We start from the raw sequence: 57,671 nt of genomic DNA, 5'->3' as shown, positions 1-57,671 counted from the left end.
ATTAACTTAAAGCAGGAAGTAAAACGAAACTCGAATCGTCGAAATCAGGAAAATCAGGCTTATGCCAGTATTTCAAAACAATCGCAAATTTTCGTGAATCTTAGGTGTATGAAGTTAACTGAAGGTGAAGCTGAAATTTTTATTGGCGGTGGTATCACAGCAAATTCTAACCCGGCGGCCGAGTGGGAAGAAACGGTGAACAAAAGCTATACGATCAAGTCGGTTTTAGTCAATTAGGACTAACTTGAAAATGAATAAACCTCACAGGTTTTTAAAACCTGTGAGGTTCGACTAGATATTCTTCATTAAATAATCAGTTAAATACTTTTTAAAGCTACTGTAGAAGTCTGGCGTAAATCGTAATTTTGAGGTATAATTAAATTGCGTTGAAGTTTCCTAACTTCCCCCAGAAACTTCCGCTCGCAAAAAATAAACTTTGTGAAGTATTCTAAAATACCTGTCGCGCGTAATGTGGTTTCACTTTGCGTTTCAAAAAATATAAAACACGTTGTAATTTCTCCGGGCTCTAGAAATGCGCCTTTAACTATTGGATTTACGCATCATCCAGAGATAAATGCTTACAGCATCGTAGACGAACGTTGTGCAGCATTTGTAGCCCTGGGAATGGCGCAGCAATTGCAACAGCCGGTTGCGCTGGTTTGTAGTTCAGGTTCAGCATTGCTTAATTATTATCCGGCAATTTCAGAGGCTTTTTATAGTGATATTCCGCTTGTGGTTATTTCAGCAGATCGACCAATCGAACGTATCGATATTGGAGACGGGCAAACCATCAGACAAAAGAATGTTTACGAAAATCATATTTTGTATTCCGCTAATTTATATTCTGAACTTGTTTTAGAATCTGAAGCAATCGATAAAAAACTTCAGCAAAAACAGTGGGAAGCGCAAAAGCATAATGAGCGTGAGATCAATTTGGCCTTAAATAAAGCCATAGAAGAAAAAGGGCCGGTGCATATCAATGTACCTTTTTATGAACCGCTTTATGATACGGTTGAAAATATCGAGGTAAATCCTATCGAGATCTTTCCTGAAATTACCAAAAGACATTATTCGAAAGAAGAGCTTTTACCTTATGCTGAAATTTGGAATAAAGCCAAACGAAAAATGGTGATCGTTGGAGTAGCGCAGCCGAACGTGGTTGAGCAAAAATTCCTTGAAAAATTAGCTAAAGACGACTCTGTTATTGTTTTTACAGAAACAACTTCTAATTTGGAGCATAAGGAATTTTTTACCAGGATCGATACCATAATTGGGCCTATAGAAAAAGACGAAAATATGCAGGAGCTTTTTGAAGCTTTGCGACCAGATATTTTGTTGACGTTTGGTGGGATGATCGTTTCTAAAAAAATAAAAGCATTTCTACGGAATTATAATCCAAAACATCATTGGCACGTAGATTCTAAAAAGGCGTACAATACTTTCTTTTGCTTAAACAAACATTTTGAAACTTCGGTAAACGATTTCTTTACAGATTTCTTTCCGATAACCACAAAAATCGATAGTGATTATGGCGAATTTTGGAAAAATATACGCGCAAAACGCCAGGTGCGTCACGATGCGTATATGGACGAAATTCCGTATTCAGATCTAAAAGCCATGCAGTTATTGGTGCCAAAAGTGCCAGATCATTATATCATGCAACTGGCCAACAGTTCAACGATTCGCTATGCGCAATTATTTAAATGGAATCCTTCGCTACGAATTTTTTGTAATCGCGGTACCAGTGGTATCGATGGTAGTATTTCTACCGCTGCGGGATCTGCGATGGCGAGTGAAGATCCTGTTTTGATGGTAACGGGTGATCTTAGTTTCTTTTACGATAGCAATGCGTTATGGAATAAATATATACCTGCTAATTTTAGGATTATTATTCTGAATAACTCTGGCGGCGGAATTTTTAGAATTCTTCCTGGTAATAAGAATAGCGAACAATTCGATACTTTTTTTGAAACCGTTCATGACCTAAAAGCAGAACAACTGGCGAAAATGTATAATTTTGAATATGATTCTGCTTTTTCAGAAACTGAAATTAGCGATTCTTTAAGTACATTTTTTGAAGCTTCAGAACGTCCTAAGATTTTAGAGATTTTTACTCCGCGTAAAGTCAACGATAAAGTTTTACTGGAATATTTTAGTTATATGAAGTAATCAGTTTTTAGAATTTAGACCATTGAATTTTAAATGGAAGAATAGGTATTTGCATCGATTAATTTTAACGGGATGATAGAAGTATTAAAATTATATCGAGAACTTTTTAATTATAAACAGACTTAAAATTGTACAATTTAAGAAGGAATTCTTTTTTTGTGTTCCCCTAAAATTATAAAGTATCTTTGTCATCTAAATTTATGTTATGCTGAATATTGGCGAAAATCATCGTTTAATTATTGATCGTGAAACCGAACCTGGTTTGTTTCTTAAAAATGCTGAAGGAGATGAGGTGTTATTACCTAATAAATATATTCCGAAGAACTTTCAGTTAGAAGATGAAATTGAGGTTTTTGTTTACCTGGATCATTCAGAGCGTCCGGTGGCGACTACTTTAGAACCTTACGTGAAATTAGATGAATTTGCCTTTTTAGAATGTGTAGAAACCACAGATTTTGGTGCCTTTTTAGATTGGGGATTAGAGAAGCATCTTTTTGTTCCTTTTAAAGAACAGGTGTATCCTATGCAAAAGGGGCATCGTTATTTGATATTTTGTTATTTAGATGAAGAAACTAATCGATTGGTGGCTTCAAGTAAGGTGCATTCTTATTTAGATAATTCAGATTTAACAGTAAATCCATTTGAGGAAGTCGATCTTATTGTAAGTAACAAAACAGATCTTGGATATAATGTAATTATTAATGAAATTCATCTTGGTTTAGTGTATAACGACGATGTTTTTCAGCCTATAGAAATAGGGGATCGCATTAAAGGATTTATAAAAAAGACTCGAAAAGACGGGAAAATCGATGTGACACTGCAACGTCCTGGTTACCGAAGTATAGAGCCAAATGCCCAGGCAATTTTAGATGAATTGCAAAAACAAAACGGATTTTTAAATATTACAGATAAATCTGCACCAGAGAAAATAAAAGCTGTTCTTAAAATGAGTAAAAAGAGCTTTAAACGTGCTGCCGGAAATCTTTATAAGCAGCGACAAATCGATATAAAAGAAGACGGGATTTATTTAAAAAAATAAACTTATTTAGTAATAATATCTACTGCTACGGCGGTAAGAATAAGGTCTGGAATAAAAGCTATTCATTGTTGCATTGTATAACGAATTGTGATAGCGGTGAAAAGGATTACTGCTAAAATTTGTATTGTTATTATTGAAGTTATTAATGCTAGTGTTTAACTGGTCTTGCTGATTGTTTCCAGTAAGCTGAATGGCTTTTTCTTCTTTAGGAGCAGTTTGTGGCAAATTAATAGTGGCGAGACGTTTTGCCTTTGCCATTTCGCGCTGGCGATTTTCTTCCCTTATCACGCCAACCATATCAAATTCTTCACGTTCGTTTTGTACGCCAATAAACCTTCCGCTTGGCAGGTTAGGATCATAAACTAAAAACTGGTTAGGCCTAAGTTCTGATAATACAGGTGCCAAAAATTGATCCTGATCAAGTTCAATATAAACAGGCTCGTTAGCAGGAATTTCCTGTGCAAATAATCCTGTGCTTATTGTAAGTAGAAAAAGGATACTAAAAAGATTTTTCATTGAACCGGAACGTTTCTAAAAACTGTTTCAAAAATTATGCTAAACTTAAAACAGACAGCGCTAAATTCAAAATTAAGAATCAAATTTTTATAGATAACCGATATTGTTGATTTTTAGTATATGTTTTTTAAAATTCTAAGATAAAACTTTAATAAAATCTGATAATTAAGTGTTTATACTTAGATATTTTATATATTCCAATTTCTTTTTAACTATTAATCATCAGCTCATCATGAATAAATCAGGCTATTTATCAATAGTATTAATTTTATTATTCGGTTTAAATTCGGTTTACGCCCAGCAAACTTCAGGAATAGTAAAATATAAAGGAGTAATAAATGAAGATTTCAGGAATAAATTTTTAGAAGAATTCAAGAAGAAAAAAGATGTTGCTCCAGAGATTAGAAAAGGTGTCTTGGAAATGTACTTAAATGCTGAAGAAGACAATTACGAACTTCATTTTAAGGGTCAGGAATCCTATCTGCATTATGTTAAACATCTTGAAAATGAAAATAGAAATACCCTGAAAATCGGAAGTAAGGCAGGAACTAGTGATTTTTATGTAAATCTCGATGACAAAAAGATTATTAGAAAAACTTCAATGATGGGGCTTTTAAATTATGAGTCGATAAGCTGGGAAGTAAAAAACGAGAGCAAAGAAATTGGAGATTACAAATGCTTTAAAGCTGAAGGGATCGAAAAAAAATATCTGCGTGATGGGACAATTGAAGAAGAACCTGTTGTTGCCTGGTTTGCACCAGAAATCCCATGGCAATTTGGACCACATAATTATAATGGGCTTCCAGGCTTGATCTTAAGAATAGATAAGGAAGAGTTTTCTATTATCGCTACTGAAATTATACTGAATCCAGAAGAAAAAATTAAGATCGATCCTGTAGAGGATGGTGCTAAGATTCGCTCAAGAAAGGAAGCTTACCAAATGGCAACAGAATATTATAACGATACCTACGGAAATTAATTCAGTAGAAATTAAAATTACTGCCTAAAATCTCGAATCTTAAAAAATAAGGCTACTTTAGTCGCAAATATAAACATCAAACCTAATCATGAAAAAGTTAGTATTTATCCTATTTGTAATTTTAGGAACCAGCGTTTTTGCACAGGAGACTGAAGGAGATGCTTTTCAGAAAAAAGCCATTAAATTAATCGAATTAACCTCTGGGCAGCAGTTCGAAGTTATTAGCGAGCCAATTGTAAACCAAATTCCAGAAGGGAACAGAGAGGCATTTAAAAAAGAACTTAAAGCAAGCTTAAACGGACTTTATGTAAAGTTAGCTGAAATTTATCGCGAGCAGTTTACTGAAGCCGAACTAGACGAAATTCTTGCCTTCTATGATACACCTGTAGGTAAGAAAATGGTAGCTACGACGCCAAAAGTAATGGAAAAAGCAATGACCGTTGGGCAGCAATGGGGGATGGAACTTCAATCGCTTGTGGCAAAATATATGCAGTAAAACGTATAATTATATATTTAAAAACCTGGTTTTTATAACCGGGTTTTTTTATGGCCTTTTTTAAGAAAATAAATTTCTGCGCTTTTAGAAAATAGAGAGGAAACAAGAGATATTAGATTTTATGCCGGTTTTTGAATTAAAATACTAATCGCTAAGTACTGATAGCTTTAAAACCTCATAGTCCAAACTTTCACTTTATAAACTGCGCACAAAACCTTATTTTTACTTCATAAATTTTATAATATGGAAAAAGCCGACTGGAAAACAGTTAAGGAATACGACGATATCACTTATAAAAAGAGTAATGGAGTTGCCAGAATAGCATTTAACCGCCCAGAGGTGCGTAATGCGTTTAGGCCAAAAACAACCAGCGAATTATTAGATGCTTTTCACGATGCGCACGAAGATACTTCTATAGGAGCGGTATTACTTTCTGCAGAAGGGCCTTCTCCAAAAGATGGAGTATATTCTTTTTGCAGTGGTGGCGATCAAAAAGCCAGAGGTCATCAGGGATATGTAGGTGAAGATGGTTATCATCGTTTAAATATTTTAGAAGTGCAACGTTTAATTCGCTTTATGCCAAAAGCGGTAATTTGTGTAGTGCCAGGCTGGGCTGTTGGTGGTGGTCACAGTTTGCACGTAGTTTGTGATATTACTTTGGCAAGTAAAGAACATGCGATCTTTAAACAAACAGATGCAGATGTTACCAGTTTCGATGCAGGTTATGGATCTGCTTATTTAGCGAAAATGGTTGGGCAAAAGAAAGCGCGTGAGATTTTCTTTTTAGGCCGAAATTATTCAGCGCAGGAAGCTTACGAAATGGGAATGGTAAATGCTGTGATTCCGCATGAAGAATTAGAAGATACCGCTTACGAGTGGGCGCAGGAAATTCTTGCAAAATCACCAACTTCAATCAAAATGCTGAAGTTTGCCATGAATTTAACTGATGATGGAATGGTAGGACAACAGGTTTTTGCAGGTGAAGCAACACGTTTGGCTTATATGACAGATGAAGCTAAAGAAGGCCGTAACGCATTTTTGGAAAAGAGAAAGCCAAATTTCGAGAAAAAATGGATTCCGTAGAGACCCCATTCAGCAATAATACGATCGATATAGCTACACTGCCAGATTTTGAAGAGGTAGCCATGAATCCCGTTCGTGAAAAATTATTAACCAAACACTTGTTGCAAACTGGTGTTTGGTTTTTACTCGTTATTGCTTTTAGCGTTTTTATGTATTTTCAGGATGAAATTTTGGTTGGAGGTATTATTAGCGGAATTATCATCCTATTTTTAGTAGTTCTGGTTTTCAATTTTATTAAAAAGCAGCCGCGCTACGCTTATGCGATAAGAGAAAAAGATCTAATTTATAAACGCGGATTTTTGCTAAGCAAAACTACGGTCGTTTCTTTCAACAGGATTCAGCATGTATCCATAAATCGTAGTGTTTTAGATAAGTGGCTGGATCTTTCTACCCTTAAAATTTTTACAGCAGGTGGTAGCGGTAGCGATGTAAAAATTCCCGGTTTAGATCCAACAGTTGCCGAAAAGCTGAAAGAAGCTCTAGCAGGTAAAATTGCCAACGAAAATGTCTAAGGCTTTCAGCATACCGCAACGGCAATCTGCAGTGGGAATTCTCCTTATTTTCACTTCTACACTTTATAAGTTCATTAGAGGGTTTTGGGCTGCTTTAGCATATTTTGTTTTAAAAAGACCAGAGGGAGATATTTTACTCTATATCATTTTAGGAGTTTCTGTACTCTTTGTCTTAGTTGCGATTTATAGTTATTTTGATTACCGAAAATTTTTGTTTCATATCGATTACGAAGCTGAAGAATTTATTCTGAAAAAGGGCGTTTTTAGCTCAGATTTTGTATCGATTCCTTTTGATAAAATTCAGCAGGTAAATTTTAAACGAGGCATTTTACAGCGCGTAGCCGGAGTATATAGCTTGGTTATCGATACTGCTGGAAGTAAGCAGAAAGAAGTAGAAATAAAAGCGGTTAATACTGAGGATGCGAATCAAATCGCTGATATTTTAAATAGCCTGAAGGAGGGAGGGAATGCAGACGCTGAAATTTTAGATGAGACTCAAATTAATACTGAAGCTAAAACTGAAAAATTTCAGGAAGAAAAATGGACATATCGTTTAAGCTTGGCAACCTTGATCAAAACAGGTTTAAGTAGTAATTTCTTTAGAGGATTCGGACTTATTTTTGTGTTTATTTCTACGATTTTCAACGAGCTGAATCAGTTTTTTAAAGAAGAAACATCAGAGTGGGAATCACAGTTTACTGAAGATATAGGTGGAGTAGCTACCGAGTCGATTTTGTTTATTTCCGGGCTTATTTTTTTACTACTCGCATTAAGTATTTTTATTACGACCGCTGAGGTTTTTATTAAATATTTCAACCTTAATCTTACACAAACTAAAAGTAGTTTAGACCTACAAATGGGTTTGCGTACCAATACTAGGGTTTCCTTAAAGCCAATTCGGGTTCAGATTTTAAAGATCGTTACTAATCCCATACAAAGACGCTTAAATTTGTACAAAGCAGGCTTATGGGTAGCCAGTAGTGAGGAGAATGATAAGAAAAGCGTAATTCAGATTCCGGGATTGGAAAAAGATACCATTCAGAAGATAAAATCCTTTCTTTATCAGTCTTCAGAAACCGAATCTGGAACTATTTTTAAACCACATTGGGTAGAATTATCACGGCGTTTGATTATTGGCGCGATACCAGTGATTGCGACCGGGATTCTGCAATACTTCATTAATTTTATCGAATTTCAGTGGTGGATTTTAGTAGCTTCAGCGTATTTATTGATTTATGCTATTTTTCAATTCAGAATATATTACTCGCTTAGTTTAAAAATAGGAGAGGAGTTTATTACAAAATCCTATTTAGCCTGGGATGAGACCATCGAAATCGTAGAAATCTACAAATTACAGGGGATTAGCGTAAAACAACCTTTATGGTATAAAAAGCGAAATTTGGTGCACGTTGTTTTTCACAATGCTGCAGGGGATATTACATTTAGAGCTGTAGATAAAGCGGTTTTAGATAAAATGAATTACTGTCTTTACGCTATAGAACGAACCAATGATGCCTGGATGTAAATCGCTAAATTCGTAAAATTGCATTCTGGATCTTTTCGAAAAAACAAAGATAAAAAATGAAAGAAGCTGAGGAGTTTTGTCCCAAAAATAAAGAAGAATGGAGAAACTGGCTCAAGCAAAACCACGCTGATAAAGATGCAGTATGGTTAATCTTTTATAGAAAAACTTCACCTAAGTATAATTTAAGTTGGAGTGAATCTGTAGATGAATCTCTTTGTTTTGGTTGGATCGATAGCACAAAAAAGACAATTGATAGCGAGAAGTACAAACAGTATTTTACAAAACGAAAAGCCAAAAGTAATTGGTCTAAAGTCAATAAAGAAAAGATTCAAAAATTAATCGATAATGGACTTATGGCTGAAGCCGGGTTGGCAAGTATTGAAATTGCAAAAGAAAATGGTTCTTGGACATTTTTGGATGCTATTGAAAATCTTGAGATTCCAAATGACTTATTACTGGAATTTTCCAAAAATAAAGGAACTTTGGAATATTTTGAAAGTTTAAGTAAGTCAGACAAAAAATCAATTTTATACTGGGTGATTTCGGCTAAAAGAGAACAGACTAGAGAAAAAAGAATTCTAGACATTGTGGAAAATGCCTGTCAAAGAAATAAACCCAAACAATTTAGATAAAAGTTCTAAAAATCTATTTCTAATATTAGGACTTTTCTAGGATTTATAGATTATTATTTTCAGTTTTATTTGAAAATCGAGATTAAATGCTCCAGTAGAAATATAAAAAGCCACTAAGAATTAGCGGCTTTTTTGTTTTGAAAATCGATGATTTTTACATCAATTTTGGAAATTTTTCTGGATTGCTTTCATGCATAATGGCATATATTTTTTCGTAAACATCTTCGTGAGAAGGTTTAGAAAAATAATCGCCGTCACTACCATAAGCTGGGCGATGTTCTTTAGCAGTTAGCGTTTGCGGTTTACTGTCTAAATAACGCCATGCATTTTGGTCTTCTAATACTTTTTGTAAGATATAGGAAGAAGCACCGCCTGGTACATCTTCATCGATTACAAGTAAGCGATTCGTTTTCTTTACACTTTCTACGATATCATGAGAAGTATCGAATGGGAGTAAGGATTGTACATCTATAATTTCAACATCGATGCCTATTTCAGCAAGCTCATCGGCGGTTTGTTCAATAATCCTAAGTGTAGAACCATAAGAAACCAAAGTAATATCTTTACCTTCTCTAAGCGTTTCTACCTTGCCAATTGGAGTTTTGAATTCTCCAAGATTTTCTGGTAAACGTTCCTTTAAACGATATCCATTAAGACATTCTACAATTAGAGCAGGATTATCAAGATCGAGTAAATTATTGTAGAAGCCGGCAGCTTTGGTCATATTTCTAGGAACTAAAACATACACACCACGAATCAAATTTAAGATTCCGCCTAATTGAGATCCACTATGCCAAATACCTTCCAAACGGTGGCCACGGGTTCTAACAATTAATGGATTTTTTTGTTTTCCTTTAGTTCTGTAATGTAAGGTAGCCAAATCGTCACTAATAGTTTGTAAGGCATACATTACGTAATCTAAATACTGAATTTCAGCAATAGGGCGTAATCCTCTTAGCGAAAGACCAATTCCTTGTCCCAGGATTGTTGCTTCGCGTATTCCGGTATCGGCAACGCGGTATGATCCATATTTTTTCTGAAGACCTTCTAAGCCCTGGTTTACATCTCCAATTTCACCAGCATCTTCACCAAAAATCATAGTTTCTGGTCGGGTTTCAAAAATCTTATCAAAATTATCACGAATTACGATACGTGCATCTACCATTTTAGGTTCATCTGCATACACCGGTAAAACTTCATTATCGATTGCTTTATTGGTGCTATAAAGATGGCTACTGTATTCATCGAAAGATTGATCATTAAAATCTTTGATCCAATTAATTAATTCAGTTTTATCTTCACCATTAAAATTGATAATGTAGCGTAATGTTTTTCTAGCTAAAGAAAGCACATCCTTTTTTAAAGGTTCTTTAGTGCTTTTAAGTTTTTTAATAAGTGGCTTTAAGTGTTCTTCAGCATCACTTTTTTTAGCGATATTGCTAAGAATTTGAAGTAATTCTTGTTGCTTTTCCTTGTTAGGATTTAGGTAAGCATTCCAGGCTCTTTTTTTCCCTTCTCTAACTTCGCGCTTAATATCTTTATCCAATTTATCGATTTCTTCAGGAGTACTGAAGCCATTTTCGATAATCCAGGTTCTAAATTTTGCGTTACAATCAAATTCTTTTTCCCAGGCTAAGCGCTTGTCACTTTTATAACGTTCGTGAGATCCAGAAGTAGAGTGCCCCTGTGGTTGTGTTAATTCAACTACATGGATTAATACCGGGCAATGTTCTTCTCTGGCAATTTTTTGAGCTTTATCGTAAGCTTCAACCAACTCTACATAATCCCAACCATTTACCACAATGATTTCGTAACCATTGTTTTTATCTTGATCACGCTGAAATCCTTTTAGAACTTCAGAAATACTTTCTTTTGTAGTTTGATGTTTTGCATGTACCGAAATTCCGTATTCATCATCCCAAACACTTAACACCATTGGTACCTGTAAAACACCTGCTGCATTTACGGTTTCCCAAAAATGTCCTTCACTGGTACTTGCGTTTCCTATAGTTCCCCAGGCAACTTCGTTACCATTGTTAGAAAACATTTCAGCATCTAAACCATCTACATTTCTATAAATTTTAGAAGCCTGTGCTAAACCTAACAATCTTGGCATTTGGCCGGCAGTTGGAGAAATATCTGCACTAGAGTTTTTTTGCTCCATCAGGTTTTTCCAACTTCCGTCGTCATTATTATTATGGGAGATAAAATGGCCACCCATTTGGCGACCGGCAGACATTGGTTCGTTTTCAATATCGGTGTCGGCATAAAGTCCGGCAAAAAAGTTTTCTATGCTTAAATGTCCAATCGCCATCATAAAAGTTTGATCGCGATAGTAACCAGATCTAAAATCACCGTTCTTAAAACTTTTTGCCATTGCAATTTGAGGCAACTCTTTACCGTCTCCAAAAATCCCAAATTTTGCTTTACCAGTAAGCACTTCACGTCTTCCCAGCAAGCTACATTCGCGGCTCGTTACGGCAACTTTATAATCTTTTAAAACTTGTGTTTTAAAATCTTCGTAAGAAATCGATTCTTTAGTTTCGGTTTCGCTTTGCATGAACTTCTTTTTTGGATCACACAAATATAGCTAAATTTAGGATTGTACACAATTCATAAAAATCTACATATTTTAAATATAACATATTTTAACATCGGTTAAATTGAAATTATTTAAAAAATATTAGAAAAATTTCGTTTTTATTGAATTCTTTGAAATTGGTTTTTCAATAAAAATCTTGTTGAATTTTAGCGAATTAATACCATCTACGGGTAAAAAGACGTATTAAAGTGTTGATATCCAGCGATACGATAAATCTAATTTTTTGATCATAATTAGGTTGCGCTATTTCCCAGCCTAAATTTGAGTATACCGGGAAAAAAACTTCAAAATAATCTTCAACAAGTGCTACACGAATACCCGAATCATATAGGAATTCGCTGTTTTGGCCTCTATTTTTTATAATCCCGGCATCGCCATAGGCAAAAATCCATTTCCAGATATTGGTGCTTGCGTTTACGGTTGTAATCCATTGGTTAGCATATTCTGGCATTACCTGAGATTTAAATCCTCCTTCAGCCATTATAATTTGCTGGCTAAATAGTCCATCGCCTTCGCTTCTTCCGTAGTAATTATAATCGAAAAGATAATCTGTTGGCCTGTCTAAAGCAAAGCTGAAATAATTAGAATCTTCCTGTAAATCACTATAAATAAAAGTCCCTCCATAAAACCGCAGGTTTATCTGGCGATTGTTTTTAAATAATTTTCGATACTGAAGGGTTAAAGAAACTTTACTGAAATTTTCGGCAAGTTGATAATCGATCACCGCTGATGTATGATCTACCAAAAATGAATTTCCGTAGCCATAACGTACATTAAAAACATTATAATTGGGTGTTGTTTGGTTTTGATCAAATGGATTTGCGTCACGATTCACGTTAATATTTCTAATCGATAAACTTTGCCGCTCGTTATCTCTTAAGTTTTGTGGTCTAAAAACAAAATTTAAATAAGGAGTATACCTACGATAAAAAAGATCGTAGCCATAAGAAAACCTGTTACCACTAATTCCTAATCTAATTGTACGTAAATCTTTATTATCATATCGCCAGGTATAATCGATATTGGCACTACCAACAAGGGTATTGCTGTTAAAGCCATATTTTGGAGCTAGCCTAAAACTTAAATCTTTTGCCAAAAATGTGGTATTGTACATTTTTGGGCCAATCGCAATCCCATCATAAAGATTATAATCTATTTCTGGAGTAAAAAATACCTGAGCGTATTTAGGATCTTCTATATCTTCAAGTAACCTAAATTGTATGGGTTTATTAAAAAGTTTACTTACTCCCCTAAAATTATTTCGTTGGTTATATTCTGGGATAATCTGCTCGTAGTTCAATGCAATTCGTTCAGCATCATTTCGGGGAATAGTTACCTGCTTTTCTTTATCGATACTATCTACCCAGGTTTTATAAATAATCTTATCGTCTTTTATGCCGTAAAGAGAAACAGGCATTTTGTTATCTCTTATATTCTTAATGGTAACTTTAAGTGAATCTTTACTTTTTTTGAGTTTGGATATTTTGAAGTCAATTTTTTTTCTGGAGTTTACATAATCTTCAAAAAACCAGTCAATATTTTTATCTGCATTTTTGTGCAAAATCGACGAGAATTCTTTTTCTGAACTTAGTTTTAATCTATTTTCTAAATAGAATTCTGAAATTGCATTTTTCACTTTTTCGCTACCCAGATAATCTTCAAGATATTTTATGCCAATTCCGGCTTTATAAGGATTAGCGATATTTACATTGAATTTAAGTAGAGAATCTTTACTGCTTCCCAACGGCTGATCTATATTTAGCCTAGCCATATTCATGTACAGAAATTGGTATTGATCGTTAAACTCTAAATCTGCCGCATGAAACCACCGTAATCCAATTATCTTACTAAGACTACCAATAAGTTTCATTTTTGGATAATAACGGTCTACATAATCGATCATCAAGGAGATCGCAATAGCATCATGAACCCATTGATCTTGCTGCGGATCTAATAGTAAACTGTTACTTAAAAAGTTATTGGTAATTGTTTTTAACTGCTGAATATCATAATTGAATCCATCTGGGAAAGGTCTTATAAAATCTGGTAATTGATTTAAGCCATAAACCGGGTTTTTTAAATAATCTTCTTTAGTGATCAATAATTTTTTATGTGGATATTCCCCTAATCTTTCCTGAAGAAAATCAAAGATTCGTGTTAGGATTAGATCTTTAATTTCAGGTTGTAATCCATCATCATCCAGATTTGTTACTAGTTGATGTTTACCAACAGGTAAAGTTTCTGGCTCGTAAGTTTGTGTAAGTAAAAGCTCAGATTCTACTCGGTTTTCACCAGTTAATCTTATGTGTCTGCGATTGCCCGCCGTGTAATTATGAAAAATATCTAAAGCAGTAGATGGAAAGAATTCGGTAGAAACGTCTAATTGAATATCTAAATTTGCCGGTGGCGTATACTGCTCACCAATATCTTTATGGCTATATAATTTCCATTCGCCATCAAAAACAGCAGGGGTTAGATACCAGAATTTTAGTTTGTAATTGCCATCGCTGCTTACCCCAAAACGAGTAAATTTATCGCTGGGAACTTTGATACTATAGTTAAATGTAAGATTAATTTTTTCGTCTGGATCCAACTTTTTGTTTAGCTGAACTCTTATAATATCAGGATGTTTTTGTGGTCGTATCCAAACCAGTTGATTCCCATCCTGTTTTATATGCTTAATGCTTGTAAAGCCTTTTTCTTCGGGCTTAGAGAAATGGAATTTACGAACATATTCCTCCCCAAAACGATGTGCCAGGGGAGTATTTTTATCTTTAAACGCATTAGCCCAATCATTTAAATAGAGTTCCTTTACAGGCACTTTTGCCGTATTTACATAGGTAAGTTGTTGATTTATGTAAATTGTTCTTTCTTCTTTGTTCAGCTCAGCGTTTATTAAAATTTGATTCTGAGCCACAACACCATCCATCTTCAACAAGCAATAAAAAAAAAGTACAAAAAGGGTTCTCAAAGGGGAATTTTACATTTTAAATTCTATCATATGTACGAAAACTACAATTGTCTGGTTTAGAAATTAGGGCTAAGATTGTATTCATCATAGAATTTATCCAAAATTTCGATAACTTCTTCTGGAGTATCTACAACCTGTACAAGATCCATATCTGGAGCGCTAATATTCTTAAAGCTATCTAATAACGTTGTTTTTATCCACTCTACCAAACCACTCCAAAATTCGCTTCCCACTAAAATAATTGGGAATTTGTCGATCTTATGTGTTTGAATTAAAGTAATAGCTTCAAATAATTCATCTAAAGTTCCAAAACCGCCCGGCATTACTACAAAGCCCTGTGAGTATTTTACAAACATCACTTTTCTCACGAAAAAGTAATCGAAATCTAAACTCTTATCATTATCGATGTATGGATTGTCGTGTTGCTCGAAAGGTAATTCGATATTAAGTCCTACAGAAGTGCCTCCGGCAAGGTGAGCACCTTTGTTTCCGGCTTCCATGATTCCAGGACCACCACCGGTGATAATTCCGTAGCCATGATCTACGATCTTTTTGGCAACATCTTCAGTAAGCTTATAATATTTCATATCTGGTTTTGTACGAGCCGAACCGAATATCGAAACACATGGGCCAATCTGACTCAGTTTTTCGTATCCGTTTACAAATTCGCCCATGATCTTAAAGATCGCCCAGCTATCATTCGTTTTTATCTCATTCCAGGTTTTTCCTCCTTGTTTTGGTATCATTCTTTTAATCTTTTACCCGATAATCGGGATTAAATGTTCCGTTTTAATCCAGATAACTATCGTCATCCGGATTGCTCGGAATCATAATTATTTTATTTAAGTTCTTTTTTAAGGAATCTTGCCGTGTGGCTTTTTTTGTTTTTGGCAACTTCTTCAGGTGTGCCGGTTACGATTACTTCGCCGCCGCCTTTACCACCTTCAGGGCCAATATCGATAATATGGTCTGCCATTTTTATAACATCCAGATTATGCTCGATAATTAAAACAGTATTTCCTTTGTTGGTTAATTTATTCAGGACTTCCATTAAAACTCTAATATCTTCAAAATGAAGTCCGGTTGTTGGTTCGTCTAAAATATAAAAAGTATTTCCGGTATCTCGTTTAGACAATTCCGTAGCCAATTTTATACGCTGCGCTTCACCACCAGAAAGTGTAGTACTTTGCTGCCCAAGCGTAACATAGCCTAAACCAACATTTTTGATCGTATTCAATTTTCTAAAGATCTTCGGGATAGGTTCAAAGAAATCTGTGGCTTCGTCGATCGTCATTTCTAACACATCTGCAATAGATTTTCCTTTGTACCGAATTTCTAAAGTTTCGCGGTTAAATCTTTTTCCGTGGCAGGTTTCACATTCAACATAAACATCGGGTAAGAAGTTCATTTCGATTACTCGAAGTCCGCCGCCTTTACAAGTTTCACAGCGCCCACCTTTTACGTTAAAACTGAATCTTCCAGGCTTATATCCTCTAATTAAAGCTTCAGGAGTTTTTGCGAAAAGACTTCTAATTTCAGAAAAAACACCGGTATATGTCGCCGGGTTACTTCTTGGCGTTCGCCCAATTGGCGACTGATTGATGTCGATCACTTTATCAATATGATCTAAACCTTTGATTTTTTTATAAGGTTTAGGCTCTTTAACACCATTAAAATAATGTGCGTTCATGATCGGGTAAAGGGTCTCGTTGATCAATGTAGATTTTCCACTTCCCGAAACTCCCGTAACAGCGATCATTTTTCCTAATGGAAATTGAACCGAAACATTCTTCAGGTTATTTCCTGTTGCGCCGGTGAGTTTAATTTCCTTTCCGTTTCCTTTTCTCCTTTCCTTCGGAACAGCAATTTCTCGTTTTCCGCTTAAATAATCGGCAGTAAGCGTCCTGTTTTTTTGCATTTCTGAAGGTGGTCCCTGGCTAATGATCTCGCCACCATGCTTCCCGGCTTTTGGGCCAATATCGATCACATGATCTGCACGCTCGATCATATCCTTATCGTGTTCTACCACGATCACAGAGTTGCCAATATCTCGTAAAGAAACCAGAGAATTGATTAGTTTCTCGTTATCTCGTTGATGCAAACCAATACTTGGTTCATCTAAGATATAAAGTACACCAACCAATTGCGAGCCAATTTGCGTGGCCAGCCTTATTCGCTGGGCTTCACCACCCGATAGACTTTTTGAGCTTCGGTTTAAGTTTAAATAGGTAAGCCCAACATCTTCTAAAAATTTGAGTCGGGTTCTAATTTCCTTCACCACTTCAGTAGCGATCTTCTTTTGTTTTTCTGAAAGTCGGTCTTCAAGATCTTCAAAAAGAGCTACTAAATCACTAATATCAAGATTCGCTAATTCAGCGATGTTTTTTTCGTCGATCTTAAAATAAAGCGATTCTTTCTTAAGCCTTGTACCGTTACAGCTTGGGCATTCGATCTTATCCATATATTCTTTCGCCCAGCGACGTAAAGAACTGGAATCATTATTTTTATAAGTCTCTTCAATAAAGGTAGCAACGCCTTCAAAATCGATCTTATATTCTCTGGTAATTCCTATAGTTTTAGATTCTTTGCTGAATTTCTCTTTTCCGCCGTACATGATCATATTCATGGCTTCCTGCGGAATTTTTTCGATAGGATCGTTCAGGCTAAAATCAAAACGTTCAGCAATAAGCTGAAGTTGTGAGAATACCCAGTTCTTTTTTTGCGGTCCATGTGGTGCTAATCCACCGCTTTTAATCGACTTAGATTTATCTGGAATAATTCGATCTTCATTTACTTTATAAAGCGTCCCAATACCGCTACAGCTAGGGCAGGCACCTTTTGGAGAATTGAACGAAAATGTATTTGGCTCTGGATTAGGATAGGAGATTCCGGTGGTAGGACACATTAAGTTTCGACTAAAAAATCGAACTTCGCCGGTTTCCTGCTCCATGATCATAAGTACATCGTCGCCATGATACATGGCCGTTTTTATACTTTCGTCCAAACGTTTTTGCGCATCGGTATTATCGTCGATCTTTAAACGATCGATCACGATCTCGATATCATGCGTTTTATATCGATCCAGTTTCATGCCTTTTACGATATCCCGAATTTCACCATTGGTTCTCACTTTTACAAAACCTTGTTTGGCAATATTCTCGAATAACTCACGGTAATGTCCTTTACGGGATCTAATTACCGGGGCCAAAACGCTTACACGTTTATCTTTATAATGTTCGATGATCAAATCCTTGATCTGATTATCGGTATAACTTACCATTTTCTCGCCTGTGTTGTAACTATAGGCTTCACCGGCGCGGGCAAAAAGTAGCCTTAAGAAATCGTAAATCTCGGTAATCGTTCCTACCGTACTACGCGGATTCTTACTCGTAGTTTTTTGCTCGATCGCAATTACGGGAGAAAGACCTTCAATTTTATCTACATCAGGGCGCTCTAAACCACCAAGAAACTGGCGAGCATAGGCAGAAAATGTTTCGATATAACGACGCTGACCTTCAGCATAGATCGTATCAAAAGCAAGGGAAGATTTCCCGGAACCTGAAAGTCCCGTGATCACGACTAACTTTTCGCGGGGAATTTCGACATCAATATTTTTTAAATTATGAACTCTGGCTCCTAAAACCTCTATTTTTTCTTCAGTTTTCGTCATATTTTTCATCAAGATCGCAAAGTTACTCAATGCATTGCTAACTAAAAAGTAAGCAAAGTTTCACCATTGTTAATTTCAATCTAAATTTGAATGATTTTGTTGAATTTCGATTAGCAATTACTGTTCCAGTAGTTCTTTTTTCCGTTTTTCTGAAAAAGCTTCAAGTTCAGCAAAAAATCTATAGAATTCATCTTTAAATTCATCGTAAAACTCTCGAAGCTCGTTTACAGATTCGTCCATTTTCGATTTAAACTTGGTGCGCTGGTTCATTTGCGATAAAATAAGGCCAATTCCGTCGATCGTAGAGTAAGTTACCAGCCAGTTATGCTCTATCATGTATGGCATAAAGTTTTTTACTCGTTTTGGTAAAACCTGGGGATTACGCTGAATAAGATTATAAAAATCCTGGCTATAATCTTCTAATTTCGTCTCATGAAAATCACTCCAGTTTGCGGCCAAAAAATGATCGTATAAAATGTCGACGATCACGGTACTGTAATGTGAATATTTATCGAAAAGCCTATGAACACTTTGGTGAACAATAGGATGGGAGTCTGTAAACTCGTCGATATTTCGATGTAAAGTGATTCCTTGTTGTACGGCTTTTGGATAGTCTAAATATTGCTTTCCTTTTACAGAATCGGCTATAAAATTACCGATTTTTAGCATGTCATTATTTCCAGAGAGGTAGATGTGGGCCAGATAATTCATTGTCACAATATAATGAATCTACTTCATTATGTTTTGTTAAGATTTTGAGTAGGCGCTACATCCTGCTATATTTGTAATAAGGCAAAAAAAGTCTTTGGAAACAAACAAACTTACAACATGAGCTTAATAAAATCTATTTCAGGAATTCGCGGGACAATTGGTGGTAAAATTGGCGATAACTTAACGCCGATCGATACCGTAAAATTTGCTGCCGCTTACGGAACCTGGTTAAAATGGACTTCAGATAAAGAAAACTTAAGAGTAGTAATTGGTCGTGATGCCAGAATTTCTGGGAGTATGATTCAACAACTTACAGTAAATACTTTAGTTGGTTTAGGAATCGATGTGGTAGATATCGATCTTTCTACAACACCAACAGTTGAAGTTGCTGTGCCTTTAGAAAATGCTGATGGCGGAATTATTCTTACGGCTAGCCACAATCCTAAACAATGGAATGCATTAAAATTGCTGAATAATAAAGGTGAATTTTTAAGCGGAGAAGACGGAGCGAAAATTCTTGAAATTGCTGAAAGTGATGATTTTAATTTTGCTGAAGTGGACGATCTTGGGAAAATTACCAAAATCGACGATTATATCGATCGACATATCGAAGAAGTTTTAAAACTGAAGTTGGTAGATGCAGAGAAGATCAAAGCGGCTAAATTTAAAGTGGTTGTAGATGCGGTAAACTCTACCGGCGGAATTGCGATCCCAAAACTTCTTAAGCAATTGGGTGCTGAGGTGGTTGAATTATATTGTGAACCCAACGGCCATTTTCCTCATAATCCCGAGCCTTTAAAAGAGCATCTTGCTGATATTTGTGAATTAGTGAAGAAAGAAAAAGCCGATTTTGGAGTGGTGGTAGATCCAGATGTAGATCGTTTGGCGTTTATCGATGAAACCGGAGAAATGTTTGGCGAGGAATACACCTTAGTGGCATGTGCCGATTATGTACTTGGGAAAACTCCGGGTGATACGGTTAGTAATTTATCGTCTTCCAGAGCTTTACGTGATGTTACTCAAAAACATGGCGGAAGTTATAAAGCTAGCGCTGTAGGTGAAGTTAATGTGGTAACGCTAATGAAAGAATCTAATGCTGTTATTGGTGGTGAAGGTAATGGCGGAATTATTTATCCTGAAGCGCATTATGGGCGTGATAGTTTAGTTGGTGTAGCTTTGTTTTTAACACATTTAGCTGAAAAGAAAGTAAAAGTTTCTGAGCTGCGAGCTGAATATCCTGCCTATTACATGAGCAAAAACAAAATTGAATTAACTCCGCAGATCGATGTTGATGCTATTTTAAAAGCGATGGAAGAGAAATATGCAAATGAAGAAATTAGCACAGTCGACGGGGTGAAAATTGACTTTCCAGAAAATTGGGTACACTTAAGAAAATCGAATACTGAGCCGATTATTAGAATTTATACCGAAGCAAAATCACAACAAAAAGCCGATGAACTTGCACAGCAAATGATTAGTGAAATTAAGGAGATTGTGGGATAGGTGATTTTGGTTAACAGTTTATAGTTTACGGCGAACGGTTGGCAGTTAATAGTTTACGGTGAGCAGTTGGCAGGAGCAGTTTGAAGTAATTCTTCAGATCATATAAATTTTATAAACAAGCAAATATGGAGATCCTAAAATTAAATTGGGGTTTTCAAAGCACTTCTCGATACAACGAATCTTTCCATTTTATTTCAAGATTCGTCACTCGAAGTGACAATTTCGTAAATAAGAATTTTTTTGGCAGTCAGTTCGAGTGATTTTAATGGAGCGTTAACGGAATTAAAATTGTATCGAGAACTAAATTTATGGAGAACCGAAATTAAATTGGCGTTTTCAAAAGACTTCTCGATACAACTAATCTTTCCGTTTTACTTCAAGATTCGTCACTCGAAGTGACAATTTCGTAAATAAGTTATTGTCTACTGTCAATTTGAGTCATTTTAATGGAGTGATAACTTAATTAAAATAGTATCGAGAACTAAATTCATGGAGAACAGTAATAAAATTGGCGTTTCCAAAGCACTTCTCGATACAACGAATCTTTCCGTTTTACTTCAAGCTTCGCCACTCGAAATGACAATTTAGAAAAGAAAACCGATAATTGTTTACTGTTAATTGTTTATTGATCACTGCCTACTGTGATTGCTCACTGAAAGCTCTATTTCACAACAGCATTTTCGGGGATAGGAGCGTTGCGGTGTTTAAAACGCTTGTGCGTCCATAGATAATATTCTGGATGGGCTTTGATTTGAGCTTCCAGTCGGTCGCGGAAGGAAGTGGTTATAAAAAAATCAGGCTCAGATTGTGGATTATTGGTGATCTTTTTTAGGCGAGCTTCATAGAAACCACGTTTTACTTTTTCGACTTCAAGATAGTACACCGGCATATCAAAATCTTTGGCTAATTTTTCAGTTCCGGTAAAAAATGGCACTTTAATACCCATAAAATCAGTCCAAAACTTATAATTTGCCCGTTTGGGAGTTTGATCGGCGATCATTCCGTAGATACCATTCAGGTTATTTTTTTGGTGGCGTGCAATCGTACTCACTACACGGTGAGATTCAATCATTTCAGTATTAAATTTTCCGCGGAGATCTTTTACCAGTTTGTCGAAGTGTTTATTTCTAATACGTTTATAGATTCCGTGTCCCTTCAGTTTTAGTCCGTATACTTCCATAGAGATCATCCACTCATAACTGGCATAATGTCCGCACATTACCAAAACGCCTTTGCCAAGATTGTTTACGGTTTCAATATCTTCAGGATGGGTAAAAACAAAGCGTTTTTTTAATTCGGCTTCAGAAATTGTAAGTGTTTTAATCATCTCTAAGAACATATCGCACATGTGATGATAAAACTTCTTTTTTATACTTTTTAGTTCGGCTTCAGATTTTTTAGGAAAAGCCAATTTTAGGTTATTTTCTACGGTTTTTTTACGATACCCCACAATGTGATACACCAGGATGTACACTAGGTCTGAGAATAAATAAAAAAGCCTAAAGGGTAAAATAGAAATTAACCAAAGTAGAGGATAAACCAGCCAGAAAACAAATCCCTGCATAAAAAAACTTTCAGCAAATATATGGTATATTTGAAATTAAACTGCAATAGCTATGGGCAATTTAGAATTGGTGACAATTATCATTATCGCGGCAAACGTGATTATTTCTTTTAAAGGATTTAATGATCCAGAGTTTTTTCACAAGTACAAGTTTAACATCGCCGATATAAAAAGTGGTAAAAAATATCAAATCTTAACTTCAGGATTTTTGCATATAGATCATGCTCACTTATTTGTGAATATGCTTACACTGTACTTTTTTGCAGATGCCGTGCTTTTTTATTTAGGCACCTTAAAGTTTCTTGTTGTTTATGTGGTTAGTTTGATATTAGGTAATTTAATGTCTCTTTATTTTCATAAGGATGAATACAATTATACAGCAGTTGGTGCCAGTGGCGCAGTTATGGGGATTTTATATGCAGCAATTTTATTGAATCCAGACATGATGCTTGGATTGTTCTTTATTATCCCTATCCCGGCCTATTTGTTTGGGATTGGATATCTACTTTATACCATCTACGGAATGAAAAGCCGAAGAGATAATATTGGCCACGATGCACATTTTGGTGGAGCGGTTGGAGGATATTTATCAACAATAATTTTAGCGCCATTTGTGTTAGAAGCTCATCTTATGATGGTTATCCTTTTAGCGGTGCCAATCGTGATTTTATTTTTACTTCATCGTAGCGGAAAGATATAGTTTGGTATCGTATTTGGAATAGTCTTTCCAAATGAAAAAAATCAATCATATGAAAAAGTTAGTGCTTTTACTGGTAATTATCACCAGCATGAGTTTAAATGCTCAAAATTCAACCGAAAGAAATACTGTTAGTGTAAGTGGTGAAGGAACTGTGATGGTAGTTCCAGATATGGTAACTATAAATTCTAGAATTGAAACCGAAGGTTTGGATGCTGAAGCGGTTAAAAAAGAAAATGATAAAATTGCGAATAAGATCTTTAAATATCTAAAATCGAAAGGAGTTGCTGAAAAGAATATTCAAACAGAATATGTAAATCTTAATAAGCGCGTCGATTATAACACTAAGGAAGAAACTTTTGTAGCCAATCAGGCAATTTCTATAAAACTTGAGGATCTTAAGGATTACGAAGAAATCATGCAGGGCTTATTAAAAAATGGTTTAAACCGAATTAATGGAGTAGAGTTTTCTTCTTCTAAAATTGGCGAATATCAAAAAGAAGCGCGTAAAAAAGCCGTTTTAGATGCAAAGAAAAAAGCTGAGGATTTGGTAGCGCCATTAGATCAAAAAATTGGTAAGGCGGTGATGATCTCTGAAAATGGAGGAAATTCTTATCCAGTTTTGAGAATGGCTGAAATGAAATCATCTTCTCAGTCAGATCAGCAAACTATAGCTCCTGGTGAAATGGAAGTTAGTATAAACGTGAATATAAGTTTCCAGTTATATTAATCTGAAGTTACTTCAGATTCTTAATTAGTTAGTTAAACAAAAAAATCCCCGGCTCAACCGGGGATTTTTGATTTTAATATTTTTCAGAAAAGAATTTATTCAGCAGCTAAAAGCTCTCCAATTCTTTTGTCTAAAGCTTCTTCACCACGAACATCACGATCTACGATTACCCCGTTTTCATCGATAATGAAAGTAGCAGGAATTGCACGGATTCCGTATTTTTTAGCGATTGGCTCGTCCCAAAATTTAAGGTTAGAAACATGGTTCCAAACAAGTCCGTCGTCTTCAATAGCTTTTAACCACTTATCTTTTTCGTTAGGCTTATCTAAAGAAACACTAATAATGTTTAAACCTTTATCATGGTATTTGTTATACACTTTTACCACGTTTGGATTCTCCTGTCTACAAGGTTTACACCATGCTGCCCAAAAATCGATAATAGTTACTTTACCCATTGCATCAGCTAAAGCTAATTCTTCACCATCTGGAGTTGGGCCACTAAAATCTGGAGCATCACTACCAATTTCAGTAGCATTCATAGTTTCAAGTTGCTTCCCAATCATTTCTCCGTAAGGCGTGCTTTTTACCTGATCAGATAAAGATTCGTAAAGCTCCTTAATTTCTTTGATAGGAGGTTGCTGAGCTCTTAAAAGATCCATAATGGCCATGATAGCAATAAAAGAATCTTTATTTTCCTGAGCGATTTGCATTTTAAATAACTTATCGTTCTCGATAATCTCCTTCTGAGTATTTTGTAAAGTTTCCAGCTTTGTAGAATCCTGACTTTGGTATGCCATTCTCATTTCAGCACCAAGCTTACTTCCTTCTTTATTGATCGACTGGTAGTGATCTAAATACTCGTTTAAAAGCTCGTTTTGTTTGCCGCCTTTTTTCTTAGAGGCTTGTATACTGTCTTTATATATAGTAAAATCGATATTTTCATTTTCTGAGATAAAAAGAACCATACCATTAATACCTTCTACTTCAAGGGCACTTAAGTTTGGATTTTCTATATCTGTAAGATCAGCTTCAAATTTACCATTTTCGATTACGGTAGAATCGATTCTTGCTGGTCTTTGGTTTAATTCTTTTACTTCAGAAATATAAACCATTTTACCATTCTCAATTCCTTCAGCCTTACCTGAGATTGAATATCCCTGATCTTTTTCGCATCCGGTTAGTATAACCAATAAACTAGCTATTCCTATTAATTTTCGCATGATTAAATATTAATTTTGTGCAAAAGTAATGAACTGAATGCTGAAAGCGGTGTGATTCTTGCAAAAGTTTTGTAATTTAAACTCAGATACTTTTTTTAACGACTTTACGGCCAAATAATAGATAGAGAATGAAAGAGCAGAAGCAGGATTTTCCCCTGGATATAACGATTAGCTTCCATAAAGTGATAGAGCAGTATGAGGATAGGCTAAAAGTTGAGGAGAATCCTATTGCCAAAAAATATATAGATAGTTTACTTGAGTATGTTAAAGGCTACCCAAAGCTAACAGAGGGAATTCAGGAGATCGAAGATTTAGAGAAATATAAAGAACCGATTAAAATACTACTTGATGATCTTTTTCCCAATGTTTTAAGTAATAACGAGATTAAAGCTGTTTCTATACCGTATCATAATCTTCTTTTTAATCACTCTAATAGGTTAAAGAAAATCATCGATGCTGCCGGGAAAGATTTTACTCCCAGCATGCGTGAGATAGATGATAATGCCGCATATATAAATGCCTGTATTAATATTCTTAATAATTACTACGAATTTAATATCGATTTTTCGCGGCCACCGTATTATGATATTCCAGACGAAAACGGAATCGAGAAGCATTATCGAGCTAGTTTAAATGGTGATTTTGTAGAATTATACCCTAAAGAAAATGCCAAAGAAATCACACAAAAAGATGTAGATGATTTATTGCAGGATGTTGAAAATATCGATTTGTGGAAAGAAAAATTTCCTCCCTGTAGCTGGATGTTTAAAGGTTTTATTATTGTAAATCTTACCGATGTTACTATTGAAGATGCTATATCTGAGCTAAAAACAGCATTACTTTTTCAAAAAACTGCGCAAAAGGAAGAGTTAAATAAACTGCAGCGAATTTTTAGGACTATTTATAAAATCCCAGATCTTAGAGTTGGTTTTACAGGTTATAATGCTGAAGATAAAACTTTTGAAAAGGCCACTAAGCTAAAAGCGAAAAGCTTTATGCTAAATGAAGACCTGGAAAGTGATTGCAAAACGGGAATTTGTGAGCAGAGCTTTGATAATCTAATTCAAAAGAATAAGAAGTTTAGTATTCCTAATGTAGAATCTTACGCTAAAGAAAATGATAATCTTTTAGCCAGAAATTTACTGGCAAATGATGTAAAAAGCTGCATTTTGGCTCCGCTTGCCAAAAATGGAAATCTTGTAGGTATTTTAGAACTTGTCGCTAATCGCAAAAATGTACTTAACCGTATTAATGCGATGAAATTAGATGAAATATTACCTTACATTATCACCGCGTCAGAGCGTAATAAAAATGACTTCGAAAATCGTGTAAAAGCGGTAATCCAGAGTGAATGTACTTCTATTCATCCAAGTGTTTTATGGGTTTTTGAACGTGAAGCCCGAAAATTTATAAGTGATTACGATAGTGATGGTTTAGCTTCATTTAAAGATATTGTTTTTAAAGATGTATATCCATTATACGGGCAAATAGATATCGTAGCCAGTAGCGATGCTAGAAACGAAGCAATTCAGAAAGATTTGCTTTATCAATTAGATGTAATTCTTGAAATTATCGATAAAGCTTATAAAATTGAAGAACTTCCAATTTACGAACAGGTAAAATTTCGCATTAAAGAATTCAGGATAGATATTGAAGAAAGCCTGAATGCCAGCAGTGAGCAGAAAATTTTTGGTCTTTTGCAACGTGAAGTGAATCCTTTAATGGAGCATCTAGAAAAGCAAAGTGAGGAAATAAGAAATATGGTAGCCGATTATCGGGAAATGCTAAACCCCGAAACCGGAATTATTTATAATCATCGTAAAGATTACGATGATACGGTACAGCAAATAAATCGCACAATGTCCCGTTTTTTGGATAAAAGACAGCTAGAGGCACAAAAAATCTATCCGCATTATTTTGAGCGTTACAAAACAGATGGCGTAGACCATAATATGTATATTGGGCCATCGCTTACCAAAAATAAGCCTTTTAATACAGTTTATCTTTTCAATTTAAGATTGTGGCAAATAAAAACGATGGTAGAGATGGAAAACAGGTTTTATCATCTGCAGCAATCTACACCAATGCACTTAGATGCAGCTTCGTTGATTTTGGTTTATAACACAACACTTTCTATTCGTTATAGAATGGACGAAAAGAAATTTGATGTTGATGGCACCTATAATGCCAGATATGAAATTATCAAAAAGCGGATCGATAAAGCTTTTATTAAAGGAACTGAAGAACGAATTACCACCAAAGGAAAAATCGTTATTATTTATTCGCAAAAATCAGATGAGCGTGAATACCTGCGTTACGTGAAGTACCTTCAGGCTAAAAAATATCTGGGAGAAGATAAGGAGCTTTTAGAGCTCGAAGATGTGCAGGGCGTAATTGGTCTTAAAGCAATTCGCGTAAATATTTTATATACTTCAGAGCAAAAAGAAAGCGATAAACCTATCACTTACGAGAATTTAATGGAAGAGTTGCATTGATATTGGTTAAATATCAATGCGATTTTTTACTCGACTTTCAAGATTGAATTATAATTTTTACCAGAAAATTACTAGAATTTTAATGCTTATAAAGAGCATTTTACCTAAAAGCTTAACTGCTTTTTAATTGGTTAAGATTAATTCCATCGCTAATTGGTCGTATTTGGCCTCTGGATACGATCTATAATTTAACTGTGACTTTAATTCGCCTTCTTCTCGACTTGTATTCCTTATATAATTATAACTTCTATTGGCAACATTGTTTGTAGGTTCAATTCCAAAAGAAGGTTCTATATTAACCGCCTTTATTCTTTTAAGACCTTTTGGTTTATAAGAATATTGGTATTTATTTTTATCCTTTTCTAACCATTGTATGGCAACAAAAAGTCCGTTTTTTGGGAAAGTGATGTTTAAATGAGCTAAATCTATTTCAGTAATATCTTTACCTTTTTGGGCAATCCCAATAATGTCTTTATCATAAATTAAATCACTTGGTTTCCCATCTTTATTTACAGAATATAATTGAATGTTAAATTCGGCATTTTTAACCCGACTTTTAGTCAGCAATTTTAACCGACTCAAATAAGGAAAAGAATTGTAATACTCCTTAAATTCGAAATGACGCGCTGAAATTCTTTGCATACCTTCATTTGCATTGTAATAAGAATGAATGTTCGATTGGTCAAATGATCCAAGGCTACGGCTTTTAGTAGCTATTGCTGAAGCTTCGCTGTTATTTATTTCTTCGGAATTGCGAGTTGAAAATGTAGATTTAATTGAAGTATTTTTTTCTTCCTGATGAAACGCAAGGTCATTTTGGCCAATAGCCGAAACTGAAGCCATTAACAGTATAATTATGAAGATTTTATTCATAATTTTTTCAGATTGATGAATATTTAAACGATTTAGCTTAAATATAAACCAAAAGTCTAAAGTTTTAAGCATAATTTTCAAATAAAAACATGTTAAAACAATGAATATGAGTAAAATAGGAGATAATTGTGAAAAATGAAGCTTGTTTTTTACAATTTCAGCTTAGATTGTATAAGAAAGTTTCTCTTTTTAAATTGTGATTACCCAGACTTACATTAAATAAAACGCGATTACAAATGCAATTACCGAGATAATAATACCTAGCATGAAAACAGTATAGGTTAATCGCAGTAATAAGTATTTACGATGTAAAACTTTACCTAACAAGTGTAGATCGAGCATTAGCGATTCGTAAACGTAATCTTTATCCTGAATCATTTCGTTGATGCCCCACTTAAATAGATCGAAAGGCATTTTGTGGAAATTTCCGAAGAAAAGAAGATTTACATCACGATTTTTAACCTGCTCTTTGGTGAATTCTCCGCTGGTCACATTTGGACGCGTAGACATAATCGAAAGGATCATAGAAGCAACGCTAAAAAGCACCAAAACCAGTGTAGGAATTAATAAATGACGATTGCTTACCGCGTCTAATTTTGGGATAAGGTTAGATATTGCCAAAGAAATAATAATCGCATTTACAGATAATAAAATGTTGGCTTTAGTATCTGCAATATCACTTAACTTTATATGATTTCGTAAAGTAACCCTAAATAAAGTCTGGATACTGCGCTCTGGGTTATCGTTTTTATACTTAGCTTTTAATCTAGCTTTGTGCTCTTCTTTGGTTAATTTTTTTTCTCTTTTATTTTGCTTTTCAACCAGTTCAAGAAGATTCTCTTCTTTAGTTTGATTCCAGTTTTTTAGGGCATAATCGGTATAGAACTGGTGCTTTTCAGTAAGCATTTTAATGTTCTCCATAATCCACTCACTCGAGGTGTAATTTTTGCGATTATGTAGTTGTAGTTCCTGCCTTAAAAGTTCACTGGTTTCTTCGTAATATTCTTTTGCGAAATGAGAAGAATCTGCATCTTTAATAATCTTTTCTCCTAAATCCTGCGGAGTATGGCTAAATTTGGTTGCCAAAATATATTTAGAGACCAGATCTATAAGCTCCTGGGTTGCATTATTGTCTTCAAGAAAGCCTTTGGCAATTTTAGCGCTGGATTCTTCGTGATTCTCGTAACCTACTGTGTATCCGGTGTCGTGAAACCAGGCTGCAAGGTTTAAGGCCTCTTCTTGTTTAACATTAATTTCAGAATGTTCAATTAATTCTTCAGTACTTTTAACAACTCTTTCTGTATGCTTATAATTGTGGTATAGAAAGGTGTTTGGGAGTTTTTCCTTGAACAATTCAAGAACATAATTATCAGCTTTATCTAATAGGTTGTTCATCTATAAAAGTACTTGTTTGATAGTGCCAAATTACAAAATTTTGTCTAACAACATTTATGAAAAGAAATAACTACTACTGTTTTTTGTTTATTTTAACTCTTGTAGCTGCCTGTACAAGTTCAGATCCAAAATACCGCAAAGGCGAACCAACTTCTAACTTTGGATATCCTGAGAATAAGGAAATTGAAAAGACTTTTTATTTATTGGGCGATGGTGGGTATTCACCAGAAGGTGGTACTTCTAAAGCTTTAGTAGTCTTTAAAAAGTTTATAAAGGAAAGAGATACCAGAGGAGATTATGCCATCTTTTTAGGAGATAATATTTATCCTGTGGGAATGCCGCCAAAGGACGATCCTTTACGCGAGCAATCTGAATATCGCCTGGATGCCCAATTAGATGCTGTAGAAAATTATAACGGAAAGGTTATTTATATTCCCGGAAATCACGATTGGTATAGTGAAAGAATTGATGGTTTAGAACGCCAGGAAGAATATTTAATAGAGCAGTATGGTGATTCTTTAGATTGGTCGCCAAGTACGGGATGTGGATTAGAAATCAAAGAAATTTCTGATGATATCCAGATGATCATTATCGATTCGCAATGGTATCTGGAAGATTGGGATAAAAGCCCAACGGTAAATGATGATTGCAACCAGATTAAAACCCGTGAAGCTCTTTTTACCGAGATAGAAAGTGAATTAAAAAAATCACAGAATAAAACAACGATTATCGCCATGCACCATCCAATTTTCTCAAATGGAATTCATGGTGGGCAATATAATTTTAACAGGCATTTATATCCTTCACAACGAAAAATTCCGGTGCCCATTCTAGGATCTTTAGCGATGTTAATTAGAACTACAGGCGGAATTTCTATACAGGATCTACAAAATGAACGATATAAATCCCTATCAGATCGTTTGGAAACCATGGTAAAAGGTAGAGACAGAGTGATATTTGTTTCTGGTCACGAGCATACTTTACAGTATATAGATCACGATGGCATTAAACAAATTATTTCTGGCTCTGGTTCTAAAGAAAATTATGTAGCGCTGGGCACAGATGGATTATTTGCTTTTTCGCTTCAGGGATTTGCAGTTTATGATGTTTTTAAAGATGGATCTTCTTGGGTTAGTTATTATCGTAATCAGGATAACGAGCCAGAATTGATGTATCAAAAAGAAGTTTTTCCAAGCCCTAAACCCTATAAGCTGGGCGATTACCCAGATTCATTTCCGCAGAAAAAAACAGCAAGTATCTATCCTGAAGAAGAAGTAGAAGTAAGCGGGATTTACCGAACACTTTGGGGAAAACGCTATCGAAAACTTTATGGAACCGAGGTTAGTTACAATGTGGCCGATTTTGATACTTTATACGGAGGTTTAGAACCAATGCGCGAAGGCGGTGGCCATCAAACAGTATCTATTAGAGTAAAGGATTCTAAAGATAGAGAGTATAATGTAAGAAGAATTAGAAAAGATGCGGTACAGTTCTTACAATCGGTTGCTTATAAAAATAAGCCTATAGAGGACCAATTTCGAGATACAGCAGCAGAAAATTTAATAAACGATTTTTATACTTCAGCACATCCTTTTGCATTTTTAGCGATACCAACTTTAGCTGAAGCTATTGGTTTAGCACATACTAATCCTGAGATATATTATTTGCCTAAACAGGATAATCTTGGCGAAATGAACGAAAATCATGGTGACGATGTGTATATGATTGAAGAACGTCCTGAAGAGCATTGGTTGAATAATGAAAGTTTTGGTACGCCAAATCACGATATTGTTAGTACAGCGGGGATGTTTGAGCGTATACGAAAAGACGAAAAGTATAAAATAGACGAGGCTGCTTACGTAAAAGCCAGACTTTTTGATATGCTTGTGGGTGATTGGGACAGGCACCAGGATCAATGGCGTTGGGCTGAGAACGAGGACGAAGAAGGAAATCGCACATTTACTCCAATCCCAAGAGACAGGGATCAGGTTTTCTCGAATTTTGATGGTGCTTTTTTTGGAACGTTACGATCTTTAGTGGGAATTACCAATCAATTTGCCGTATACGATAAAAAACTATCTAATGTAGAGTGGTTTAATATCGCTGCAATTGGCTTAGATCGTTCTGTACTTCAAAGCACAGGTAAAGATACCTGGTTAGCGCAGGCAAAGTTTATTAAGGAAAATATCACAGATAAAGTTATAGAAGAAGCTTTTAAAAAGCTGCCGCCAGAAACTAATGGAGAAATCACAGAAGGTATTATTGAAAACCTGAAGGGCAGAAGAGATAATATTATAGATATAGCTGAAAGATATTACGATTATTATGCAAAATTAGCCATTGTTACCGGGACAGATAAGGACGATTTTGTCGACATTACTCGTATGCCTGAAGGTAAAACAAAAGTTACCATTTATAGGAATAAAAAAGGAAAGCGTGCAGATATAGTAAGTGATTATGTTTATGATAAAGCCTTTACCAAAGATATTTGGGTTTATGCCTTAGATGATGATGATATTATAACTGTAGATGGAGAAGGAGATCATTTAATTTATGTACGTGTAATAGGTGGACAGAATAACGATGTTTATCGTATTAAGAATAAGAAGAAGCTAAAAATTTACGATCATAAATCTAAACCAAATACCATAGAAGAAGGCGCAGACGCCCGATTTAGATTTACAGATCAATACGACCTAAATATTTATGATAAAGATAAAAAGGTATTTAAATCGACCTCTATAACACCTGGGATAGGTTATAATCCAGATGATGGTGTTAAGCTTGGGTTTAAAGCATTGTATACCATCAATGATTTTAAAAGAAATCCTTACACTTCGCAACATGAACTAAAAGCAGGATATTATTTTGCTACAGATGGTTTTGATCTAAGCTATCAGGCAAGATTTGCAACGATTATAGGAGATTATAATTTGCAGGTAGGGGCACATTTTACCAGTCCTAATTTTGCTCGAAACTTTTTTGGCTACGGAAATGAGACCGTTAACCTAGACGATGAGCTTAGCCTAGATTATAATCGGGTTAAGATTAGCCGTGTTGGAGGAGACGTTGGATTAGTGAACGCAACTCCTTTTGGAAGTTATTTTAGCTATAAAGCAAGTTTTGAAACAGTAGAAATAGATAATATTGAAGGTAGGTTTATAGATGAATTTACTCCAGATAATCCTGATGGTTTTTTTGATAGAAAATATTTTGCAGGCTTAGATGCGCTTTATCGTTACGAAAGTTACGACGATGTTCTAAACCCTACACGAGGCATGCAGTTCGATTTAAATTTGGGAGGGAAATTAAACACTGCCGATACAGATCGTAATTATGGATATTTTAAATCCTATTTAGAATTTTATAATTCATTAATTCCTAGTAGAAAGTTAGTGCTTAAAAGCCATGTACAAACTCAAATAAATATAGGTACAGATTACGAGTTTTATCAGGCGGCAACTTTAGGTGGCGGTTCTGGTTTAAGAGGTTACAGGTTACAGCGATTTATCGGGAAAAGTGCATTTGCTACGGGAGGTGATATTCGATATAGTTTTAATCAATTTAAAACAGCATTTCTTCCATTTCAAATAGGTGTATTTGGAGGTTATGATATAGGCCGGGTTTGGGAAAAAGATGATACTAGCGATGTTTGGCATGATAGCTATGGCGGTGGTATCTGGATTAATAGCGCTGAGGCTGTGAACGGTACCATTCATGTATTTAATGGAGATGAAGGCTGGCGTTTTAGTTTTGGTTTTGGATTCAGATTCTAAGAAAATCGATATGATTTTTCATAAAAACCTGCAGTTATGCAGGTTTTTTTATGCAACAACGTTAATATTTTAATATATGGCTTTATTTTTGATAAATTAGTGTTAAACTTGTGAACCTTAATCGGTTTAGTTTTAATCAATCATCAATCAAGACCATCAATTATGCTTCAAAAGGCATTATTTATTGTGCTGGTATTTATTGCCGTATCGGTACAGGCTCAAAAATTCGAAATTTCAGGAAAGTTATTAGATAGTATCACACAAGAACCATTAGAAGGAGCTACCGTATTTACAGAAACATTAAAAGATAGTTCTTTAATTAGCTATACGATCACAGATGCCGATGGTGTTTTTAATGTTTCAGGAAAATCTACAAAAGAAAAAATAAATCTTCTTATCTCTTTTGTAGGCTATGAGCCAGTTAAAAAAGTGATTTCATTACCAAAAGACGAAGATCCGTTAGAGTTAAAACCAATAGAAATGTCACAAAGAATAGAAGCTTTAAGTGATGTTTTAATTGAAGGAAGAGTGCCACCAATTCGTATAAAGCAGGATACGTTAGAATATAATGCAGCATCTTTTAAAACTAAAGAGGGAGCAACTATAGAAGATTTATTACGAGAATTACCCGGGGTAGAAATAGACGAAGACGGAAGCATTAAAGTGAATGGTATAGAGGTGAACAGAATTTTAGTAGGAGGCAAGGAATTTTTCTCTGGCGATGGTAGTATTGCAACCAAGAATTTACTTAAAGATATGGTAGATAAAATTCAGGTGGTAGACACACGATCTGATAGCCAGGTTTTTAGAGGAGAGAAAGCAAGCGGGGATAGTAAAACTATCAATATAAAACTAGATAAAGATAAGAATAAAGGTGTTTTTGGCCGAGTTGCAGCCGGGGGAGGAAGTGACGAACGTTTCGAATTTGCTGGTCTTGCTAATTACTTTAATGATGATCTGCGATTAAGTGTGCTTAGTGGAGGGAATAATATCAATACTTCTGGTTTTACATTTGGTGAACTTAGAGAAATATTTAATACTAATTCGTATACAACATATAACGGAGGAATAAGTATTGGTGGTAGAAGAATAGGTGGTGGTAATGGTATCGTGAACTCTAAAATTACAGGAGCCAATTATGCCGATGATCTTGGAAAAAATCTGGAAGTAAGTTCAGATTATTTTTACTCGGCATCAAATAATTTTTTTAATAGTATCTCCTCTTCAGAAAATATTCGTCCAGATGGAAATTACTTCTCAGAAAATAGTTATAACAATACCGGAAATCAGGATAAACACGAAATAAATTCAAGAATTAAAGCTACTATCGATTCTAGCTGGATGATCGATGCGCGTCCTCGTTTTAGTTATGAGAAAAACTTTTCCAGGGGAAATAGCAATTCAGAGAGTAGAGAAGAAAACGGCGATTTACGAAATACCTCTACGTCTTCAAATTATGGACTTACCGAGCAAACTAATTTCAGCAATAATCTAAATATCAATAGAAGATTTAACCAATCTTTTTTATCACTGGGAATGAATAATAATATCTCTAATTCAGATTTTGAAAGAAATAGTGAATCAGAATATATTTTTTATAACTCAGATCAGGAAGATATTTACCGAAACCAGATTATGCGAGGAGGCTCTAAAAATAATAATACTGGTGCGTTTATAAATTTTAGATCTCCAATTATCGAAAAGCTCCTTTTCTACGGAATTTCATACAACTATGCTATGAATTTAGATGAATCTGAAAATTTAGCTTTCGATTTTGATGAAGAAACAAATCAATTTTCCAGCTTAAATGAAGATCAAAGTACAAGTTTTGATAATCGTACATTTACGCATAAACCAGCTTTAAATCTTAGTTACCAGGGAGAAATCTTTAATTTTTCTATTGATGCCAGATATTCTTTTGCAGATTTAGAAAGTACCGATAGAATTAGAGATTTTAGTTTTAATAATGATTTTAACGCTTTTGAAGGGAGTGCCAGATTTAATTATCGATTTTCAAAAACTTCGAGTCTTAGGCTAAATTATAACTTATCTAACCAAATACCTTCTATTTATAGTTTAACTCCTTTTAGAAATATTTCTAATCCATTAAATATAGTTGAAGGGAATCCAGATTTAGATCTAACAAAGCGACATAATGTTAGGTTAAGTTATAATGCTAGTAATATGGATAAGCAGCTTTATTTTAATGCAAATATTAACGGAGATTATACTACAGATCCTGTACAATCACAAACTACCATAGACGAGGATTTGGTAAGATTTACAACCTATACTAATATTAAAGATGAATACAGAATCTCTGGCTATATGTGGTTAAATAAAAATTTCAAGTTAGATTCGATTAATCGTCTTGGAGTGAATTTGAATTTGAATGCCGGGCACAACAAAAACTATCGTTTTACTAACGGAATTTTATATACTGCCAACAGCCAGAACTACAGCGTAGGCCCATCTGTAAATTTGTCTAATCAAAACTTAAGATTACAGCTAAGTTATTCTATGAATTTACAGGTTGCAGAATATGATTTAGAGAGCATTCAAGATCAACGTATATATCGAAATTCGTTAAATTTTAGTGGTTTTATAAAATTCCTTAAAAACTTTGAGTGGAATAATGATTTTAGATATTCTACAAATCCGCAGGTAGATCAGGATCGATTTGATGCCCATATTTTTTTCTGGAATTCCTCTATATCCTATAAGTTCTTAAAGAACGATTTTGGGCTATTAACGCTTAAAGCTTATGATATTCTAAATGAAAATACAAATGTATATCAATACTCTGGGGCAGATTCTATAACATCTTACGAGACTACTGCACTTACCCAATATTTTATGCTAAGTTTTAGTTACAGGTTTGATACTTTTCATAAAAACGGCAAAAGTCATCCTAGGCGAAGAAGACGATAAAGATAAATAGCTTATGCATGAAATGTTAAATAAAACTTAAAAACAGGGTTATTATTAAATATTCAACGAGTTTTTTAGTTATTAGCATACGTCAATCAATAAATCATCATTTTATGTTAAGAAAATTACTGGTCCTGGCCATAGGACTTTTTAGTATCTCATTATCTGCTCAGCAATTTGAAATTTCAGGAAAACTTATAGATAAAGAAAGTAAAGCCCCTCTAGAAGCTGCTACTGTTTATGCAGAATCTGTTAGAGATAGCACGCTTGTTACCTATACCATTACCGATAAAAACGGAGATTACAGTTTAATTGGTAGAACTTCTTTAGAAGAAGTGAATGTATATGTTTCTTTTGTTGGTTATGCTCCTTTCGAGAAAACAGTTAGCTTAAAAGAAAAAAGAGTTTTAAAATTAGAGCCCATAGAGCTCGATTTTCAGGTAGAATCTTTAGGAGATGTATTGGTAAAGGCAAGAAGTGCACCTATTACTATTAAAAAGGATACGCTAGAGTTTAATGCTGAATCGTTTAAAACGAAAAAAGATGCCACTGTTGAAGATTTACTAAAAGAGCTACCGGGAGTTGAGGTAGATGCTGAAGGAAATATTACTGTAAACGGTAAACCGGTAAATAAAATACTGGTAAACGGAAAGTCATTTTTTGGTGGAGACGATCCCACAATCGCAACCCGAAATTTAACAAAAGAAATGATTAGTAAAATTCAGGTTTCTGATACAAAATCAGATTCAGATGCATTTACCGGTGAAGCCAGTAGTGGAGAGAATAAAACCATTAATATAACTATAGACGAGGATAAAAATAAAGGTATTTTTGGTCGTGTCTCTGGCGGCGGTGGAACCGATGATCGTTTTGAATATGCCGGACTTGTAAATTATTTTGATAACGATTTACAACTTAGTGCTCTTGGAGGCGGTAATAACATTAATTCTCCCGGATTTAGTTTTGGAGAGATTGAAAAAATGTTTGGTGGAGCCCGTAGTATAAGTGTATCCAGTACAGGGGCTTTTAGTGTAAATGGGCGTAATTTTGGATTTGGAAGCGGAATTATTAATTCTAGAACCGGAGGTTTAAATTATGGCGATTCCTGGGGTAAAACTTCAGAAATTTCAGCAAATTATTTTTACTCAGGATCTAATAACTATGAAGAAACTCAACAAGAGCGTGAGAATATTTTACCCGATAATCGATATTTTACCGAGAGTTATTCTAGGAGAGAAGGAAATACAGATCGCCACCAGGCTAATATGAAGTTCACAACAAAACCAGATACTACTTGGTTTATCGATGCCATGCCCACATTTAGTTATACAAAAGCAGAAAATAGTTCTGAAAGTAACTCGCAATCGTATAATGAAAATGGAGATTTAATTAACCAATCTGAAAGTGATAACCAAAGCTTTAGGGATGCGCAAAGTATTGGAGGAAACTTTAATGTGAATAAGAAATGGGCTAATGGATCTTCCCTTTCATTAAGAGTGAATGGAAATTTAGAGAATAACGATTCAGAGTCTTTTATATTAACTTCCGCAGAAACATTTGGAAGTAATGGAGAGCTTATTGATAGAAATCAATTTACAGATGGCAAGCAGGAAAATAATAATATCAATTCTAGTTTAAGATATCGCCTGCCGGTAATAAAGGATAAATTTTATCTTAATTCTGAAATGGGCTATGGAAATGATTCCAGGGATGATATGCAATATGTTTATGATCTTAATGGTACTTCTGGCTCATTTGACGATTTTAATTTAGAGCAGAGTACAGATTTTGAAAATGTAAATGAATTTTATCGCCCAGAATTTGGGGTAGATTGGAATACTGAAAAAGTAAATATAGGTTTGGATGTTGCTTATGTTTATCGAGAGCTTACAAGTAGTGATAATTTAAGGGATTTTAATTTTTCGCAAGATTTTGATGCTTTAGAGTATAACGTTAATTTTAGTTATAGGCTTAATCAAAAAATGGGAATATACTCCTATTTATCAAGACGTAATAGTGCGCCGGGTGTAAGACAATTATCACCTTATGTCGATGTATCAGACCCTTTAAATATCGTTCAGGGTAATCCAGATCTAAAGCCTTCAAATGAAACCGATTTATATATAAATTTCAATAATTACGACTTCCAGACACGCAGTGGTGTATTTGCTTATGTTAGCTTTACGCATATAGATGATCAGGTGGTTTCAAGATCTCAGGTAGATGAAAATTTTGTGCGATCTACAACCTATGATAATGTTGACGGAGCTTTTAGTGCATACGCTAGTTTTAGTTACAGTAAAGATGTACAATTAGATACTCTATCCAGTTTAAAAATAGGTTTTGGGCTTTACGGAAACGCCCAAAGATCTGTAAACTATAACAATGATCAAATTTATGATAGAGATTCTCGTTTGCTGGGACCTACGCTTAATTTAACATATAAGTTAGGTGACTTTTTAGAACTAAGACCTGGATATAATTTGAGTTTTAATACGGTAGAATTCGATATTAATTCTTTAGAAGGTTATGAGTTTGCAAGACACGAATTGCGATTACGAACCAAAACAAACTGGCCTAAAAACCTGGAATGGCAAAACGACCTCAGTTACTTTAATAACCCCAATGTAGGGGATGCGTTCCAGCAATCTACTACGCTCTGGAATAGTACTCTTACCTATTCGATTTTAGATAATAGAGGGAATATAAGTTTAAAAGCTTTTGATATTTTAAATCAAAACACCAATACACAACGTGAAACTTCAGAAAATTACATTCAGGATGTACAAAGTACCGTCTTACAACAATATTTTATGTTAGGTTTCAGTTATAAGTTTAATACATTAGGTAAAAAGGGAGAAATCGAAGATCGAAATTTCTTTTTCTAACGGTGTATTAGAGTGCTAATTCTAATTAAGAAAGGCTTTTGGAATTTCCAAAAGCCTTTTGTTTTTATATAATCTGAGGATTAATGCTTATTCTTCTTTACTTTCTATAGCCTTATTTAAGCTTAGATTGTTTGAAAAATCGATCGTTCTAATAGGGAACGGAATATTAATATCATTCTTATCAAAAGCTTTCTTAATGGCAATAATGGCCCTGCTTTGTGCTGCCAGGATATCATAATTTCTTTTGGCATCAGTCCAAAATCTTACAGTGAAATTTATCGAACTATCTGCAAATTCATTGTATAGAAATTCAACTTCTTCTTCGCCATTCTGCGGGAACAATTCGGCTATAGTATCTTCAGTTAATTTCTTAACCATTTCCAGGTCACTGTCGTAATGAACTCCGCAGTCTACAAAAATTCTGGAGCGCTCTGTTCGACTGTAGTTTTTAAAGGCATCGTCTACAATCTTAGAGTTTGGGATTACAACAAAATTGTTATCAGATTGTCTAATTTTGATACTTCTAAGATTAATTTCTATTACCGTACCGGCATATCCATTAGTTTCTACCCAATCACCAATTTGTAATTCTGGTAAGAAGCTCAATATAACTCCAGAGAAACTATTATTAAGTGGCCCCTGCAGCGCTAAACCTACAGCCAAACCAATAACACCGGCACCGGCAAGAATCGATGTTAGTAACTGATTTAAATTAAGAAGACCTAAAGCAACAAAAAATCCTGTAAGGATAATTATAGCCTTAAGGACTTTTATGGTAATCTCACGAATAGAATCCTGCTTAACTTTTCTAATTAAAAGTCGGTTAACGATCTTACCAGCCCACTTCGCAATAAACCAGAAAAGTATAAAAACGAGAACTGCCAAAATAATATTTGGCAGATTCACGATAAGGCTATTAAGCCATCCTGTTAGTTTATCAACTAAGGATTCTAATGATTTTTCAAGATCAAAGCTATTTGCCATGTATATTAGAGGGATTATTCAGCAACAACAGCTTTATGATTCTCAGTAGTTTTCATTTTCCAAGCATCTAACATCCAACTTGTTTTTTCAAGTTCTCTAATATATGCACCAATAAGATCGATAGTTCCCTCGTCTCCGGCAGCATCTGCTGCTTTTACTACTTTTCTCATCTGGCTAAGAATTGTACCATGATCTTTAATTAATTGTTCGATCATGTCGTAATCTGTTAATTCAGAAATTGATTCTTCAAGATTCGACATTTTAAGATACTCACTTAAATTACTGGTTGGCTGAAATCTTAGAGTTAAAACACGCTCTGCAATTTCATCAACTTTTAGTTTAGCATCGTCGTACATTTCTTCAAATTTTTCGTGTAAATCAAAGAAATTTTTGCCGATTACGTTCCAATGGAAGTTTCTTAATTTCTGATAATATAAATGGTAATCAGCCAATAAAATGTTTAACTCATCTACAGTTAAAGCTATTTTTTCCTTGTCTAATCCTAAATAGTTCATAGTATTTATTTATAGTTTTTTTAATTTCGATACAAAAATACAATACTTTAAAACGACTACATAGCGTTTAATACAAGTTTAACGCTATATAGAGATCAGCTTATTCTATAGGTCTGTTTTGTTTAAGATCTAACTTGCTGCTCATTTCTTCAGATACCTGTCCACTGGAAACTCCGTATCCATCAACTAAAGTTCCTTTTCTGCCATTTTCTGTAGTAATTGCGTAAAGAATTGCATTATCATCAGGATTACTCATTCCTTCAAATCGTAATACCTTATCCACATCAAATTCGTGAACACCAAATTTTTCGTCTTCAGATTTTAATTCAAGATGTTCGTCAAGAAGGTTAAAATCATACTCATAACCTTCCTCTAATTTCAATTTATTAATTGCTTGAGATAGGGTTCCGTAATCTTTCATTTTCGTTAATTTTTCAATTGGTTTCAAATGTTAAATTACGTCGAGACTGCCTTATTTCCAAGTGATTCAGGTGCTTTAGTATAAGTTTAACTCCATTTGGCTATTCATTAATATTTGATGATTTAGCGATCTTTTTTTTTGCTGAAAAGACCTATTGGTAAGACTAGTAAAAAGAAGAAATACCAACCTGTAACCAAACCAACAATGGTAATAATTGCAGCGATAATATAAAACCAGTAAGAATTAAAGAATTTCATTGAGTAGATAAACTATAGCTATTAAAAAAAGGATGTAAAATAACCAATATGGCCTTAGACGAGTTGGATTATTACCAAATAAGTTAACAGTGAGTTTATAATAGAAACTTCGGTTTTTAGCAATATGGTTATAGCCATGATCACTTAATTGCTGAAAAAATGGATATTTATGATACCATTTGTGCCACTTCTTTATACCTCCAAACCACATGGCTTTGTAAGCAGAATCTGGTCCTGAAAAAATTTTTCCGTCTTTGGTAATCAGCCGACTAGCTTTTTTGAATTCTTTTTCAGGAATATCTGGAAAATCATGGGAGTGTTCCTGTAAAGTAATGTACTTTACCTGGTTTCCTGTCCTAAATTCCCACCTTGTTTTCCAGAATTTACAGAATCCGCAGTGGCCATCCCATACTAAAACAGGGGTGTTGGGTTTATGCTTTGTAAAATCTATCTTTGTAAACATGAAAATAAGTTTGCCCGGTCACATATTCGTCGAAATTATTTTCTATCAAAGTCAAAAATGCTTTTCTTTGGCGTTAAAACCAGATATAAACTTTAGGTTGAAGGTATGAAAAATAAAATCACCTTAAAAGAGCTTTCTAAATTGCTTAACGTTTCAGTTTCTACTGTTTCTAAAGCATTAAACGACAGCCCAGAAATTAGTCAGAAAACTGTAGAGCGGGTAAAAGAACTAGCCGCGCTACATAATTATCGTCCTAATCCTGTGGCAGTTAATTTAAAAAGTAGCAGGAGTGGAACGATAGGAGTGATTATCCCTAATATTGCAAACGTGTTTTTTGCTAAAGTACTATCTGGGATTGAAGCCAGAGCACAGGAAGAAGGATTACAGGTAATTACCTATATTTCTAACGAATCTTACGATCGTGAAGTACAAATTATAGATCACTTAACCTCTGGTTTTGTAGATGGTGTTTTACTTTCTATTGCTGAAGAAACACAGCGTAAAAGAGCTTTCGATCATATTTATCATCTAATCGATTACGATATACCAGTAGTGCTATACGACCGTATAAATTACGATATGCCTGTAGATAAAGTTGGAGTAGATGATGCTGAAAGTTTTAAAAAGGTTACTACAAAACTGATCAAAAAAGGAATAAAGAAAATTGGTCTGGTTTCAACGATTCTTCACCTGGTTAACGGTAAAGAGAGAATTAGAGGTTATCAGGAAGCTTTATTGCCAAGTATGAAAGAGCATATTGCGGCATCAACAAGACGTGAATTCTTAGATGAAAAAATTCATGAGATCCTAATCGATGATAAAGTAGAAGCCGTTCTTTGTTGCGATACTGAAAGTACAATGAGGATTTATCGTTATGCTTACGAGCATAATATCCGTATTCCTGAAGATCTTAAAGTAGTTGGTTTCTTAAATGAAGAGATCACTTCTTTCTTAACGCCATCAATTAGTTATATCGAGCAAAACCCTCGTAAAATCGGAAAAGGAGCAATGAAACTTCTAGGAAAACGATTAAAAGGGGAAGCCGAATTAAATAAAACTACAGAAAAAATTATCAAAACTAAATTGGTAAATTTAGAATCTACTACGTTTGATTCTGAACATTAATTATCAATATTTTGATAGAACCAAATAAAATGGCAAAACTAACCACCAGTACGGTACTCGTAACTGGTGGTGCTGGTTTTATTGGTTCTAATCTTTGCCAAAAGCTTCTCGATCTTGGGGCAAAGGTAATTTGCCTGGACAATTTTTCTACTGGGAAAAGGTCAAATCTCAGCGCATTTAAAGATCATACAAATTTCACTTTACTAGAAGCCGATATTCGAGATTTTGAAGCTTGTTTAAATGCCTGCAAAAATGTAGATTATATTTTGCATCAGGCAGCTTTAGGTTCGGTGCCACGCTCTATTAAAGATCCGCAAACCACTAACGAGGTAAATGTAAGCGGATTCTTAAATATGTTGGTTGCGGCTAAAGAACACAATGTAAAAAGATTCATTTATGCAGCAAGTTCTTCAACTTATGGTGATGCTTCAGAATTGCCAAAGATCGAAGATCATATCGGGAAACCCTTATCACCTTATGCGATCACAAAATATGTAAACGAATTATATGCCGATGTTTTTCAGAAAACTTATGGTCTTGAAAATATTGGTTTACGTTATTTTAATGTTTTTGGTAGACATCAGGATCCTAACGGCGCTTATGCGGCGGTGATTCCAAAATTCGTTAAAAAATTAATGAGTCATCATTCTCCTGTTATCAATGGTGATGGTAGCTTTTCTCGGGATTTTACGTATATCGATAATGTGATTCAGATGAATTTACTCGCAATGCTTACTGAAGATCCAGAAGCGGTAAATCAGGTATATAATGTGGCGTACGGCGGAAGAACAAATCTCAACGAACTTGTTGATATATTAAAGTCAGAATTATCTAAATTTGATCCTGAAATTTCAGGAATTTCAGCAAAATATGGTGCCGAGCGCCAGGGCGATGTTCCACATTCTCAGGCATCGATCGAAAAAGCAAAAAAATTACTCGGTTATCAGCCAGAATTTTCAGCAAAAGAAGGATTAGCTGAAGCAGTTTCCTGGTATTGGAATAATTTAAAGTAAATGACACAAAAGAAAATAGCAGTTATAGGTCTTGGGTATGTTGGTTTACCTTTGGCGCGTCTTTTCGCTACAAAATATTCTGTAGTTGGTTTCGATATTAATAACTCCAGAATTTCTGAATTAAAGCAGGGAAATGATAAAACGCTGGAAGTCGAAAATAAAGATCTAAAAGCGGTTTTAAAAGAAAATAATTCTGAAGATACCGGCTTGTTTTGTACGGCTAATACTGAAGATTTAACCGACTGTAATTTTTACGTGATCACGGTACCAACGCCGGTAGATAAAAATAACAAACCAGATCTTACGCCACTTTATAAAAGTAGCGAAACCGTAGGGAAAGTCTTGAAAGATGGCGATGTTGTTGTTTACGAGAGCACTGTTTTTCCTGGAGCAACAGAAGAAGAATGTGTGCCGGTTTTAGAGAAAATTAGCGGACTAAATTTTAATAAAGATTTCTTTGTTGGCTACTCTCCAGAACGTATAAATCCTGGTGATAAAAAACATACCGTAGATAAAATTTTAAAAGTAACTTCAGGATCAACTCCTGTAATTGCTGAAGATATTAATGCAATTTACGCCTCGGTAATTACTGCAGGCACGCATTTGGCACCATCTATTAAAGTGGCTGAAGCTGCAAAAGTGATCGAAAATTCGCAACGAGATATTAATATTGCTTTTGTGAATGAACTGGCGAAGATCTTTAATATTTTAGATATCGATACCAAAGCGGTTTTAGAAGCGGCGGGGACAAAATGGAATTTTATTCCGTTTACGCCTGGTTTAGTTGGTGGGCACTGTATTGGCGTAGATCCTTATTATCTGGCACAAAAAGCACAGGCGGTAGGTTATCATCCAGAAATTATTCTTGCCGGAAGGCGCATGAATGATAGCATGGGACAATATGTTGCTGCCGAAGTGGTTAAATTAATGCTGAAAAGAGACCTGAAGGTTAAAGAATCTAATATTCTTATTTTAGGTTTTACTTTCAAGGAAAACTGTCCCGATGTTCGCAATACCCGAGTAATCGATGTGTACCGAAATTTAAAAGATTACGGCGTAAATGTTTCAGTGTATGATCCTTTAGCGAATCCTGAAGAAGTTTTGCATGAATATGGTGTGAAAACGCTTAATCAAAAGCCAGAAACCAAATTCGATGCTTTAATTTTAGCGGTTTCCCATCAGGAATTTTTAGAAATGGATCTGGCTGAATTAAAAACTGAAGAAGGCGTTATCTACGATGTAAAAGGTGTTTTAGGCGATAAAGCAGATAAAAAACTGTAAATTTTCATTGCATTCCAGCTTTGGTTTGCTGCAATTTTAAAGTGATTTAAATATGTATCGAAAATACGTAAAAAGTACTGCCGACTTTATTTTTGCGTTGTTTACGGTCGTATTATTTCTTCCTGTTTTTATAATAATTACTTTGCTAATCTTAATACTCGATGGTTTTAGCCCATTTTTTATTCAGGATCGGGTAGGGAAGGATGCTCGCAGTTTTAGGATTTATAAGTTCAAGACGATGAATGATAAAAAGGATTCCGAAGGAAAACTTTTAAAAGAAGAACTCCGCGTTACTCCTTTAGGCCGAATTTTAAGACAATCTGGTTTAGATGAAATTCCGCAGCTTTTTAATATTCTTAAGTTTGAAATGAGTTTTATTGGTCCTCGGCCTTTACCGGTGTATTACATCGATCTGGAAGATAAATTGCAACGAGATCGTCATCGCGTTTTACCGGGAATCACCGGACTTGCACAAATTACCGGTCGAAATTCGCTAAAATGGCCAGAGAAATATCGTTTAGACAATTACTATATCGAAAATCATAGTTTTTGGCTGGATCTTAAAATTTTGCTGAAAACCATAGTGAGTTCTAATGGCTATGATGCGGTAAATTTTGAACACGTAATTTCTGAAAAGAAATCAGAATAACCTATATTTCCTAAAATTCGGTAATCGATGAAGAAAATCTGGCTTTCACCACCGCATTTAAGTGGAAACGAACTGCAAAAAATACAGCAGGTTTTTCAAGAAAACTGGATTGCTCCCGTTGGACCTCAAATTGGTGAATTTGAAGCTAAAATTTCATCATTTTTAGGAACCGAAAATCGTCCTGTAGTTGCGCTCAATTCTGGAACTTCAGCTTTACATTTAGCTTTAAAATTATTGAATATAGGCAAAGGAGACGTAGTGATTTGCCAGAGTTTGAGTTTTGCGGCTTCGGTAAATCCTATTTTCTACGAAGGTGCCACTCCGGTTTTCGTCGATAGCGAAAAAGATACTTATAATTTATCTCCAGATTTTCTGGAAGAAGCCATAAAAGACCAGATCAAAAAAGGAAGGAAACCCAAAGCGATCATTGCAGTTCATATCTACGGAATGCCTTATAAAGTAGCTGAAATTCATCGAATTTCGGCGCAATATCAAATACCAATCATTGAAGATGCGGCAGAAGCAATGGGGAGTTTTTACAAAAATAATCCTTGCGGTAGTTTTGGCGATTTGGCGGTGTTTTCTTTTAACGGAAACAAAATTATCACCACTTCAGCCGGTGGAGCTTTGGTTTGTAAGAACGAAATTCAGCAAAATAAAGCAGTTTTTTGGGCAACGCAGTCTAAAGAAAGCGAGGATTTTTATTTACATAAAGAGATTGGCTATAATTACAGGATGAGTAATGTTTTGGCAGCCATCGGAATTTCGCAGATCGAAGTTTTAGAAAAGCGGGTAAAAAAGAAACGGGAAATTCAGCAATTTTACGCATCTTTTTTAAATGAGATAGAGGGATTTAATGTTTTTGCAGAATCTTCTTCAGCATTTAAAAGTAATCACTGGTTGAGCATTTTAGAAATTGATGCTCAAAAATCACCAATATCGGTTATAGTTATAATGAAAAAATTAGCCGATAAAAACATCGAAAGTAGGCGTATCTGGAAACCTTTACACACGCAGCCGGTTTTTGCCGAATTTGATTTCTACGGAACTGATATTGCTGAAAAAATCTTCGAAAATGGCTTATGTTTGCCATCGGGAACTGCAATGAGGGAAGCAGATCTCGATTTTATTAAAACCGAACTATTAGCGGCAGTAAAAAATGCTTAAACCAGATATAACAGCGCAAATTATTATTTTTGGCGAAGCTTCAAAGTTTCAGGAAGTTTCAGATTTTCTTCAGCAAAATTATCCAAAATCGAACATCTTGATTTTGGATAAAAACCGACTTAATTCTGAAGAACTAGACAAGCTTGAATTTTCACAAAATGAGTCCGTAGTAATTTATATCGAACAAGAGCATAAAGCTGATTTTGGAATTAAAGCGGCGTTTTTAGATAAAGCGATAAACGCAAAGGCAGCTATTTTTACGCTTCCGCTTCAGAATTGGAAAAAAAATGAATTCAATTTTAACGAATTTCAGCTTCAGGATTTATATAAAATTGATGAAATAAGTCCGAGTAAACTTCCGCAGAAAAATAAAAAATTACTGGTTACCGGTGGTGCCGGCTATATTGGCGCTGCTTTAGTAAAGTATTATTCGGCTTCGTTTTCAGAAATTATAATTATAGATCAAAGTGAATCAGCTTTATTTTTTCTGAAAGAAGAAGTTGAGATTTTATATCCAAACGCAAAGATAAATTGTTGCTTAGCAGATGTGACCAATCGGCAACGAATGACAGGGATTTTTGAAGAATTTCAACCCGAAATTGTGATTCATGCCGCAGCTTATAAACATGTAAGTTTACTGGAAAATGAGCTGGAAGAAGTGATAAAAAACAATATTGCCGGGGCTTATATTTTATTTTATTTGGCAGAAACTTTTAAAGCCGAGCAATGTATTTTATTATCGACAGATAAGGCGGTAGCGCCAAAATCTATAATGGGAAAAAGTAAACTTTGGGCAGAGAAATTGTGTTCTTGGTTTTCTCAGGTTAGTGATGAAACGCGTTTTAAAACCATTCGATTTGGAAATGTTTTAGGAAGCACAGGATCTGTTTTACCCGTTTGGAAAAAGCAATTGGAGTGGCGAAATTCTTCTATAAATTTGACCGATGTTAATGCTTCACGATATTTTTTTACGCTTCAGGAGGTTTTTGATCTTACAGATGTTGTTTTAGAAAGTGAATATTCTGGGAAAATTTTCACAAGGATTAATGAGCATCAGGTTTCGATAAAAACCTTGGCAAATCTTTATTTGTATAATCGATCTGCTGAAATTCGAACTACCGAATTGAAGCCTGGCGAAAAAGAACATGAGCAGTTAATCGCTGAAAGTGAAAATATAATTGAACAAGATAGTCATTTTGTAATCCTTAAAAACGCTGAAATTAAGGATGATTTCCCAGAGGAATTAAACTTATTGCTTAGTGATAAAATGTTGCTTCAGGATAAAAAAAGCATCTTCGAAAATTATAAAGTTTAAGCAAAAAGCTCTTTACTTTTTTCTACGATTGGTTTCAGCATTTCAATTTCCTTGGTTTTCAATTTGATATTTTGAAGTTTTTCAAGGTGTTCCATACGATGGGTGTCGCTACTTATATAATCAATCATTTGATTTTCTAGTAGCTTAAAAGCCATTTTTTGGATACCTTCTCCATAATGGGAAGTAAGCGAAAGCATATTTAGCTGAAAATAGCATCCACGACTTTTAAGGTCGTAGTATTTTCTCATTTTGCCGTCATGGAAAAATCCATATCGCTCTGGATGCGCCAAAATAAGAACATGTCCTTTATTTTGTAGCGAGAAGATGATTTCTTTTAAATTGATTGGCGGTTGTAAAAAAGACATTTCTACCAGGCTGAAATTCCCCGAAATCTTCAATAATTTTTCGTCGTCTAATTTATCCATTAAAGATTGATCCATCATATATTCTGCCGCAGCCGTGTTTTTAATATTCGCAGGTTGTGCAGCCTGTAATTCTGCTAGAGCATTATTGATGGTTTCAGGAGTGTTAGGGTAATAATCATTCATCACATGCGGGGTATGTACAAAGCTTGTAACACCAAATTCTCCAAACTTTTTGATTAGCTGAAGACTGGTTTCAACATCTGGTGAACCATCGTCTATTCCTGGTAAAATATGGTTATGAAAATCTGTAAATCCTTCTAACAGATCTACAAAAAAATACTTCTTCGCGAAGAATGAAAACATCTAATTTACTTTTCCTGAAAAGTAGTATGTTTTACTTAAAAAGGCAAAAAAATGAACTTGCATTATTCTTAATTTAATCGTTTGTTTTGTGGGAAATTATGATAATAAACGTTTAAATTTCTTGAATTAATTTTAAAATCTTAAATTTAAGACGCCCTTTTCATTTTAGTTCAGCAAGATGATTTTAAATACGATTTTAAAATTATGCACAAATTCTCGAACCTACATATTGTTCTTTTTGGTTTTATTGATGAAACTGAAAGTATCATTAAAGCTATAAAGCAAAATAGTAATCATTATATTTCCCAATGTAGTGGTCTAGAATCCTTAGCTAGACTTTTAGAAGAGCATTGTGATTTCGATATTTTGATATTACAGCTTTCATATAAAGAGAAGAATCTAGATGAAATCTTCGATTTTATATCAAAACAAGAAGACTTACCCATATTAATTATTAGCAACAGCAATGTTAAGAAGCATGCTTTTGATGCTTTTGAGATGGGAATCGAGGACTATATTCATGTTTCAGAAATTAATCCTCCTTCGCTAAATCGCAGTATTTACTTTGCAATTAAACGTAAAGAGTATAAAAAGCAAATACATAATTCTGAAAGTAATTATAAAACCCTTTTTTACTCATCCCCTTTGCCAATGTGGGTTTTAGATCGTTATACACTTAAATTTTTAAGTGTGAACCAGGCAGCTATAGATCATTATGGATATTCTGAAGAAGAATTTCTAAAGATGAAAGCTAGTGATCTTTGGATAAAAGAAGAAGAAGAAAAAATAAAATTAATGGTAAAAGAGTTTACCAATGATTTTTTACATGAAACAGTATGTCACGTAAAGAAAGATGGAAGTGTGATGACAATTAATTTTCATAGCACGCCAATTTTTTATGATGGTAGAGAAGCCAGATTAACCCTTGCCAGAGATGTAACTGAAAATCTAAAGATAAGGAAAGCTTTAAAAGATAGCGAGATGCGTTTTAAATCTTTAGTGCAGGAGGGAAGTGATTTAATAGGTATTTTGGATAGTGATTTTAATTATAAATATATAAGTCCTAGTGTAGAAAGTATATTAAGCTTACAGCCAAAACAACTACGTAAAAAACATTTTTTTGACCGAGTACATCCTGAAGATCAGGAGTTTATTAAGGCTTTATTCTTGTCGATTACTAATACTAAAAACAGTAAAATTGGATTACCATTTTATAGAGTTAAAGATGGAAATGGTTATTGGCGATTTTTAGAAACCAAACTTACCAATCTCCTCGATTTTTCACCTATTCAGGGAATTGTAATAAACAGCAGGGATGTAACAGATTTAGTAGAGCAAAGAAATCGCCTTTCTGAAAGTTTAGGTAGATATGAAATTGTTTCTGAAGCAACCAGTGATATTGTTACAGATTATGACTTTAAAACAGGTAAGGTTAAAATCTCTAAGTCGATTTTTAAAGTTTGTGGTCACGATCCTAAAGTAGTAGAACAAGAGGATTTTGAAGATTGGTGGATGTCTCATGTACATGAAAAAGATAGGAAGGAAATAAGAAATAAGGTTTTAAATGTAATTGAGTCTGGCAACAAATCTTTTCAGTTAGAATATAGATTTAAATGCGCAGATGGTAGTTATAAAACATTATTAGATCGAAGTTATCTGGTAACCGATAGAGATGGTAAGCCAGAGAAAATTATAGGATCTAAGCAAGATATTACGCAACAAAAAGATCAATTAAAACAAATAAAATCTAGAAATAAGATACTTGAAGAAATTGCGTGGCAACAATCACATATGGTAAGAGCTCCATTGGCAAAAATTATGGGACTCATTGATTTATTGAAGTATAGCGAAAATAATCACGAAGAAACTAAAGATTTATTAGAAAAAATATTAAATTCAGCCGAAGATTTAGATGCTGTGATACGCAACATAGCAGAGAAGACATATAATTAATAGATTTAAGCCCCCTAAATCTATAATGAACCCTAATCTTAACCTACATTATGTTAGAAGTCATATTGGTAGATGATGATGATATTGTTTTAATGATGCAAAAAAAAATGGTTTCTAGATGTGAAATATCGTCTACGCCCATCATTTTTAAAAGTGCACTTGAAACTTTAGACTATTTAAATAAACCCGAAACTTTAAATAATATCGAGAAGAAGTATCTTATTCTTCTAGATATTAATATGCCAATGATGTCTGGATGGCAATTTTTAGACCGAATTAAAGAACATCCTTTGCATGACAGGATTCATGTAATTATGGTAACCTCTTCTATAGATCAAAAAGATCGTAGAAAAGCAGAAACCTATAAGAGAGTAATCGATTATATAGAAAAGCCGGTTACTTTAAAACACTGCCAAAACTTAAAGCAATTACAGTCTATTAGCGAATTTTTTTAGGAATTTTAATGCTTTTTTCGAGTGGTTGGGCTTCTTCAATTTTTTCATGAGCCCAAATTTCGTCTTCCCGTTCTAACTCTAGTTCTTGCTGTACAGCAGTTGCACGAGGATCGTAATTTAATTTTATGTACATAGGAAAGTGATCACTACCTATACTTTTTTCTCTGGCGATCTCGATAAGGGTAAAGTCTTTTGAATGAAATACATGATCTAAAGGCCAGCGGAACAAACTGTACCCGGCATGAAAGGTATTAAAAAACCCTCGGCCAATTCTAGGGTCCATTAATCCGCTCATTTGTTGGAACAGCTTGGTGGTTCTAGACCAGGCAACATCGTTAAGATCTCCAAACACTAATACTTTACGATCTTCTGGTGAAAGATCTCTACCTAGCATTAAAATTTCTGCATCACGATTTGTAGAGGTATAACTTTCAGTAGGGCTTGGAGGCATTGGGTGTAAACAATGAATCTTCAGTTTAGTACCGTTTCTAAGTTTTACATAACCGTGTATAGAGGGGATATCCTCCTGAACAAGATAATGCACATCTGCATCTATTAACTCGAGTTTAGAATACAAATGCATTCCGTAGAGATTATCCAAAGGAACTTTTACAGTGTACTTATAATCATTTTCAATTTCTTGCAAGGCTTTTTCCCAACGCTTATCACTTTCCAGCGTAAGTAAAATATCTGGTTGCCTTTTGTTAACTAAAGCGATTAATTTTTCTGGATGTTTATTGGGGGTAAGTACGTTACTTACCAGAATAGAAATTGTTGCATCTTCAGCTTTCCCTTTAAATTTAATCACCTGTTTTTTAGCCAGAATTGTGTATGGAAAGATTTTTAAGGATTGGTATACCAGGCTTAGGAAAAGTAAAGCGCTTGCTACAAATTGCCAGGTTTCAGAAAAATCATAAACGATCGCACATAAAATTAAGGTGATTATTATGCAAACTGAGATTTGAATTCTTGGGAAATCAAATCCTCTTATCCACCATTGGTCAAATCTTGTTATAGAGGCTAAAGTAGGAATTAAAAAAAAACAGTTCAGACAAAGAATAATAATTTCAGCGGTATTCATGCTGATCGTAGTTTTATGTTGGCAATCTTGTTTTTGGTCAAATTCTTTTCAAATCTCCTATTATTCAATAAAACTTAAAAGTATTTAAGAAAAGAATAACGTAAAGGCAGCAATTTCAGAAGCTAATAACCAAAAAAGGACTTATTTCTAAAAGTTGTGAAATGTTCAATTTTAATTCTCTTGAAAAAAGTTTAATTTTAAAGTATGAAGAAGAAAGATAAAATGAAGGAAAGGGGATTTGTCTTCAAGAAATATGAAGAACCTAATACAAGTCCTTTTGAAAAACTCTTTGAGATTTTTAAAGAATTGATCACGCACACTTCGGGTGATCTAGATGAAGCGCTAGACTGGTTACGCCAGTTAGATGAAGAATATCAACTTACCACGCCAGATTATACGATCGAAGATTTTATAGAAGACCTTAAGCAAAAAGGCTACATAAAAGAAGAATTAGATCCAGATGGCGATGGTGAAGGTGATGGTTCTGGGAGTTTAAAGATTACTGCAAAGACCGAAAGGGCAATACGCCAACAGGCGCTGGATCAGATTTTTGGTAAGATGCGAAAAGGAAACTCGGGAAATCACCGTACAAGTCATGTTGGCCGTGGCGATGAGCATACCGGCGATTTCAGAAATTATCAATTTGGAGATTCTTTAGACCGAATTTCGATGACCGAAAGTCTGCGGAATGCCCAGATCAATCATGGGATTGGTAGTTTTAATATGACACACGACGATCTGGTGGTTGAAGAAACTCATTATAAATCACAAATGAGCACGGTGTTAATGATCGACCTTAGCCATAGTATGATCTTGTATGGCGAAGACCGTATCACCCCGGCGAAGAAAGTTGCGATGGCTTTAGCTGAATTGATCACTACCCGCTATCCAAAAGACACCTTAGATATTATCGTTTTCGGTAATGATGCCTGGCCGGTTTCTATCGCAGATCTTCCGTATCTAAAAGTTGGCCCGTATCACACCAATACTGTAGATGGATTGAAGCTGGCGATGGACATTTTGCGAAGAAAGCGAAATACCAATAAACAGATCTTTATGATTACCGATGGTAAACCGAGTTGCATACGAGAACGCGATGGCAACTATTACAAAAATAGTATGGGCTTAGATCCTTACATCGTTGATAAGTGTTACAATATGGCGCAACAAGCTCGTAAACTTCAAATTCCTATCACCACTTTTATGATCGCACAAGATCCTTATTTAATGCAATTTATTAGGGAATTTACACAGGCGAATCAAGGGAAGGCATTTTATACCGGACTTAAAGGTCTTGGTGAAATGATTTTTGAAGATTACGAAACAAACAGAAAAAAGAGAATTAGAGGCTAAAAGAAAAAGAAGATATGAATATTGAGAAAATGAAAACCCTTGGAGATTTAAAATCTTCAGGATATATAAGTAAAGGAATAAAAGACGAGCTTCGTGATAATTTAATTGAAAAAATTAAAAATAACGAACCTGCGTTTACCGGAATTCATGGTTATGATGATACCGTAATTCCGGAATTAGAACGAGCAATCTTATCAAAACATAACATCAATTTGTTGGGATTACGTGGGCAGGCCAAAACCAGGCTGGCGCGTTTAATGTTGAATCTTTTAGATCAATATATTCCGGCTGTTGAAGGTTCAGAAATTAGTGACGATCCTTTAAACCCAATTTCACGTTACGCAAAAGAGCTTATTGCTGAAAAAGGAGACGAAACGCCAATTACCTGGATTCACAGAAGCGAGCGATTCTTTGAAAAACTGGCAACACCAGATGTAACAGTAGCCGATTTAATTGGAGATGTAGATCCTATAAAAGCAGCGAATTTAAAGCTAAGTTATGCCGATGATCGCGTGATTCATTTTGGGATGATTCCGCGTGCTAACCGAAGTATTTTCGTTATTAATGAATTACCAGACTTACAGGCAAGAATTCAGGTGGCGCTTTTCAATATTCTTCAGGAAGGTGATATCCAGATTCGTGGTTTTAAATTAAGACTACCTTTAGATATGCAATTTGTGTTTACCGCAAATCCAGAAGATTATACTAATCGTGGTAGTATTGTAACGCCGCTTAAGGATAGAATTGGTTCGCAGATATTAACGCATTATCCGGAAACTATCGAGATCGCCAAAACGATTACCCAGCAGGAAGCAAAGTTAGATTCCAGACAAACCGATATGGTTTATGTTCCAGAACTAGCTAAAGACCTGCTTGAACAAATTGGTTTTGAAGCTCGAGAAAGTGAATTTATCGACGAGAAAAGTGGGATTAGTGCTAGGATGAGTATTACCGCTTATGAAAATCTTTTAAGTGCTGCAGAACGCAGAACTTTAAAGAATGGAGAAGATAAAACTTTGCTAAGATTTGGTGATTTTATGGGAGTAATTCCTTCAGTGACTGGAAAAGTAGAGCTAGTTTATGAAGGTGAGCAGGAAGGAGCTGCAGCTGTAGCTACTCAGTTACTGGGAGATGCGGTGAAAACACTGTTCCCTAATTATTTTCCTAAGATTGAAAAGCTACAACGTCCCGATGAAAAAACACCTTATGACGATTTGGTAGAATGGTTCTTTGAGCAAACAGGTTTTGAATTGCCAGATGATCTTACCGACGAAGAGTACAAGAAGAAATTAGATGAGGTAGCGCCATTAAATGAGCTGATAAAAAAATATCAGCCAGAAATGGATAAAATCGACACCTATTTTTTAAAGGAATTTTTACTTTGGGGATTGGTAGAGTTTAAGAAATTAAGCAAGCAACGATATACCAAAGGCATTCAATTTAATGATCTATACGGAAGTTATATAAGCGGATTATAATTTTTAGACTGAATTAAGTTGAAATAAAAGGAACAAAAGCCCGGTTTTACTAAAAATCGGGCTTTTGTTTTTTTGAAATTATGAAAATCTCACATTTTTTCGGCAAAAGTGTAATTTTAGTTTTTTAATTCTACGTAATTCTATACTTTTATAAAATCTTTTAAGGAAAACAATGAAGAGTATTAAATTAAATAGCATTTCTACAATAACTCCTATCACAGGAGCTGCTATTTCTATTATTATTACTCGCACAATTATTACCCCTTTGGGGTAGTATGTATATAATTTTCCGTCCGCACTCACACACGTTTTAGAACGAACTCAAAACTATTTATTTCAAACTATTAAATTATTCTTATGAATATTCTAAAATTCGGAGGATCTTCTTTGGCCTCTCCGGAGCGAATCAAACTTGTAGCCGAAACTGTAAAAAAGCATGTGCAACAAGATAAAACCATCGCTGTTTTTTCAGCGTTTGGAGGGGTAACCAACGATCTTTTAAAAATGGCCGAACTGGCTGCTAAAGAAGATCGCGCCTATAAAGAAATTCTGGCTCTAAACGAGAAAAGACATCTTGATGCGGTAAAAGAATTAATTCCTGTTCAAAATCAAAGCGGAGTTTTAAGTAAGGTGAAAACCGAATTCAATAGATTAGAAACGCTTTACGAAGGTGTTTATCTTTTAAATGAATTATCGAATAAAACCAAGCATGTAGTTTCCAGTTTTGGTGAGATCTTATCCTCATTAATTATTGCTGAATATTTTAAAAGTCTAGCCACCGATGCACTTCTAATTGATTCGAGAGAATTGATCGTTTGTAAGAATAATAATGAAAAGATTCAGCTTAATTACGAACTGACCAACATAAATATTGTTCAGTATTTTAAAGAGAATGACGCGAGTCTTTTTGTGGTTCCTGGTTTTGTAGCTAAAAACGAGCAGGGCGTTCCAAGTACTTTAGGACGTGGTGGTAGTGATTTTACAGCTGCAATCTTTGGTGGCGCTTTAGATGTTGCTAAAGTGATCATTTATACCGATGTAAACGGAATGTACACCGCAAACCCAAATGTGGTGCATCAGGCGTATCCGCTTCAAAATATATCTTATCAGGAAGCGATGGAATTATCGCATTTTGGAGCCAAAGTTTTATATCCACCAACGCTTCAACCATTGTTGGATAAAGGAATCCAGATTCATATAAAAAATACATTTGTACCAGATGATGCGGGAACTTTAATTTCAAAATCAAGTAAAGAAAACTTTAGATGGGTTACCGGTATCACGCATATTGATGATATTAAACTTCTGAATATTGAGGGTAGCGGAATGGTTGGAATTCCTGGTTTTTCAAAACGATTTTTTGAAACACTTTACCAGGAGAATATCAATGTTGTGCTTATCACGCAAGCATCTTCAGAGCATAGTATTTGTGTAGCGGTAAAAGGAGATGAAGCGCAGGCTGCAAAAGAAGCTTTAGATGAAGCTTTTTCAGTTGAAATAGATTATCAAAAAATAAAACCGGTAGAAATAGAAGGTAATGTGGCTATCATTGCCTTGGTAGGAGATCGTATGAAGAGTCACCACGGTTTAAGCGGTAAAATGTTTAGTGCTTTAGGTAATAATAATATTAATATTAGAGCAATTGCACAGGGATCTTCAGAGCGAAATATATCTGCTGTAATTGCGAAAAAAGATATCAATAAAGCGCTAAATACGCTACACGAACAGTTTTTTGAAGTTCCTTCTAAAGAATTGAACCTGTTTATAACCGGAGTAGGAAATGTTGGTAGTAAGCTTTTATCGCAATTAGAAAAACAAGAAAAATATCTTCTTGAAAAATTACGATTAAAAGTTCGTGTTCTTGGATTGTCAAATTCCAGAACTATGGTTTTTGATGAAAACGGACTTGACTTAAGTAAATGGCAAGAATTGCTGGATGCGGGTGAAAAAGCCAGTAAACATAACTTTTTTAATAAGGTAAAAGAATTCAATTTACGTAACAGCATTTTTGTAGATAATACCGCAAGTGCTGAAATTTCAAAATGGTATAAAGAATATCTTGCAAACTCGATCGCAGTAGTAACCTGTAATAAGATCGCTGCAGCAGATGATTTGGTAAACTATCAGCATTTGCAGGAACTTTCAAGAGAATACGGAGCATCTTTCCTTTACGAAACCAATGTTGGTGCAGGATTGCCAATTATCGATACGCTTAAAAATTTAATTGCTTCAGGAGATAGAATTCATAAGATACAGGCGGTACTTTCGGGTAGTTTAAACTTTGTTTTTAATACCTATAACGGAACCGAGCCATTTTACAAAACGGTAGAACAGGCAATGGAAGAAGGCTATACTGAACCAGATCCTAAGATCGATCTAAGTGGAGTAGATGTTGCTCGTAAAATTTTGATCTTGTCTCGTGAAAGCGGACTAAAAATGGAGCTTAGCGATATCGA

General features: G+C 34.7%; 43 protein-coding genes (2 of these 43 cut by a window edge). 27 read left to right on the top strand and 16 right to left on the bottom strand.

The features are described 5' to 3' along the window. From IIF7_RS02790 to IIF7_RS02780, 3 genes are all read left to right on the top strand, one after another. A protein-coding gene (locus tag IIF7_RS02790) for a chorismate-binding protein (protein ID WP_084840156.1) crosses the window boundary here: on the top strand, positions 1-237 show its final stretch. It extends 897 nt beyond the left edge of the window; 237 of the gene's 1,134 nt are visible here — the last part of the coding sequence; its start codon lies beyond the left edge, outside the window; the stop codon is at positions 235-237. 201 nt (positions 238-438) lie between these two features. Continuing rightward, complete coding sequence (menD, locus tag IIF7_RS02785) at positions 439-2,169, top strand: 2-succinyl-5-enolpyruvyl-6-hydroxy-3-cyclohexene-1-carboxylic-acid synthase (RefSeq protein WP_084840155.1); 1,731 nt, start codon at positions 439-441, stop codon at positions 2,167-2,169. A 205-nt stretch (positions 2,170-2,374) separates the two neighbouring features. After that, positions 2,375-3,208: a CvfB family protein gene (locus tag IIF7_RS02780; RefSeq protein ID WP_084840154.1), complete on the top strand. Its 834-nt coding sequence runs from the start codon at positions 2,375-2,377 to the stop codon at positions 3,206-3,208. Between the two features lie 6 nt (positions 3,209-3,214). Here the strand turns inward: IIF7_RS02780 and IIF7_RS02775 are convergent, their stop codons facing one another. Beyond that, positions 3,215-3,724, bottom strand: coding sequence for a hypothetical protein (locus IIF7_RS02775; protein ID WP_084840153.1), 510 nt, complete (start codon positions 3,722-3,724; stop codon positions 3,215-3,217). Between the two features lie 232 nt (positions 3,725-3,956). Between IIF7_RS02775 and IIF7_RS02770 the strand changes: the two genes are divergently transcribed. The 6 genes from IIF7_RS02770 (at position 3,957) to IIF7_RS02745 (ending at position 8,951) form a co-directional block, all read left to right on the top strand. Continuing rightward, positions 3,957-4,703, top strand: a complete 747-nt coding sequence (locus IIF7_RS02770; protein WP_084840152.1) for a GLPGLI family protein — start codon at positions 3,957-3,959, stop codon at positions 4,701-4,703. An 88-nt stretch (positions 4,704-4,791) separates the two neighbouring features. Next, the gene (locus IIF7_RS02765; RefSeq protein WP_084840151.1) at positions 4,792-5,199 is read left to right on the top strand and encodes a DUF2059 domain-containing protein; all 408 of its coding nucleotides are present in this window, start codon (positions 4,792-4,794) and stop codon (positions 5,197-5,199) included. 243 nt (positions 5,200-5,442) lie between these two features. After that, positions 5,443-6,282, top strand: coding sequence for a 1,4-dihydroxy-2-naphthoyl-CoA synthase (locus IIF7_RS02760; protein WP_084840150.1), 840 nt, complete (start codon positions 5,443-5,445; stop codon positions 6,280-6,282). After that, positions 6,270-6,794: a PH domain-containing protein gene (locus IIF7_RS02755; protein ID WP_084840149.1), complete on the top strand. Its 525-nt coding sequence runs from the start codon at positions 6,270-6,272 to the stop codon at positions 6,792-6,794. The genes IIF7_RS02760 and IIF7_RS02755 overlap by 13 nt, the downstream gene beginning before the upstream one ends. Beyond that, positions 6,787-8,319 (top strand): PH domain-containing protein, encoded by a 1,533-nt coding sequence (locus IIF7_RS02750; RefSeq protein ID WP_084840148.1) that lies wholly within the window; start codon positions 6,787-6,789, stop codon positions 8,317-8,319. The genes IIF7_RS02755 and IIF7_RS02750 overlap by 8 nt, the downstream gene beginning before the upstream one ends. Positions 8,320-8,375: 56 nt before the next feature. Continuing rightward, positions 8,376-8,951: a YdeI/OmpD-associated family protein gene (locus tag IIF7_RS02745; protein ID WP_084840147.1), complete on the top strand. Its 576-nt coding sequence runs from the start codon at positions 8,376-8,378 to the stop codon at positions 8,949-8,951. Between the two features lie 154 nt (positions 8,952-9,105). On the opposite strand, the gene IIF7_RS02740 is transcribed toward IIF7_RS02745, so the two are convergent. The 5 genes from IIF7_RS02740 to IIF7_RS02720 form a co-directional block, all read right to left on the bottom strand. Beyond that, positions 9,106-11,511: an alpha-ketoacid dehydrogenase subunit alpha/beta gene (locus tag IIF7_RS02740; protein ID WP_084840146.1), complete on the bottom strand. Its 2,406-nt coding sequence runs from the start codon at positions 11,509-11,511 to the stop codon at positions 9,106-9,108. 196 nt (positions 11,512-11,707) lie between these two features. Next, positions 11,708-14,482 (bottom strand): gluzincin family metallopeptidase, encoded by a 2,775-nt coding sequence (locus IIF7_RS02735; RefSeq protein ID WP_245801489.1) that lies wholly within the window; start codon positions 14,480-14,482, stop codon positions 11,708-11,710. Between the two features lie 98 nt (positions 14,483-14,580). Further along, positions 14,581-15,270: an LOG family protein gene (locus IIF7_RS02730; protein WP_084840144.1), complete on the bottom strand. Its 690-nt coding sequence runs from the start codon at positions 15,268-15,270 to the stop codon at positions 14,581-14,583. 92 nt (positions 15,271-15,362) lie between these two features. Next, a complete protein-coding gene (gene uvrA / locus IIF7_RS02725) occupies positions 15,363-18,194 on the bottom strand; it encodes an excinuclease ABC subunit UvrA (RefSeq protein WP_084840330.1) in 2,832 nt (943 codons plus the stop codon). 117 nt (positions 18,195-18,311) lie between these two features. Further along, on the bottom strand, positions 18,312-18,905 hold the full coding sequence (locus tag IIF7_RS02720) for an acyl carrier protein phosphodiesterase (protein ID WP_084840143.1): 594 nt from the start codon (positions 18,903-18,905) through the stop codon (positions 18,312-18,314). A 117-nt stretch (positions 18,906-19,022) separates the two neighbouring features. On the opposite strand from IIF7_RS02720, the gene glmM reads away from it, so the two are divergent. Beyond that, entirely contained in the window at positions 19,023-20,408 is a 1,386-nt protein-coding gene (gene glmM, locus IIF7_RS02715) for a phosphoglucosamine mutase (RefSeq protein WP_084840142.1), read from the top strand. A gap of 661 nt (positions 20,409-21,069) precedes the next feature. Here glmM and IIF7_RS02710 read toward each other — a convergent pair. Further along, positions 21,070-21,972, bottom strand: a complete 903-nt coding sequence (locus tag IIF7_RS02710) for a lysophospholipid acyltransferase family protein (protein WP_084840141.1) — start codon at positions 21,970-21,972, stop codon at positions 21,070-21,072. Positions 21,973-22,024: 52 nt separating this feature from the next. On the opposite strand from IIF7_RS02710, the gene IIF7_RS02705 reads away from it, so the two are divergent. Continuing rightward, a complete protein-coding gene (locus tag IIF7_RS02705) occupies positions 22,025-22,672 on the top strand; it encodes a rhomboid family intramembrane serine protease (RefSeq protein WP_084840140.1) in 648 nt (215 codons plus the stop codon). Positions 22,673-22,721: 49 nt separating this feature from the next. Continuing rightward, positions 22,722-23,399, top strand: a complete 678-nt coding sequence (locus IIF7_RS02700; RefSeq protein WP_084840139.1) for an SIMPL domain-containing protein — start codon at positions 22,722-22,724, stop codon at positions 23,397-23,399. Between the two features lie 95 nt (positions 23,400-23,494). On the opposite strand, the gene IIF7_RS02695 is transcribed toward IIF7_RS02700, so the two are convergent. Beyond that, on the bottom strand, positions 23,495-24,619 hold the full coding sequence (locus IIF7_RS02695) for a TlpA disulfide reductase family protein (protein WP_084840138.1): 1,125 nt from the start codon (positions 24,617-24,619) through the stop codon (positions 23,495-23,497). 128 nt (positions 24,620-24,747) lie between these two features. Between IIF7_RS02695 and IIF7_RS02690 the strand changes: the two genes are divergently transcribed. Further along, positions 24,748-27,114 carry a GAF domain-containing protein gene (locus IIF7_RS02690; protein WP_084840137.1) on the top strand — a complete coding sequence of 789 codons (2,367 nt, stop codon included), beginning with the start codon at positions 24,748-24,750 and terminating at the stop codon, positions 27,112-27,114. A 123-nt stretch (positions 27,115-27,237) separates the two neighbouring features. On the opposite strand, the gene IIF7_RS02685 is transcribed toward IIF7_RS02690, so the two are convergent. Then, positions 27,238-27,987, bottom strand: coding sequence for a hypothetical protein (locus IIF7_RS02685; RefSeq protein ID WP_139801253.1), 750 nt, complete (start codon positions 27,985-27,987; stop codon positions 27,238-27,240). Positions 27,988-28,197: 210 nt separating this feature from the next. Beyond that, entirely contained in the window at positions 28,198-29,382 is a 1,185-nt protein-coding gene (locus IIF7_RS02680) for a Pycsar system effector family protein (protein WP_084840135.1), read from the bottom strand. Between the two features lie 56 nt (positions 29,383-29,438). On the opposite strand from IIF7_RS02680, the gene IIF7_RS02675 reads away from it, so the two are divergent. From IIF7_RS02675 to IIF7_RS02665, 3 genes are all read left to right on the top strand, one after another. Then, positions 29,439-33,158: a metallophosphoesterase gene (locus tag IIF7_RS02675; RefSeq protein ID WP_084840134.1), complete on the top strand. Its 3,720-nt coding sequence runs from the start codon at positions 29,439-29,441 to the stop codon at positions 33,156-33,158. Between the two features lie 162 nt (positions 33,159-33,320). Next, complete coding sequence (locus IIF7_RS02670) at positions 33,321-36,089, top strand: outer membrane beta-barrel protein (protein ID WP_084840133.1); 2,769 nt, start codon at positions 33,321-33,323, stop codon at positions 36,087-36,089. 113 nt (positions 36,090-36,202) lie between these two features. Further along, entirely contained in the window at positions 36,203-38,977 is a 2,775-nt protein-coding gene (locus tag IIF7_RS02665) for an outer membrane beta-barrel protein (RefSeq protein WP_084840132.1), read from the top strand. 87 nt (positions 38,978-39,064) lie between these two features. Here the strand turns inward: IIF7_RS02665 and IIF7_RS02660 are convergent, their stop codons facing one another. From IIF7_RS02660 to IIF7_RS02645, 4 genes are all read right to left on the bottom strand, one after another. After that, entirely contained in the window at positions 39,065-39,961 is an 897-nt protein-coding gene (locus IIF7_RS02660; protein WP_084840131.1) for a mechanosensitive ion channel family protein, read from the bottom strand. Positions 39,962-39,975: 14 nt separating this feature from the next. Further along, positions 39,976-40,476, bottom strand: a complete 501-nt coding sequence (locus IIF7_RS02655) for a Dps family protein (RefSeq protein ID WP_084840130.1) — start codon at positions 40,474-40,476, stop codon at positions 39,976-39,978. A gap of 100 nt (positions 40,477-40,576) precedes the next feature. Next, on the bottom strand, positions 40,577-40,897 hold the full coding sequence (locus tag IIF7_RS02650) for a phosphoribosylpyrophosphate synthetase (RefSeq protein WP_084840129.1): 321 nt from the start codon (positions 40,895-40,897) through the stop codon (positions 40,577-40,579). A 243-nt stretch (positions 40,898-41,140) separates the two neighbouring features. Then, the gene (locus IIF7_RS02645) at positions 41,141-41,617 is read right to left on the bottom strand and encodes a thiol-disulfide oxidoreductase DCC family protein (protein ID WP_084840128.1); all 477 of its coding nucleotides are present in this window, start codon (positions 41,615-41,617) and stop codon (positions 41,141-41,143) included. 105 nt (positions 41,618-41,722) lie between these two features. On the opposite strand from IIF7_RS02645, the gene IIF7_RS02640 reads away from it, so the two are divergent. From IIF7_RS02640 to IIF7_RS02615, 6 genes are read left to right on the top strand one after another with little or no spacing between them, the layout of a single operon-like run. Next, positions 41,723-42,742: a LacI family DNA-binding transcriptional regulator gene (locus IIF7_RS02640; protein ID WP_084840127.1), complete on the top strand. Its 1,020-nt coding sequence runs from the start codon at positions 41,723-41,725 to the stop codon at positions 42,740-42,742. A gap of 29 nt (positions 42,743-42,771) precedes the next feature. Continuing rightward, entirely contained in the window at positions 42,772-43,755 is a 984-nt protein-coding gene (locus IIF7_RS02635; RefSeq protein WP_084840126.1) for an SDR family oxidoreductase, read from the top strand. After that, entirely contained in the window at positions 43,756-45,036 is a 1,281-nt protein-coding gene (locus tag IIF7_RS02630; protein ID WP_084840125.1) for a nucleotide sugar dehydrogenase, read from the top strand. 52 nt (positions 45,037-45,088) lie between these two features. Next, positions 45,089-45,685: a sugar transferase gene (locus IIF7_RS02625; protein WP_084840124.1), complete on the top strand. Its 597-nt coding sequence runs from the start codon at positions 45,089-45,091 to the stop codon at positions 45,683-45,685. 27 nt (positions 45,686-45,712) lie between these two features. After that, positions 45,713-46,852, top strand: coding sequence for an aminotransferase class I/II-fold pyridoxal phosphate-dependent enzyme (locus tag IIF7_RS02620; protein ID WP_084840123.1), 1,140 nt, complete (start codon positions 45,713-45,715; stop codon positions 46,850-46,852). Next, complete coding sequence (locus tag IIF7_RS02615; protein ID WP_084840122.1) at positions 46,845-48,167, top strand: polysaccharide biosynthesis protein; 1,323 nt, start codon at positions 46,845-46,847, stop codon at positions 48,165-48,167. The genes IIF7_RS02620 and IIF7_RS02615 overlap by 8 nt, the downstream gene beginning before the upstream one ends. On the opposite strand, the gene IIF7_RS02610 is transcribed toward IIF7_RS02615, so the two are convergent. Then, complete coding sequence (locus tag IIF7_RS02610) at positions 48,164-48,895, bottom strand: tyrosine-protein phosphatase (protein ID WP_084840121.1); 732 nt, start codon at positions 48,893-48,895, stop codon at positions 48,164-48,166. The genes IIF7_RS02615 and IIF7_RS02610 overlap by 4 nt on opposite strands. 204 nt (positions 48,896-49,099) lie before the next feature. Here IIF7_RS02610 and IIF7_RS02605 point away from each other — a divergent pair, with 204 nt between their 5' ends. Both IIF7_RS02605 and IIF7_RS02600 read left to right on the top strand, forming a co-directional pair. Further along, positions 49,100-50,848: a PAS domain S-box protein gene (locus IIF7_RS02605; RefSeq protein ID WP_084840120.1), complete on the top strand. Its 1,749-nt coding sequence runs from the start codon at positions 49,100-49,102 to the stop codon at positions 50,846-50,848. A 50-nt stretch (positions 50,849-50,898) separates the two neighbouring features. After that, entirely contained in the window at positions 50,899-51,303 is a 405-nt protein-coding gene (locus IIF7_RS02600) for a response regulator (protein ID WP_084840119.1), read from the top strand. Here IIF7_RS02600 and IIF7_RS02595 read toward each other — a convergent pair. Further along, positions 51,287-52,384: an endonuclease/exonuclease/phosphatase family protein gene (locus IIF7_RS02595; protein ID WP_084840118.1), complete on the bottom strand. Its 1,098-nt coding sequence runs from the start codon at positions 52,382-52,384 to the stop codon at positions 51,287-51,289. The genes IIF7_RS02600 and IIF7_RS02595 overlap by 17 nt on opposite strands. A 204-nt stretch (positions 52,385-52,588) precedes the next feature. Between IIF7_RS02595 and IIF7_RS02590 the strand changes: the two genes are divergently transcribed. From IIF7_RS02590 to thrA, 3 genes are all read left to right on the top strand, one after another. Further along, entirely contained in the window at positions 52,589-53,737 is a 1,149-nt protein-coding gene (locus tag IIF7_RS02590) for a vWA domain-containing protein (protein ID WP_084840117.1), read from the top strand. A gap of 14 nt (positions 53,738-53,751) precedes the next feature. Next, the gene (locus IIF7_RS02585; RefSeq protein ID WP_084840116.1) at positions 53,752-55,215 is read left to right on the top strand and encodes a magnesium chelatase; all 1,464 of its coding nucleotides are present in this window, start codon (positions 53,752-53,754) and stop codon (positions 55,213-55,215) included. A gap of 357 nt (positions 55,216-55,572) precedes the next feature. Then, on the top strand, positions 55,573-57,671 hold the 5' portion of the coding sequence (gene thrA / locus IIF7_RS02580; RefSeq protein WP_084840115.1) for a bifunctional aspartate kinase/homoserine dehydrogenase I. Its footprint extends 349 nt past the window's final position; the window shows 2,099 of its 2,448 coding nt (coding positions 1-2,099); it begins with the start codon at positions 55,573-55,575; its stop codon lies off the right edge, out of view.

Origin of the sequence: Zunongwangia atlantica 22II14-10F7, from assembly GCF_002094855.1 — a bacterium.
Taxonomy (GTDB): Bacteria; Bacteroidota; Bacteroidia; order Flavobacteriales; family Flavobacteriaceae; genus Zunongwangia; species Zunongwangia atlantica.
This window is presented reverse-complemented; position numbering and strand designations above follow the sequence as displayed.

Bases quoted from the DNA above. Each gene is read 5' to 3' on its own strand.
- IIF7_RS02680 (WP_084840135.1), bottom strand. From the start codon at position 29,382: ATGAACAACCTATTAGATAAAGCTGATAATTATGTTCTTGAATTGTTC.
- uvrA (WP_084840330.1), bottom strand. From the start codon at position 18,194: ATGACGAAAACTGAAGAAAAAATAGAGGTTTTAGGAGCCAGAGTTCAT.
- IIF7_RS02750 (WP_084840148.1), top strand. From the start codon at position 6,787: ATGTCTAAGGCTTTCAGCATACCGCAACGGCAATCTGCAGTGGGAATT.
- IIF7_RS02690 (WP_084840137.1), top strand. From the start codon at position 24,748: ATGAAAGAGCAGAAGCAGGATTTTCCCCTGGATATAACGATTAGCTTC.
- IIF7_RS02660 (WP_084840131.1), bottom strand. From the start codon at position 39,961: ATGGCAAATAGCTTTGATCTTGAAAAATCATTAGAATCCTTAGTTGAT.
- glmM (WP_084840142.1), top strand. From the start codon at position 19,023: ATGAGCTTAATAAAATCTATTTCAGGAATTCGCGGGACAATTGGTGGT.
- IIF7_RS02635 (WP_084840126.1), top strand. From the start codon at position 42,772: ATGGCAAAACTAACCACCAGTACGGTACTCGTAACTGGTGGTGCTGGT.
- IIF7_RS02620 (WP_084840123.1), top strand. From the start codon at position 45,713: ATGAAGAAAATCTGGCTTTCACCACCGCATTTAAGTGGAAACGAACTG.
- IIF7_RS02695 (WP_084840138.1), bottom strand. From the start codon at position 24,619: ATGCGAAAATTAATAGGAATAGCTAGTTTATTGGTTATACTAACCGGA.
- IIF7_RS02585 (WP_084840116.1), top strand. From the start codon at position 53,752: ATGAATATTGAGAAAATGAAAACCCTTGGAGATTTAAAATCTTCAGGA.
- IIF7_RS02615 (WP_084840122.1), top strand. From the start codon at position 46,845: ATGCTTAAACCAGATATAACAGCGCAAATTATTATTTTTGGCGAAGCT.
- IIF7_RS02730 (WP_084840144.1), bottom strand. From the start codon at position 15,270: ATGATACCAAAACAAGGAGGAAAAACCTGGAATGAGATAAAAACGAAT.
- IIF7_RS02765 (WP_084840151.1), top strand. From the start codon at position 4,792: ATGAAAAAGTTAGTATTTATCCTATTTGTAATTTTAGGAACCAGCGTT.
- IIF7_RS02605 (WP_084840120.1), top strand. From the start codon at position 49,100: ATGCACAAATTCTCGAACCTACATATTGTTCTTTTTGGTTTTATTGAT.
- IIF7_RS02710 (WP_084840141.1), bottom strand. From the start codon at position 21,972: ATGCAGGGATTTGTTTTCTGGCTGGTTTATCCTCTACTTTGGTTAATT.
- IIF7_RS02590 (WP_084840117.1), top strand. From the start codon at position 52,589: ATGAAGAAGAAAGATAAAATGAAGGAAAGGGGATTTGTCTTCAAGAAA.
- IIF7_RS02625 (WP_084840124.1), top strand. From the start codon at position 45,089: ATGTATCGAAAATACGTAAAAAGTACTGCCGACTTTATTTTTGCGTTG.
- IIF7_RS02600 (WP_084840119.1), top strand. From the start codon at position 50,899: ATGTTAGAAGTCATATTGGTAGATGATGATGATATTGTTTTAATGATG.
- IIF7_RS02665 (WP_084840132.1), top strand. From the start codon at position 36,203: ATGTTAAGAAAATTACTGGTCCTGGCCATAGGACTTTTTAGTATCTCA.
- IIF7_RS02705 (WP_084840140.1), top strand. From the start codon at position 22,025: ATGGGCAATTTAGAATTGGTGACAATTATCATTATCGCGGCAAACGTG.
- IIF7_RS02685 (WP_139801253.1), bottom strand. From the start codon at position 27,987: ATGAATAAAATCTTCATAATTATACTGTTAATGGCTTCAGTTTCGGCT.
- IIF7_RS02720 (WP_084840143.1), bottom strand. From the start codon at position 18,905: ATGAATTATCTGGCCCACATCTACCTCTCTGGAAATAATGACATGCTA.
- IIF7_RS02775 (WP_084840153.1), bottom strand. From the start codon at position 3,724: ATGAAAAATCTTTTTAGTATCCTTTTTCTACTTACAATAAGCACAGGA.
- IIF7_RS02760 (WP_084840150.1), top strand. From the start codon at position 5,443: ATGGAAAAAGCCGACTGGAAAACAGTTAAGGAATACGACGATATCACT.
- IIF7_RS02670 (WP_084840133.1), top strand. From the start codon at position 33,321: ATGCTTCAAAAGGCATTATTTATTGTGCTGGTATTTATTGCCGTATCG.
- IIF7_RS02740 (WP_084840146.1), bottom strand. From the start codon at position 11,511: ATGCAAAGCGAAACCGAAACTAAAGAATCGATTTCTTACGAAGATTTT.
- IIF7_RS02770 (WP_084840152.1), top strand. From the start codon at position 3,957: ATGAATAAATCAGGCTATTTATCAATAGTATTAATTTTATTATTCGGT.
- IIF7_RS02735 (WP_245801489.1), bottom strand. From the start codon at position 14,482: ATGGATGGTGTTGTGGCTCAGAATCAAATTTTAATAAACGCTGAGCTG.
- IIF7_RS02650 (WP_084840129.1), bottom strand. From the start codon at position 40,897: ATGAAAGATTACGGAACCCTATCTCAAGCAATTAATAAATTGAAATTA.
- IIF7_RS02655 (WP_084840130.1), bottom strand. From the start codon at position 40,476: ATGAACTATTTAGGATTAGACAAGGAAAAAATAGCTTTAACTGTAGAT.
- IIF7_RS02630 (WP_084840125.1), top strand. From the start codon at position 43,756: ATGACACAAAAGAAAATAGCAGTTATAGGTCTTGGGTATGTTGGTTTA.
- IIF7_RS02640 (WP_084840127.1), top strand. From the start codon at position 41,723: ATGAAAAATAAAATCACCTTAAAAGAGCTTTCTAAATTGCTTAACGTT.
- IIF7_RS02675 (WP_084840134.1), top strand. From the start codon at position 29,439: ATGAAAAGAAATAACTACTACTGTTTTTTGTTTATTTTAACTCTTGTA.
- IIF7_RS02610 (WP_084840121.1), bottom strand. From the start codon at position 48,895: ATGTTTTCATTCTTCGCGAAGAAGTATTTTTTTGTAGATCTGTTAGAA.
- IIF7_RS02755 (WP_084840149.1), top strand. From the start codon at position 6,270: ATGGATTCCGTAGAGACCCCATTCAGCAATAATACGATCGATATAGCT.
- IIF7_RS02745 (WP_084840147.1), top strand. From the start codon at position 8,376: ATGAAAGAAGCTGAGGAGTTTTGTCCCAAAAATAAAGAAGAATGGAGA.
- IIF7_RS02700 (WP_084840139.1), top strand. From the start codon at position 22,722: ATGAAAAAGTTAGTGCTTTTACTGGTAATTATCACCAGCATGAGTTTA.
- IIF7_RS02645 (WP_084840128.1), bottom strand. From the start codon at position 41,617: ATGTTTACAAAGATAGATTTTACAAAGCATAAACCCAACACCCCTGTT.
- IIF7_RS02780 (WP_084840154.1), top strand. From the start codon at position 2,375: ATGCTGAATATTGGCGAAAATCATCGTTTAATTATTGATCGTGAAACC.
- IIF7_RS02595 (WP_084840118.1), bottom strand. From the start codon at position 52,384: ATGAATACCGCTGAAATTATTATTCTTTGTCTGAACTGTTTTTTTTTA.